Origin of the sequence: Phytohabitans kaempferiae (assembly GCF_042433955.1) — a bacterium.
Taxonomy (GTDB): Bacteria; Actinomycetota; Actinomycetes; order Mycobacteriales; family Micromonosporaceae; genus Phytohabitans; species Phytohabitans kaempferiae.
The window spans coordinates 56351-112428 of the sequence record NZ_JBHLUH010000052.1 but is presented as its reverse complement, the minus strand read 5'-3'; the positions used below and the strand labels follow the sequence as shown (position 1 = coordinate 112428).

Genomic DNA, 56078 nt, shown 5'->3' with positions numbered 1-56078 from the left:
CGCTCCCGACGAGGCTGAGCGCACCGAGCGGGGAGAGCGCGGTGACCGCGGCGAGCGGGCCGACCGCAACGAGCGGGGCGACCGCGATTCGCGCAACGGCCGTGACCGCAACGAGCGCGGCCAGCGGGGGGACCGCGGCGAGCGGGCCGACCGCAACGAGCGCAATGACCGCAACGACCGCGATCGTGACCGCGACGGTGACGACGACGGCGACGAGAGCGGTGGCCGCCGGAGCCGGCGCAGCCGCTTCCGGGATCGCCGGCGTGGCCGTGGCGAGCGGAGCGAGGGCGGCGGCGGCAACGAGCCGCAGGTGACCGAAGACGACGTGCTCGTGCCGGTCGCCGGCATCATCGACGTCCTCGACAACTACGCGTTCGTCCGCACGACCGGCTACCTGTCCGGCCCCAATGATGTCTATGTCTCGATGTCGCAGGTGAAGAAGTACGGCCTGCGCCGGGGCGACGCGGTGACCGGCGCGGTGCGCGCCACCCGCGAGGGCGAGCAGCGCCGCGACAAGTACAACCCGCTGGTCCGCCTCGACACCATCAACGGCATGGACCCGGACGAGGCGCGGCGGCGCCCCGAGTTCTACAAGCTGACCCCGCTCTACCCGCAGGAGCGCCTGCGGCTGGAGACCGAGCCGCACATCCTCACGACCCGGGTCATCGACCTGGTCATGCCGCTCGGCAAGGGGCAGCGCGCGCTGATCGTCTCACCGCCCAAGGCGGGTAAGACGATGGTGCTCCAGGCGATCGCCAACGCGATCACGCGCAACAACCCCGAGTGCCACCTCATGGTCGTGCTTGTCGACGAGCGGCCCGAAGAGGTCACCGACATGCAGCGGTCGGTCAAGGGCGAGGTCATCGCGGCCACGTTCGACCGCCCGCCGCAGGACCACACGACGGTCGCCGAGCTCGCGATCGAGCGGGCCAAGCGCCTCGTCGAGCTGGGCCACGACGTGGTCGTGCTGCTCGACTCGGTGACCCGGCTCGGCCGGTCCTACAACCTGGCGGCGCCGGCGAGCGGCCGGATCATGTCGGGCGGTATCGACTCGACCGCGCTCTACCCGCCGAAGCGCTTCCTGGGCGCGGCCCGCAACATCGAAAACGGCGGCTCCCTGACCATCCTCGCCACCGCGCTGGTGGAGACCGGGTCCATGATGGACACGGTCATCTTCGAGGAGTTCAAGGGCACGGGCAACGCGGAGCTCAAGCTCGACCGCAAGATCGCCGACAAGCGCGTCTTCCCGGCGATCGACATCAACCCGTCCGGCACGCGTAAGGAAGAGATCCTGCTCGCGCCGGAAGAGCTGGCGATCTCGCACAAGCTGCGCAAGGTGCTCCACTCGCTGGAGTCGCAGGCCGCACTCGACCTGCTGCTCGACCGCCTCAAGCAGACGCGGACCAACATCGAGTTCCTGATGCAGATCGCGAAGTCGACTCCGGGAGAGTAAGTAGGTTCTCCCCGTCAGGGGCAAGGGATCGTCGATCCCTTGCCCCTGATTTCGTCCTGGGGCAGGGCCTCTGACGCCCGGCGACGCGCGCCCGCAACCGTTCTGTCGGCGGTATGACATGAATCGGCCGATCGCACACGATGTCCGATGTCTGAGTGACTCCACGTGAAAGCGTCCTCACACTTCGCGTTTCGCCTGCGTCCTCTGGCGACGCGCGAGGGGGAAACGGACGTCAGCTGAGGAGGCGCAGATGACGGTGCCGGGCTACCGTGACATGCCCGCCGACACTTGGGATCCATCCGCTCCCGCGGATCCAGCCGAAGCCGAGGAGTTCCTCCGGCTCTGTTACACCGAGCAGCCCAGGCTCGGCCCGGTGGAGCCGCGGCTCGCCGCGGTCCGGGCGCAGATCGCCGCCACGGGGACGTACACGCACACCAGCGAGGAGCTGACCTGGGGCGCGAAGGTCGCCTGGCGCAACGCGAGCCGGTGCATCGGCCGCCTCTACTGGCGCAGCCTCACCGTGCTCGACCGTCGCAAGGCCCGTACCGCCGACGAGATCTTCTCGCTTCTGGTGCGTCACCTGGACGTCGCCGGTGGCGGGAGCGCGCTCCGCCCGGTCATCTCGGTCTTCGCGCCGGCGGTGCCGGGGCGCCCGTACGCCCGAGTCTGGAACGAGCAGCTCATCCGCTATGCCGGCTACCGCACCGAGGCGGGCATTGTGGGCGATCCGCGATACGTGAGCTTCACCGACGCCATGCACGCCATGGGTTGGCGGGGCCGGGGCGGGCCGTTCGACGTGCTGCCGGTTGTGGTGGAGACGCCCGACGAGGCGCCGCGCCTCTTCGAACTGCCCGAGCAGGCGGTGCTGGAGGTGCCGATCGCGCATCCGGAGCTGAGCTGGTTCGAGCGGCTGGGGCTGCGGTGGCACGCCGTGCCCGCGATCTCCAACATGCGGCTGCGCGTGGGCGGGGTCGACTACCCGCTGGCGCCCTTCAACGGTTGGTACATGGGCACCGAGATCGGCGCCCGCAACCTCGCCGACCCGGACCGGTACAACCTGCTGCCGATCGTCGCCAGTGGCCTTGGCCTGGACACGTCGCACGAGGCGACGCTGTGGCGGGACCGGGCGCTGGTCGAGCTCAACCGGGCCGTGCTGTGGTCGTTCGAGCGGGCCGGCGTGAAGATCACCGACCACCACACCGAGTCGAGCCGCTTCCTCGCGCACATGCGAAACGAGGAGAAGGCCGGACGCCCCGTGCCTGCGGACTGGACCTGGATCGTGCCGCCGATGTCCGGTGGCGCGACGCCGGTCTTCCACCGGTACTACCACGAGGCTGACCAGCGCCCGAACTTCTACCTCGACTCCGAGGCGGCGTCACTGGCCCGGGGAACGGGCGTGTGTCCGGTCCTGGAGTCCGCCCCACTGGTTCCGGTCGCCTGAAGTTTTCTTTCAGTTAGGCATCGACCTATTGAAACTTCCATGCGCGGTGCGGTTGACTGGCCGGCATGCGGAGCGCGGCTCTTCCTGCCCTTGTCTTGATCTTGGTCGTCCCGGCGCCGGCGGCGGCTGCGCCCGCCCCGGCTCCTCTCACCCCGGCTGCCCTCGCTCCGGCGGTGGCCGCTCCCGTGCTGGCGGGCGTTCGCGCATCGGCACCGGGGGCGGTCGACGCCTTCGACGACATCGAGACCGACAAGCGGAGCCGGCCGGTCGCGCCCGGGCTGACGCTGACCTCGTTCGACCGCTACCACGCCGCCGGCTGGCTGCGCGCCGACGCCCTCACCGCCGACCTCTCCGGCGAGCTGAGCGTCGACTACGTCAACTCCGGTGAGGTCGCCAAGACCGAGCCGCTTCGCGCGGCCGCCGACCGCTCCCGCGCGGTCGCCGCGGTCAACGGCGACTTCTTCGACATCAACGCCTCCGGCGCCGCGCAGGGCATCGGCATCCAGAGTGGACGGCTGATCCAGTCGCCGGTGCAGGGCAGCGTCAACGCGGTGGGCGTCACCGCCGCCGGCATCGGCAAGGTGGTCGAGGTCCACTTCGAGGGCACGGCGGTGCTGCCGGGGGGCACGCGCGTGCCGCTCACCCAGTTCAACAACATGGTGCGGCCGGGCGGCGTGGGCGTGTTCACGCCGCTCTGGGGTTCGTACGACCGTGGTCGTGCGGTCGAGGGCGCGGCCCAGGTCACCGAGGTGACACTGAGCGGCGGCACAGTCGCCTCGGTCGCGAGCACGGCCGGTGGCGGCCCGATCCCGGCCGGCACCACGCTCCTGCTCGGCCGGGACGCCGGCGCCGACGCGCTCGCCGCACTCAAGCCGGGCGACGCGGTCGACGTGTCGTACGCGCCCCGATCCTCCGACGGCAGCGCGCTCCGGGCGGCCGTCGGCGGGCGCCAGGTGCTGGTGAAGGAGGGCGTGCCGCAGGACATCGGCGATGTTACGCCCGAGCCGCGGACCGCGGTCGGCTTCTCCGCCGACGGGCGCCGGATGTACCTGCTGACCGTCGACGGCCGCCAGGCGGACAGTCGCGGCGTCACGCTCACCGAGCTGGGCCGCCTCATGGCGGAGCTGGGCGCGCACAACGCGCTCAACCTCGACGGCGGCGGATCGTCCACTTTGCTGGCTCGCGAGCCGGGGCAGGCGGCCGTGCAGGTGGAGAACAGCCCCTCCGACGGCGCCGAGCGCCCCGTGCCCAACGGGCTCGCGCTCTACGCCCGGCCCGGCTCCGGCCGGCTCACCGGCTTCTGGGTCGAGACCGCGATCGACCCGGCCACCGCGCCCGGCACCGCGCCGGTCCGCGGTGGTCACCCCGACCGGGTCTTCCCGGGGCTCACCCGCCGCCTGACGGCCGCCGGCTTCGACGAGACCTACGGCCCGGCATCGGGTACGCCGTCGTGGCGGGCCACGCACGGCTACGTGAGCCGGGACGGCGTATTCCGCGGGCTGCTGCCCGGCAAGGCGACCGTGACGGCGTCGAAGGGGCGCGCGTCGGGCGGCATCGACCTGCGCGTACTCGGCCCGCTGGAGCGCATCGACGCGACGTCCTCGCGGATCGGCCTGGCGGCGCTTGGTGCGAGCACGCTCGGCGTGGTCGGCTCCGACGCGGAGGGCAACAGCGCGCCGATCGAGCCGGCCGACGTGCGCCTCTCGTACGACACGTCGCTGTTCGACGTGACCCCGGCGGCGAGCGGCTTCTTCACCGTACGCGCCAAGAAGGAGGTCGGCGCCGGCCTCATCACGCTCCACGTCGGACAGTCCACGGTGGCCGTACCGGTGACGGTCGGGCTGGAGGACATGCCGGTGGCGATGTTCGAAGACGCGGCGAGCTGGCGGTTCAGCCACGCTCGGGCGGCCGGCTCGGTCGCGCCCGCGCCCGGTCACACCGGCGGCGGCCTCAAGCTCGCGTACGACTTCAGCCTCTCCACCGGCACGCGCGCCGCGTACGCCGACCCGCCCGCCTGGATTCCCGTCCCGGGGCAGCCGCAGGCGTTCGGCATGTGGATCCACGGCAACGGCAGGGGCGAGTGGGCCCGGCTGCACCTGCACGACGCGCTCGACCAGCAGCACGTACTGAGCGGCCCGTTGGTGACCTGGACCGGCTGGCGGTACGTCGAGATGGCCGTGCCCGCCGGCGTCCAGTACCCGGTGCGGATCCGCCGCTTCTACGTGGCCGAGACCCGCCCCGAGGCCCAGTACACCAACGAGATCGTGGTGGACGACATCGTGGCGAAGGTGCCGCCGGCGATCGAGCAGCCGGCCGAGCCGCCGCGCACCGACCGCGTGGTCCTGCGTGAGGGCACAGTGGACGGTGCACAGTGGCGCTTCGCGGTGATGTCGGACGCCCAGTTCGTGGCGGCCGCCCCGGACAGTGACCTGGTCGCGCAGGCCCGCCGTACGCTCCGCGAGGTCAAGGCGGCCCGGCCGGACTTCCTCGTCGTCAACGGCGACTTCGTCGACACCGCCACCGAGGCGGACTTCGCGCTCGCGAAGCGGATCCTCGACGAGGAGCTCGGCGGCGAGCTGCCGTACCACTACGTGCCCGGCAACCACGAGATCATGGGCGCGCCGATCGCCAACTTCAAGGCGGTGTTCGGCGCGACCTCGCGGGTCTTCGACCACCGGGGCGTACGGTTCGTCACGCTCGACTCGTCCACCGGCACGCTCCGCGGCGGCGGCTTCGACCAGGTGAAGCTGCTGCGCCAGGCACTCGACTCGGCCCGCGCCGACCGCCAGGTCAGGTCGGTGGTCGTGCTGCACCACCATCCGCCGCGCGACCCCACGCCGGCGAAGGCGAGCCAACTCGGCGACCGCAAGGAGGCGGCGCTGGTGGAGCGGTGGCTCGGCGACTTCGAGCGCGAGTCCGGCAAGAGCGCGCTCTTCGTGGGCGCGCACGTGGGCACGTTCCACGCCGACCGGGTCGACGGTGTGCCGTACGTCGTCAACGGCAACGCCGGCAAGAGCCCTTCGTCCGCACCGCACCTGGGCGGCTTCACCGGCTGGACCCACTTCGGTGTGGACGCGCGCGGCGAGATCGTGGCGGAGACGCGGGCGCACGTGTCGTCCGTGTCGTTGACCGCGCCGGCCGCGGCGCCGCTCGGCACGCCGGTCGCGGTGACCGCGGTGCTCGACCAGGGCGGGCGGCAGGTGCCGGTGGCACCGCCGGTGAGCGCCGACTGGAGCGGGTCACCGTCGGTCCACATCGGATCGGCGCTCGGCCTGCGGCCGTGGCACGTGGCGTGGTTCGACCCGTCGACGGGCAAGCTCGTCGCGCTCCGGTCGAGCGGCTCGGTGACGCTGGCCGTGACGGTGAACGGCGTCACCGCCCGCGCGACGGTCACCCTCACGAAAGCCGTCAAGACCGGCTGAGGAGCTGCCGGTCGTGCTGGAGCCGTGCGGCCAGGGGCCTGTCGCGTCTGGTCGGACGACGGGTCAGAAGTCGCCTTCGGCCACCTGGAAGACGGTCAGGCCGAGTTCGCGCCACATCTTGACCACCTGCATGCGGTCGTCGAAGACGCCGACCACGTGGTAGCGGTCGCGGACCTCGCGTTCGAAGATGTCGTGCTTGACGACGGAGTCGCGGCGGCTGTCGTGGAGGTCGCGCATGTAGAGGGCCTCGTACGGCACGCCGACGTGCTGGTCGAGCCACAGCTCGGTGGCCGGGCGGGCGGACTCGTCGCGGCCGGTGCAGTAGACGATCGCGTGGCCCGCGGCGTGCATGGCGCGCACCGCGGCGATCACGGCGTGATGTGGCTGGTCCTCGCCGACCCGGCGCATGTCGAAGGGGCTGCGGTCGCCCATCAGCGCCACCGTGCCGTCGATGTCGACCAGGACGATCTTCGGGGCGTCGGGCGGTGGGGCGTACACGACCGCGGGGCGGCCCGGCGCGACGTCCGGCACCGGGAGGGGGAGGGTGCGCCCGGCCAGGTATCGCTCGTGCAGGCGGCGGATCGCCTCCGCGCCGACCCGCTCGGCCTCGGGGCGGTCGGCGTCGCGGCGGACGCACTCTTCGACCGGTATGTCGGTGAAGTCGTGCACCTCAAAGGTGGCGCCGTATCGCGTGGCCATCTGCGCCCACTCGCGTACCAGCCGGGAGGAGAGGTTGGTGTCGTCGACGACCACGTCGGCGCGGGCCTGCAGCAGCGCCTCGACCAGTGCCCGCTGCGCCGTCGTGACCTGGCCCTCGGCCCAGGTGGTGTAGAGCCGCTCACCATGGAGCATCCGGCGCAGGTCGTCGCGGTTGACCCGCACGACGCCCGGCTGGAGTTTCTTCGCGAACGTGGTCTTACCGGACGCGGGCAACCCCCGTGTAATGATCAGACGCGGCATCGTCTACAAGCATGCCAGCCCGGGAATGACATCGGGGATCCCGGCGTTCAACCGATCGGCCAGGCATGGCACACTGGTCAATCGGCCAAGGTTCCGGTTCACGCCGGAGTGGCCCGCCCTCAGCGGCGGCCCGCGACGATGGCGACCCGGCGACCATTTACGAAAGGACCGAGGCGAGCATGAAGCCCGACATTCATCCGCAGTACGTCGTGACCGAGGTCACCTGTTCCTGCGGTAACAGCTTTACGACCCGTAGCACGGCCAAGAACGGCGTGATCCACGCCGAGACCTGCAGCGACTGCCACCCGTTCTACACGGGCAAGCAGCGCGTGCTCGACACGGCCGGCCGCGTCGCGAAGTTCCAGCAGAAGTACGCCAAGGCTGCCGCCAAGAAGGCCAAGTAGCTACCCCGACGGCGCCCGTCCCTCGGTTTCGGGGGCGGGCGCCGTTCGTGTGTTTCCATGATCGTGAGGGGTAGGTAGATGAGCACGGATCGCCTCAGCGGGCTGCTCGACGAGTACGCGGAGCTGGAAAAGCGCCTGGCCGACCCGGCCATCCACGCCGACCAGTCCACGGCCCGGCGCGTGGGCCGGCGCTTCGCCGAGCTCGCCCCGCTGCACAAGGCGGCCGGCGAGCTGGAGCAGGCGCGTGCCGACCTCGACGCCGCCCGCGAGCTGGCCGGTGAAGACCCCTCGTTCGCGGCGGAGGCCGACGCGATCGCGGCCACGCTGCCGGCGCTGGAGGAGCGCCTCGCTGAGCTGCTGATCCCGCGCGACCCGCACGACGCCAAGGACGTGATCCTGGAGATCAAGGCGGGCGAGGGCGGCGAGGAGTCGGCCCTGTTCGCGGGCGACCTGCTGCGCATGTTCCAGCGGTACGCGGAGCGGCGCGGCTGGGCCACCGAGGTGATCGAGGCGCAAGACTCCGACCTCGGGGGCGTCAAGGATGTCTCGCTCGCGATCAAGACCAAGGGCGTGCCCGATGGCGGCAACGGCGTTTGGTCGCGGCTGAAGTGGGAGGGCGGCGTACACCGCGTGCAGCGGGTCCCGGTCACCGAGTCGCAGGGGCGCATCCACACCAGCGCCGCCGGCGTGCTCGTGCTGCCCGAGGCGGAGGAGGTCGACGTCTCGATCGACCCCAACGACCTGCGGATCGACGTCTTCCGCTCGTCCGGCCCGGGCGGGCAGTCGGTCAACACCACCGACTCGGCCGTACGCATCACGCACCTGCCCACCGGCATCGTGGTCTCCTGCCAAAACGAGAAGAGCCAGCTGCAAAACCGCGAGCAGGCGATGCGGATCCTGCGGGCGCGGCTGCTCGCCGCCGCCCAGGAGGAGGCCGACGCCGCCGCCTCCGACGCGCGCCGCTCGCAGGTGCGCACGGTCGACCGTTCGGAGCGGATCCGCACGTACAACTTCCCGCAGAACCGGATCACCGACCACCGGATCGGCTACACGGCGTACAACCTGGATCTTGTGCTGGCCGGTGACATGGACGGCGTGCTCGACGCGCTCGCCGAGGCCGATCGGCAGGCCCGCCTCGCCGGCGACACCGAGCTCAAGCGCAGTTGATGATTTGGGCTACCGCGACGTCCGTCGCGGTCCAGGCCCGCTGCTCCCGCGGCCTCGCCCGCCGCGTGCACAAGCCCGAGAGCCTCGCCGCACGCCCGCGGCCGGAGGCCCTATGGGGTCAAGAAATCGCTAAGGACGCGAAGCGGCCGGAGCTTACTGGCGGGGGTCAACCGCGGAGGGTGAGGCTGCGGGAGCGACGGTCCGGACCACGACGGACATCGCGGCAGCCCAAACTGTCCCTTGGAATCTGACCTTCTAAGATGCGGCGGCGGCCGGCTGGGGGCGGGCGCCGGGCTTGGCCCGCAGCATCGCGCGGTCGGCGAGCTCGAAGGCGGTGCCCAGCGCCTCGCGCAGGTTTGCCGCCGCGCTGACCTCGGCGAATCCGACGCTCACGCCGACCGGTGTGCCGGGCACCAGCGACTGCCAGTCTTCTGTCTCGATGGCCGCGCCGATGCGGCGGCCGACCTCGGTGGCCTCGCTCATGCCGGCGCCGGGCAGCACCACGACGAACTCGTCGCCGCCGTACCGCGCGACGAAGTCGCCCCGCCGCATGACCCGGTTGATCACGCCGGCGATGCGCTGGAGCACGAGGTCGCCGGAGAGGTGACCGTGCGCGGTGTTGACCGCCTTGAACCCGTCGAGGTCGCAGACCCCCACGGTGGCCCGCTCGCCCCGGGCCACCATCGCGGCCACATATCGCTCCAGGTGGCGGCGGTTGGCCAGCCCGGTGAGCGGGTCGGTCAGCGCCTCGTCCTGGTAGCGGGAGACCGAGCGGCGCATGTCTTCGTGGTCGAGGCGGGCGGCGATGCCCTCGACGTACACGTCGCGGAGGCGGTCGCTGCGCTGCGCCGCCAGCCGGAACGCGTGCCGGTCGGCCCGGTGGGCGGCGGCGTGGTCGCCGGCCCGCGCGTAGGTGAGGCTGCGCAGGCGGGCCTGCTCGGCCGGCCCCAGCGTCTCGCTGGACACCGCGACGGTCTCCAACCGGGTCAGCGCCTCGATCGGGCGCCCGGCCGCCATCGCCAGGCACACCTCGCCGAGCATGCGCAGGTCGCGGGCGCGGGCACCGTCGCCGCCGTCGGAGAGCAGCTGTGCGGCCAGTCGCGCGGACTCGGGTGGCTCGCCCAGCGCGGCGCGGCGGGCGATCGCGTATCCGAACGCCGCCCGCACGCTCGGCCGCAGCTTGGCCGCGCCGTCGCCGTCGAGGAAGCGCTCCGCGTCGGCGGTGATGTCGCGCAGCACGCGGAGGCAGCCATCGGTGTCGCCGTTGTGGTCGAGGGCCACCGCGTTGCGCAGCCGGATGCCGGGCGCCGCGAACGTCTCGGCGCTCACCTCCGCGGCGGCCGCCACCTGGCGCGCCTTTTCGATCGCGCCCAGCGCGTGGCCGTGGAAGCCGAGGTAGGAGTAGGCCATCGCCAGGTCGTTCCACGCGACGGCGGTGTCCCAGTCGAGGTCTTCGACCGTGGCCATCGCGCGGGCGCTGTGCACGAGGTGGGTCACGCACCGCTCCAGCGCGCCCTGGTGCTGGGCGGCGAGCGCGGCGAGGGCGTGCAGGTTGCCGAGGAGCAGCGGCTCGCCGAGGTCGCGGATCGCGTCGAACGCCCGCTGGACGGCTACGTTGTACTCCGCTGTGCGGCCCAGGTTTATCAAGGCGCCGACCCGCTGCACGAGGGCGTCGGCGCGGGCGAGCGGATCTTCGGTGGTGGCGAGGACCTCGTCGAGCAGGATGCACGCCTCGGCGGACCGGCTGCTCTCCTGCAGCCTGCGGGCCTTTCGGAGCGTGTCGGCCTGGTCGGTGACCCGGTCGAGCCAACTCACGCAAGCCTCCTAACCCCCGGAAGACCCCCGGTGTACCCCCGGGTCGTCGCGTCGACCCGTTATCCAATGATTATCTCGTGACAGGCCATATGGAACAGCCCGCCGAAGGGACGGACCGGACACGGCCGTTGCAGGCGGTGACGGGTGCCACAAACCTCCTGTCCAGGGTAGGACTGCCGTCGGCTCGGGTCGATGCTGAAATCCTGGCGGCGCACGTCCTCGGTGTGCCTCGTGGGCGATTGGCGCTGGTAGATGGTTTTACGGGCGAGCGGCTCGCGGAGTTCGACGCGCTGGTCGCCCGGCGGGCCGCGGGCGAGCCGGTGCAGCATCTGGTGGGGAGCGCCGGCTTCCGGCATCTGGAGCTGGCGGTGGGGCCGGGCGTGTTCGTGCCGCGGCCGGAGACCGAGCTGCTGGCCGGCTGGGCGATCACTTTGATATCGCCCGGTTCGACCGTCGTCGACCTGTGCGGCGGTTCCGGAGCGATCGCGCTCGCGGTGGCCAACGAGGTGCCCGGCGCGCTGGTGTACGCGGTCGAGCGCGCCCCGGCCGCCCTGCCCTGGCTGCGCCGCAACGCGGAGGAGCGGGCCCGGGCCGGCGACACTCCCATCCACGTGGTCGAGGGGGACGTCACCGACCCGGCCGTGCTCGCCGAGTTCGACGGCCGCGTGGACGCGGTGCTGTGCAACCCGCCGTACGTGCCGGCCGGCGTCGCCGTACCCGCTGATGTGGCCGACCACGACCCGCGCGATGCGGTCTTCGCCGGGGAGGACGGGCTGGCGGTGATCCGTCCGGTGATCGCGCGGGCCGCGGCGCTGCTCCGTCCGGGCGGGATTTTCGCGGTGGAACACGACGATTCGCACGGGATGGTGGTGCCGGCTCTGCTCCGCGCCGACGGCCACTTCACGGACATCGAAGACCATCGGGATCTAGCTGGCCGGTGGCGGTACGCCACGGCCACTCGCACGCGAGGCGTCGGGAGTGAGCATCGTAGGGAGCGCTAGCGACTGAGGAGCGGAACGAGCGGGAAGCCGAGCCATCAGACATGGCAGACTGCACACCGTGATGCTCTACGACTGCCGGTTGGTGGCCGACCGCGACCGAGGCACCGCCGCGGCGATCGAGGCGGTCAAAAACGGCGAGCTGGTCGTGCTCCCGACCGACACGGTCTACGGGATCGGGGCGGACGCGTTCACCTCGTACGCGGTCACGGCCCTGCGCGACGCCAAGGGCACGGGTCCCCAGGCGCCACCTCCGGTGCTGGTCGGCTCCCGCCACACGCTCGACGGCCTGGTCTTCATGCTGCCCAAGCCGGCGCGCGACCTGGCCGACGCGTTCTGGCCGGGCGCGCTGACGATCATCGTGGAGCACGCGCCCAGCCTCCAGTGGGACCTCGGCGAGACCGGCGGCACGGTCGCGGTGCGCATGCCGCTGCATCCGGTGGCGCTGGAGGTGCTGCGCGAGACCGGGCCGATGGCGGTCTCCTCGGCCAACAAGCTCGGCCAGCCCGCGGCGAAGACCGCCGAGGAGGCCCGCGAGCAGCTCGGCTACGCGGTGCGGATCTACCTGGAGGCGGGCGCCTCGGTCGACCCCGAGCCGAGTTCGATCGTCGACCTGACCGGCGACCTGCCGCGCCTGCTCCGCGCCGGGGCCGTGCCGCTCGAGAAGATCCGCGACGTCGTGCCCGACATCCTCGGCCCCGACCAGGAGTCCTGACGTGCCGCCGTTCACCGTCCTGCACGTGTGCATGGGCAATATCTGCCGCTCCCCGATGGCCGAGCGGCTGCTCGACCACGCGGTGCGCGAGCGGCTGGCCCGGGCGGGCGCCACGTCACCGGCGGAGGAGCTGCTGCACAGCCACAGCGCCGGCACCGGCGGCTGGCACGCCGGCGAGGAGATGAACCCGCCGGCCGCGCGCCAGGTGAAGGCCCGCGGCGCGGACCCCAACGGGTTCATCGCGCGCAAGCTCCGCTCCGACCTGATCGACGCCGCCGATCTCGTCCTCACGGCAACGGCCGACCAGCAGGAGTACGTGGTGGCGCTGCGTCCCGACGCGGCCGAGCGCACGTTCGTGCTGGGCGAGTTCGGGCGGCTGCTCGCCTCTGTCGACCTCGCGGCGCTCCCGGCCGCCGTCCCGACGCCCGACGCGGTGTACGCCCGCGGGGTCGCCCTGGTCGAGGCGGTCCACGCCGCACGGGGCACGTCCACGCCGCTGGCCGCCGACGACCTCGACGACCCGTGGGGCCGTGGCGACCAGGCGTTCACGCGCGTGGCGGACGAGATCGAAGACACCGTCGACCCGCTCGCCCGCGCGCTCATGCCCGAGGCGCCGGCGTCCGCCTAAGGTGTTCCGGATGCAACGGTTCCACTTCCTCGCGCCCACGCAGTCCGGCCTGCTCCGGCTCGCCGACGCCGAGTTCGTGGCCGCCCGCCTGCGCGACGGTGGGCTGGCCGTGCTGCCGACCGAGACCGGATACATGCTGGCGGCCATCGCCACCTCGCTCCCGGCCCTGCGCACGGCGTTCGACGTGAAGGAACGCGACTACGCGCACGCCATGCACGTCGCCTGCGCCTCGATCGGCATGGCCGACCGGTACGCGCGGCTCTCGCCGGCCGCCCGCCGGCTGATGGGCGTGTTCACGCCGGGGCCACTGACCGTGGTGGCGCCGCAGACCGGCGCGCTGCCGGACGAGATGGTGACGCTCGGCGGCACGGTGGGCATCCGCGTGCCGGACCATCCGGCGACGCTCCAGGTGATCGCCACGCTCGACGCGCCGATCACCGCCACCAGCCTCAACCGCTCCGGCGAGGAGACCCGCCCGTTCGACCGCGACCTGCTGGAGGAGCTGCCCTGGGGTGACCTGCGGGACGTACCGGTGGTGGAGGACAAGTCCGCGGTCCGATACCCGGCGGCCTCGACGCTCGTCCGGCTCACCGGCCCGGAGCCCGAGGTGCTGCGCCAGGGGCCGATCACCGCCGAGCAGATCGCCGCCGCTCTCTGACCGCTCGCACAGCCGGGGAGTGGCCCGGCGGAGCGGGCGAGAACGACCTGCCGTAGCGGCATTCCGCGTCCTGCCGTGGTTTAGTAGCGCTCCTGAGGGCAAGTCATCGTAGGTGGATGCCCGGTCTCTGCATAACAAGTTGGTGACCCTGGTCTTCAGCGGTCTGCTCGCCGGAGTGGTACTGGCTGTGGTGGCCTTCCCAGGAAACGCGGTGTTCGCGCTCGCCGCGAAGGGAGCCAGCGACGCGTACCTGAGTCTCCCCAGCGACCTGCGCATGCCGCAGACAGCCCAGCGGACGTACCTCTACGCGAGAGACGGCAAGACTCTGATCGCCACGTTGTACGACGTCAACCGCGAAGATGTGCGGCTGCACCAGATCGCCCCGGCGATGCGGCAGGCGATCGTGGCGGCCGAGGACGCGCGCTTCTACGAGCACGGCGGCGTGGACGCCCGTAGCGTCATGCGCGCCATCGTGGCGAACGGCGCCGGCGGCGAGGTGGAACAGGGCGCCTCGACACTGACGATGCAGTACGTCCGGAACGTGCTCAAGAACGACCCCGACCTCACCGATCAGCAGCGTCGGGAGGCCATCGACGACACCGCGCGGCGCAAGATCCAGGAGATGCGGTACGCGACCGCGCTCGAACGGAAGCTCTCCAAGGACGAGATCCTCAACCGCTACCTGAACATCTCCTACTTCGGCGCCCAGGCGTACGGCATCCAGGCGGCCAGCGAGCGCTACTTCGGCAAGCCGGCGAGCAAGCTCACACTGGCGGAGTCCGCACTGCTCGCCGGCCTGGTGCAGTCCCCCGACGCCGACAGCCCGATCGCCGGCGACAGGGACCGGGCGCTGGAGCGCCGGGGGTACGTGCTCGACGCGATGGCCCGCACCGGGGCGATCACCCCCGACCAGGCCGCGCAGGCCAAAGCCGAGCCACTGCGCCTCAAGCCCACTCAACTGCCCAACGGGTGCATCGCCTCCCGCGACAACAGCTGGGGCTTCTTCTGCGACTACGTGCGCGAGTGGTGGATGTCCCGGCCGGAGTTCGGGTCCAACCCGCAGGTGCGCGAGCAGAACCTGCTCACGGGCGGGTACCGGGTGGTCACCTCGCTCGACCCGAAGATCCAGAAGATCGCCCAGGACAGCGTGCTGGGCGTCTACGGGTACGGCAGCAACCGCGCGGCTCCGATGGCGGTCGTGGAGCCCGGCAGCGGGCAGGTGCTGGCCATGGCCGTCAACCACCACTTCAGCCTCAACGACACCACCAACCAGCTCGTCGCCGGCGGCGGCGCGATCGACGGCTACCAGGCCGGTTCGACGTTCAAGCTGTTTACGCTGCTGGCCGGGCTGGAGGCCGGCTACGCGCTCGGCACCGGCTTCAACGCGCCGGGCCGCTTCGTCTCCAAGTACCCGGGGGATGCCCGCTGCGGCGGCAAGTGGTGTCCGAGCAACGCCACCCCCTCGTGGATGAACGGCTACCGCACCATGTGGAGCGGCTTCGGACGCTCGGTCAACACGTACTTCGTGTGGCTTGAGCAGACGGTCGGCGCGGAGAAGTCGGTCGAGATGGCGCAGCGGCTGGGCATCCAGTTCCGGGCGAAGAGCGATGCGAAGCTCGCCAAGGAGAAGGCGGCCCAGTGGGGCTCGTTCACGCTGGGCGTGTCGTCCACCACCCCGCTGGAGCTGGCCAACGCGTACGCGACTTTGGCCGCCGACGGCGTGTACTGCAAGGACACGCCTGTGAAGTCGATCACCGACCCGACGGGGAGGAAACTGCCAGCCGGCGACCCGGCGTGCAAGCGCGCGCTGAACCCGCAGGTGGCCCGCGCGGGCGCCGACGCGGCCCGGTGCCCGGTGGGCCAGCAGTCCGCGTACGGGCGCTGCGACGGCGGCACCGCCGAACAGGCCGGCGGGATCCTCGGTGGGCGACCGGTGGGGGGCAAGACCGGTACGTCGGAGGACGACTCGACGGCGTCGTTCGTCGGCTTCACCGCACAGCTCTCCGCCGCGTCGATCGCCGCCAACCCGGACGACCCGCAGGACTACGTGGGCTCGGCGGTGCAGGACAATGTGATCAACGCGGTGGCGCAAACCCTGGCGACCGCCCTAGAGGGCAAGCCGGAGCGCGCGTTCGCGCCGCCGGGGCCCACCATCGCCCTCGGAAAGAAGCGGGGCCGGTGAGCGTGGGCTGACCAGGCGGGCGTCACACGGAGTGAGCGGCGCCAGCCGACCCGGTCGCGAGCGGCCGCAATAGACTGCGTCAATGAGCGAGCGCGGCGAGCGAATCAGAAGGCACAGCCCGTTGGGAGTCTCGTGCCCGCCCGCGGCGAAGCGAGGACGGGCATGACCACCTTCTGGGGGCCCGACTTCGCCGCGCTCGAGGCCACCGACCCGGAGATCGCCGGGGTGGTGCTGGGCGAGCTCGACCGGGTGCGCGGTGGGCTCCAGCTCATCGCGAGCGAAAACCTCACCTCGCCCGCGGTGCTCGCCGCGCTCGGCTCCACGCTGACCAACAAGTACGCGGAGGGCTACCCCGGGAGGCGTTACTACGGCGGCTGCGCCGAGGTCGACAAGGCCGAGGAGATCGGCATCGCGCGGGCCAAGGAGCTGTTCGGCGCCGAGCACGCCAATCTCCAGCCGCACAGCGGGGCCAGCGCCAACCTCGCGGCGTACGCGGCGCTGCTCCAGCCGGGCGACACCGTGCTCGCGATGGACCTGCCGCACGGTGGCCACCTGACCCACGGCAGCAAGGTCAACTTCTCCGGCAAGTGGTTCGCGACGATCGGCTACACCGTGCGCAAGGACGACGAGCTGATCGACTACGACGAGGTGCGCGAGCTGGCCCGGGCACACCAGCCCAAGATGATCATTTGTGGCGCGACCGCATACCCCCGGCTGATCGACTTCGCCGCGTTCCGTGAGATCGCCGACGAGGTCGGTGCGTACCTGCTGGTCGACGCCGCACACTTCATCGGGCTGGTGGCCGGCCGGGCGATCCCGTCGCCGGTGCCGCACGCCGACGTCGTGACATTTACCACGCACAAGGTGCTGCGCGGCCCTCGCGGTGGCATGATCTTGTGCCGCGCCGGGCTCGCCGAGCGGATCGACAAGGCGGTCTTCCCGTTCACTCAGGGCGGGCCGCTGATGCACGCCGTCGCCGCGAAGGCGGTCGCCCTCCGCGAGGCGTCGCTGCCGGATTTCCAGGGGTACGCGACACAGGTGGTCAAGAACGCTCAGGCGCTCGCCGCCGGGCTGGCCGCCGAGGGGATGCGCCCGGTCTCCGGGGGCACCGACACGCACCTGGCCCTGATCGATCTGCGCGACCTCGGGGTGACCGGTCGGGAGGCGGAGGAGCGCTGTGACGCGGCCGCCATCACACTCAACAAGAACGCGATCCCGTACGACCCGCAGAAGCCGATGGTCGCCTCCGGGATCCGGGTCGGCACGCCGAGCGTGACCACCCAGGGCATGCGGGAGGCGGAGATGCGGCAGATAGCGGGGCTGATCGCCAAGGCGGTGCGCACCGACCCGGCGGCGGGCGGGAGCGCGCTGGACGAGGTCCGCGCCGAGGTCACCGAGCTGGTCCGGGCCTTCCCGGCGTACGCGCGATGAGCGAGACCTCGACCGCCGGCCAGCACACGCCGCCCGTCGCTGGCCGACTCGGTCATCTGCCGCATCCCCTGGCGGCCTCCGCGGTGCTGGTCGTGGTCCTCGCGGGCATCGGATGGCTGGTGGACGGCGGCGCCGGAGGGGCCGGGGCAGCTGCCGGAGTGCTGCTCGTCGCGGGTGGGTACGCGCTGTCGAGCGTCGCGCTGGCCTGGGCGGAATCGGTGCATCTCAAGCTGGTGATGACAGTGGGGCTGGCCACGTTCGTGTTCAAGGTCACGCTGTTCGGGTTTGCCGTGTTCACCGTTTCCGCGAGCGGGTGGGACGGCACTCGGATGCTTGGCGTGTCGGTCGCCGTGGCGACAGTGGTATGGGTCTCCGTCCAGATTTGGTGGACGGCCCGGGCGGTCCCTTCGCGCGGTGCGGCGTCGTCCCGGTGATCGGGCGCTAACCCGAAGGCCAAACTGCCCAGAATAGCCAGATCGGTCTCTTTCGTCCCGTAGGTCAGTACGCGTGTGTCACCCCCTGCGTGGGCGTCGACGAGAGTAACGTGTGTGCATCGAGACGCCGGTGCGCCCACACAACGTTCGTTGTGCGGGGGGTGTGGCGTCGCCTCATTTCGCCGGCTGATAGCCTTCGCGGCGTCATGGCCGGTGTCCCGTCTTCCAAGCCTCCAGAGCCTCAAGAGCCTTCTGGGTCATCTGGAGCCGAGGCTGGCTGGGCAGCCATCGGTTACCTGCTGGGTGGCATGATCATCTGGGGTGGTGCCGGATGGCTCATCGACCTGTGGCTGGACCTTCCGCGTGTGGGGCTGCTGATCGGCCTCATCGGTGGCACCGCCGCCGGGGTCTACCTGACGGTGAAGAGGCTCGGCGCGTGAGAGGCGCCCGACAGCTACGGAGGACGCGTTGAGTGAGTTCAGCACCGTTCTCGCCGCGGAACCCGCTGCGGGCACGAGCCTCGCCGCGGAGTTCCCGCCCGGCGTGGGCAGTTTCGACTACCGGAGCCTGATCCCCGGCCTGGAGGACACGGCCTGGGCCGGCGCCTTCACCAAGATCTCGCTGCTGGTCTGGGTCACCGTCGCGCTGATCCTGATCTTCTTCATGGTCACCTACCGCAGTCCCCGGTTGGTGCCGACGCGAGGGCAGTGGATCGCGGAGTCTGTCTACGGCCTGGTCCGGGACAACATCGCCAAAGACATCATCGGCCATCAAGGCGTCCGATTCGCGCCGTACCTGACGACGTTGTTCGTTTTCATCTTGATCAACAACGTCTGGAGCATCGTTCCGTTCGCTCAGATTTCACCGAACTCCCATATCGCGTTTCCGATCGTGCTCGCCGTTGCCTCGTGGCTGGTATACGTCGGTGTCGGTATCCGCAAGCACGGGTTCTTCGGCTACATCAAGGCAAGCTGCTGGGTTTCGGGTGCACCGCTGTTCGTGCAGCCGATCCTGGTGCCGATCGAGTTCTTCTCCAACCTGCTGCTGAGGCCGGTCACGCTGGCTGTGCGGTTGTTCGCGAACATGTTCGCCGGTCACATGATCCTTCTGGTCTTCATCCTCGGCGGCGTCGCGCTATTCGAGGCGCAGGCGCTGCTGCTGCGACCGGTCGCGCTGCTGAGCTGGGGAATGGCGATCGTGATGACCCTCTTCGAGCTCGGCATCCTCGTTCTTCAGGCATACGTGTTCACCCTGCTGACCGCGACGTACCTGCAGAGCTCCCTGGCTGAGGCGCACTGACCCGACAGAAGCAAGACCAGATTTGCCCGCAAGACATGTAAAGAAGAGTTCAGCAAACGTACGCGTCACGCGTTCAACGCAGGAGGAAACCACATGTTGCTGGCCGAAGTCACCGGCAGCCTCAACGCAATCGGCTACGGCATCGCCGCCCTCGGCCCTGGTATCGGAGTCGGGCTGGTGTTCGCCTCCTACATCCAGGCGACCGCCCGGCAGCCGGAGAGCGCGGGTCTCACGCGGGTCTACATGTTCATGGGCTTCGCGGTTATCGAGGCGCTCGCGCTGCTCGGCCTGGTGATCGCGTTCGCGGTCTAGCTGGAGCCGGCCAGCACCGATTCCACTCGGCGGCCGGCCCGCACCGTCCTGCCACCGGTAAAGGAGAGTGACCATGTACATCGCAGCGGAAGAGGGTGGCAACATCCTGATCCCGCCGCTGTCGGAGATCATTGTGGGCCTCGTCGCCTTCGGCGTTCTCCTGTTCCTGCTGGTGAAGTTCGTCTTCCCACGCATGGAAGCCATGTACCAGGCGCGGGTCGAGGCCATCGAGGGCGGCATCAAGCGGGCCGAGGCGGCGCAGGCCGAGGCAAACCAGCTGCTGGAGCAGTACAAGGCCCAGCTGGCCGAGGCACGCACCGACGCCGCGCGGATCCGGGACGATGCCCGTGCCGACGCGGAGGGCATCCGCCAGGACGTCCTCGCCAAGGCTCGGGAGGAGTCCGACCGCATCATCGCGGCCGGCAAGGAGCAGCTCGCCGCCGAGCGGGCGACGATCGTCCGTGAGCTGCGGGCCGAGGTGGGCACCCTCGCGGTCGACCTCGCCAGCAAGATCGTGGGCGAGTCCCTCGCCGACGAGGCGCGGCGCAAGGGCACCGTCGAGCGCTTCCTTTCCGACCTTGAGAGCAGCGGGGCGCGCTGATGCAGCCAGCCACCCGGGAGTCGTACTCCGCCGCCAGCGAGCGGCTGGAGGCGCACGCCCGCCGGGCCAACCCGGAGACGATCATCGGTACCGCCGGTGACGTCCTCGCGGTGGCGGATCTGCTGCGGCGCGAGCCGCGGCTGCGCCGGGCGCTCGTTGACCCGGCGCGCAGCGGTGAAGACCGCGCGGCGCTGCTGTCCACGCTGCTCGGGGGCAAGGTCGGCAAGCCCACCCTCGACATGGTCAGCACGCTGGTGGCCGGACGGTGGTCGGCGCCGTCCGACCTGCTCAACGCGACCGAGCGGCTCGGGGTGGAGGCGCTGCTGGCCAGCGCCGACCGGGCCGGCGACCTCGGCGAGGTGGAAGACGAGCTGTTCCGGTTCGGGCAGGTGGTCTCCGCCGACCCGGCGCTCAGCGGTGCGCTGAGCGACGTTGTCGCGCCGGCGTCGCAGCGGGCCGAGCTGGTCCGGGCGCTGCTCTCGGGCAAGGCCAAGCCGGTGACCGTCCGGCTGGTCGAGGTCGCCCTGGCCGGTTTCGGCGGGCGCTCGTTCGACGGCGCGCTGACGCGGCTGGTCGAGTTGTCGGCAGACCGGCGGGACCGCCAGGTGGCGTACGTCACCGTGGCTGCCCCGTTGACCGACGAGGAAGAGCGCCGGCTGGGCGCCAAGCTCAGCGAACTGTACGGTCGAGAGGTCTCCGTCAAGCTGGTTGTGCAGCCGGAGATCCTCGGCGGGATGAGCGTGCGGGTCGGCTCTGACCTGTACGACGGCACAGTCCTGCGCCGGCTCACCGACACACGCAACGCGCTCGCGAAGCGCTAGCCCGCTTAGAACCACTCGAACCCAGAAGGAAGCTGAGGATGGCCGAGCTGACCATCTCGACCGAGGAGATCCGCGGCGCCCTGGAGCGCTACGTCTCCTCGTACACGCCTGACATCTCCCGTGAGGAGGTCGGCACCGTCACCGACGCCGGCGACGGGATCGCCCACGTCGAGGGCCTGCCCTCGACGATGGCCAACGAGCTGCTGGAGTTCGAGGACGGCACGCTGGGCGTGGCGCTCAACCTCGATGTCCGCGAGATCGGTGTCGTCATCCTGGGCGAGTTCGCCGGCATCGAGGAGGGGCAGCGGGTCAAGCGGACCGGTCGAGTGCTCTCCGTGCCGGTGGGCGACAAGTTCCTCGGCCGCGTGGTCAACGCGCTCGGCCAGCCGATCGACGGCCTCGGCGACATCGAAAACGAGGGCTACCGCGAGCTTGAGCTCCAGGCGCCCAACGTGATGGCCCGCCAGCCGGTGACCGAGGCGCTGCAGACCGGCATCAAGGCGATCGACGCCATGACGGCGATCGGCCGGGGCCAGCGGCAGCTGATCATCGGTGACCGCAAGACCGGCAAGACGACGGTCGCGCTCGACGCGATCCTCAACCAGCGGGCCAACTGGGAGTCCGGCGACCCGAAGAAGCAGGTGCGCTGCATCTACGTGGCGATCGGCCAGAAGGCTTCGACGATCGCGTCGGTCAAGGGCACGCTCGAAGAGCACGGCGCGATGCAGTACACCACCATCGTCGCCTCGCCCGCCTCCGACCCGGCCGGCTACAAGTACATCGCCCCGTACGCCGGCTCGTCGATCGGCCAGCACTGGATGTACGGCGGCAAGCACGTCCTGATCGTCTTCGACGACCTGAGCAAGCAGGCCGAGGCATACCGCGCCGTGTCGCTGCTGCTGCGCCGCCCGCCGGGTCGCGAGGCCTACCCGGGTGACGTCTTCTACCTGCACTCCCGCCTGCTGGAGCGCTGCGCCAAGCTCTCCGACGAGATGGGCGCGGGCTCGATGACCGGTCTGCCGATCATCGAGACGAAGGCCAACGACATCTCGGCCTTCATCCCGACCAACGTCATCTCGATCACCGACGGCCAGATCTTCCTGGAGGCCGACCTGTTCAACCAGGGCGTGCGTCCGGCGATCAACGTGGGCACCTCGGTGTCCCGGGTCGGTGGCGCCGCGCAGGTCAAGCCGCTCCGCAAGGTTGCCGGCCGGCTCCGCCTCGACCTGGCCCAGTACCGCGAGCTGGAGGCCTTCGCCGCGCTCGCGTCCGACCTCGACAAGACCTCCCGCGCCCAGCTGGACCGGGGCGGCCGGCTGGTCGAGCTGCTCAAGCAGCTCAACTACACGCCGTTCCCGGTGGAGGAGCAGGTCGTCTCGATCTGGGCCGGCACCGAGGGCAAGCTCGACGACATCCCGGTCAGCGAGGTCCGCCGCTTCGAGTCGGAGTTCCTGGAGTACCTGCGGCACTCGCACAAGGCGACCCTCCAGTCGATCGCCGACAACAACTGGGACGACGACATCGTTTCGGCGCTCGACGAGGCGATCGTGAAGTTCAAGCAGATGTTCCTGGCCAAGGAGGAGACGCACCTCGGCACCGAGGCGGAAGCCGAGGCGCTGAAGGGCGAGCAGGCGCAGGAGACCGTGACCCGCTACCGCGCCGCTCCCGTCGAGAAGTAGTAGGGGCGATCTATGGCGGCCCAGGTTCGCGTTCTTCGTCAACGGATCCGCTCGGCGAAGTCGATGAAGAAGATCACCAAGGCGATGGAGCTCGTGGCGACGAGCCGCATCGCCAAGGCCCAGACGCGGGTGTCGGCGTCCCTGCCGTACGCCCGGGCCATCACCGGCGTGCTGACGGCGCTGGCGTCCAACGCCAGCGTCGATCACCCGCTGCTGACGGCGCGCCCCAGGGTGCGCCGGGCCGGCGTCCTGCTCATCACGAGCGACCGCGGCCTGGCCGGCGGCTACAGCTCCAACGCGATCAAGACGGCCGAGTCGCTGATCGCGCGGCTGCGGGAGGACGGCAAGGAGCCGGTCCTGTACGTCATCGGCCGCAAGGGCGTGACGTACTACCGCTTCCGCAATCGGCAGATCGAGGCGAACTGGACCGGCTTCTCCGAGCAGCCCACGTTCGCCGACGCCCGCATCGTGGGCGAGACGCTGATCAAGGCGTTCACCCACGGCGCCGACGACGGTGACGACCACGCCGGCGAAGACGGCGTGCACGGTGTCGACGAGTTGCACATCGTGTATACCGAGTTCAAGTCGCTGATGACGCAGGTGCCCACGACTCGGATCATCGGCCCGATGGAGGTGGAGGAGCGCCCGATCAGCGAGGCGGCTCCCGGGCTTCTGCCGGCGTACGAGTTCGAGCCCGAGGCCGAGGCGCTGCTCGACGCGCTGCTGCCCAAGTACATCAACACGCGCATCTACGCCGCCCTGCTCGAATCGGCGGCGAGCGAGTCGGCGGCCCGCCGGCGCGCGATGAAGAGCGCGACGGACAACGCGGAAGAGATGATCCAGAACTACACGCGCGAGATGAACTCCGCGCGTCAGGCCGGGATCACCCAGGAGATCAGCGAGATCGTCGGCGGCGCCAACGCGCTCGCCGCGGCGGGAAGTGAAGTGTGATGACTGCTCCAGTAGAGACCAAGACCGCCACGGGTCGCGTGGTCCGGGTCATCGGCCCGGTCGTCGACGCCGAGTTCCCGCGCGACGCGATGCCCGACATCTTCAACGCGTTGCACGTGACGGTGTCGCTCGCCGGCGGCGACAAGACGCTGACCCTGGAGGTCGCCCAGCACCTGGGTGACAACATGGTCCGCGCGATCTCGATGCAGCCCACCGACGGCATGGTCCGGGGCGCCGAGGTGCGCGACACCGGCTCGCCGATCACGGTGCCGGTCGGCGACGCCACCAAGGGCCACGTGTTCAACGCGATCGGCGAGTGCCTCAACCTCAAGGAGGGCGAGAGGCTCGAAGTCAACGACCGCTGGCAGATCCACCGCAAGCCGCCGGCGTTCGCCGACCTGGAGCCGAAGACCGAGATGCTGGAGACCGGCATCAAGGTGCTCGACCTGCTCGCCCCGTACGTCAAGGGCGGCAAGATCGGCCTCTTCGGTGGCGCGGGCGTGGGCAAGACGGTGCTCATCCAGGAGATGATCATCCGGGTCGCCAACAACTTCGGTGGTACGTCGGTGTTCGCCGGCGTGGGCGAGCGCACCCGTGAGGGCAACGACCTCATCCTGGAGATGACCGAGACCGGCGTCATCGACAAGACCGCGCTGGTCTACGGCCAGATGGACGAGCCGCCGGGCACGCGTCTCCGGGTCGCCCTGTCGGCGCTGACCATGGCCGAGTACTTCCGCGACGTGCAAAAGCAGGAAGTGCTGCTCTTCATCGACAACATCTTCCGGTTCACCCAGGCCGGCTCCGAGGTCTCCACCCTGCTGGGCCGGATGCCCTCGGCCGTGGGTTACCAGCCCACGCTGGCCGACGAGATGGGTGAGCTGCAGGAGCGGATCACCTCGGTGCGTGGCCAGGCCATCACCTCGATGCAGGCGATCTACGTGCCCGCCGACGACTACACCGACCCGGCGCCGGCCACCACGTTCGCCCACCTGGACGCGACCACCAACCTTGAGCGGTCGATCTCCGACAAGGGCATCTACCCGGCCGTGGACCCGCTGGCGTCCTCGTCCCGGATCCTCGCGACCGAGTACGTCGGCCAGGAGCACTACGCGGTGGCCTCCGAGGTCAAGCGGATCCTCCAGCGCTACAAGGACCTGCAGGACATCATCGCGATCCTCGGCCTGGAGGAGCTCTCCGAAGACGACAAGGTCACGGTGGGCCGGGCCCGGCGGATCGAGCGCTTCCTGTCGCAGAACACCTACGCGGCGAGGGTCTTCACCGGCATCGAGGGCTCCTTCGTGCCGATCAAGGACACCGTCGAGGCGTTCAAGAAGATCAGCGATGGCGAGTACGACCACTTCCCCGAGCAGGCCTTCTTCATGTGCGGTGGGCTCGACGACCTCGAGCGCAACGCGCGGGAGCTCATGAAGAACGACTAGTTCGTCCCGTTTGTAGCCAAGGCGTCCGCCAATCTGTGGCGGGCGCCTTGGTCTATGTCGAGCTAGGTTTGGGTAGCAAACCTTCACACCCTCTGATCCGTCAAACCTGTAGAGGGACCGTGATTGGAGGGCTGCCGCCATGAGCGAGGCTGGTCGTCGACTGCCGAGATGGGCCCTGCTCTGCACGATCTTCGGGACCCTGCTGATGGTGGGCAGCGGGGGCACACTCCTCGCCAGCGAGGTGCTGCAGTCCCGATACGAGGGGTCGGTGACCACCGCCGACCTCTTCGGCGACCAGGCCGACCCGGAGCCCGAGCCGGAGACCGACATCAAGGGCCCGCTCAACATCCTGCTCGCCGGCATCGACCCGCGGCTCGACAACCCCAACGAGCCGCCCCGCTCCGACACGATCCTGATCCTGCACGTGCCCGACGCGCACGACCGGGCGTACCTCTTCTCCATCCCGCGTGACCTGTTGGTCGACATCCCGCCCTTCCCCAAGGCCAACTTCAAGGGCGGGCGCGACAAGATCAATGCGGCGATGGCGTACGGCAGCCGCGTGCCCGGCCAGGAAAAGCCCGACTCGGCACGCGGCTTCGAGCTGCTGGCCAGGACGCTCACCGAGTACACCGGCATCCAGCGCTTCGACGCCGGCGCGATCGTCAACTTCCAGGGTTTCCGCGAGATCGTCGACGCCATGGGCGGGGTCACGATGACCCTCGACATGGACGTGCGCTCCGAGCACCTCAAGCCCGACGGCAGCGGCCGCGACGCCAACCCGCGCGGCGACGGCTACGTGGGCGTGCAGAAGGTCTACAAGAAGGGCACGCACCACCTCAAGGGCTGGGAGGCGCTCGACATCGTCCGCCAGCGCAAGACGGTCGGCGGTGACTACGTGCGGCAGCGCCACCAGCAGCAGTTCATCAAGGCGATGGTCAACCAGGCGTTCAGCAGGGACGTGGTGACCAACCCGGTCAAGCTCGACAACGTGCTGCGCGCCGCCGGCCAGTCGCTGGTCTTCAACGGCCGCGGCCACAGCGTGCTCGACTACGCGGTGGCGCTGCGTGACATCCGCTCCAACTCGATCACGATGATCAAGCTGCCGGGGCGTGGCGTGGGCACAGGGAGTAACTACCGGGGCGAGGAGCTGCTGCCGCCCGCGGCCGACTTCTTCGCCGCGGTGCGCAACGGGACGGTTGACTCGTTCGTGGTGTCCCATCCCGAGTTCATCAACAAGTGACCCATCGGTGACGCGGTATCGGTGGTCGCGTTTGTGACTGTGTTGCACGCCACCCTGTGTGGGGAGCTGTCTGTCCGCTGTCTAAACTCGGTCTAATCCCCATAGTTGCCGAGGAGACAGCGTGGCAAGCCAGCTGCAGGTCGAGGTCGTAGCCGTCGAGGAAAAGGTCTGGTCCGGCGAGGCCGAGATGCTCGTTGCGCGCACCACCGAGGGTGAGCTGGGCGTGCTGCCCGGCCACGCGCCGCTCCTGGGCCAGTTGGCCGAGCCCGGCCAGGTGCGGGTCAAGCTCGCCGGCGGCGAGGAGATCACCTACGACGTGTCCGGTGGCTTTCTCTCCGTCACCGAGTCGGGCGTGACGGTGCTAGCCGAGAGCGCGGAGCCGGCCACACCAGCGGCTCGCTGACCGCACGCCGATGCTGGTCTTGGAATGGATCGGGGTCGGCGTTCTCATCCTGCTCGCCTTCCTGGCGGTCCTCTTCGTCCGCCGTGCGCTGATGGCGGGCTCCGGCACGATCAAGCTCAACCTGCGCGTCTCCACCATGCTCGACGGGCGTGGCTGGTCGCCGGGGTTCGGCCGCTTCGTCGGTGACGAGCTGCGCTTCTACCGCATGTTCAGCCTCGCCATCCGTCCCAAGCGCTGCCTGTCCCGTCAGGGCCTGGTGGTCGAGCGCCGGCGCAAGCCGGAGGGGCAGGAGCTGATGAGCATGCCCGCCGACTGGGTGATCCTGCGCTGTCTCAGCCACCAGGCGCCCGTCGAGATCGCCATGGCCAAGTCGACGGTGACCGGATTCATGTCGTGGCTGGAAGCCGCCCCGCCCGGGGCGGTTTCTTCGTCCCTGGCCACCTACTAGGGCCGGCGGCCCCGGTCGCGTCGCCTCAGCCTCGCCGCCGCTCACGCCAGCGTGCTGAGCCAGAGGCGGGCGCGCGTGCCGTCGTCTGTGGCGAGCAGGATGGTGTCGCCGCTCACGGCGGTGGCGGCCACGGTCTCGGCCGACACCGGCACCGGTGCGGGCATCGCGACCTCCTGCCACGTCGTGCCGCCGTCGCGTGACGTCCACATCCGGCAGGACGCGCCGGCCGCGGCCGTCAGCACGCTGAGGTCGCCCGCGGCGGCCAGACCCAGGAAGCGCCAGCCGGCCGCCTCGCCGAAGCCGCCACGGCGCTGCCAGGCGGTGCCGTCGTGCCACCACGCGCCGGCCGAGCCCACCGCCAGGGTCCCGTCGGCGTACGGGGTGAGGAGTGCGAGCGGGCCGCCGACCGGTGCGGGGGTCCAGGTCGCGCCGTCGGGGGAGGTCCAGGAGGCGCCGGTGAGCGTGGTGCCGTACGCCTCGCCCGCGACCAGCCAGCCGCCGCCGGGGAGCGGGGCGACGGCGGTGCCCCGCGCGGCGGACCCCGGGGCCACCAGCGCGCGCTGGAAGGTGGCGCCGTCGGCCGAGTGCCACAGCGCCGGGCCGGGGGAGCCGTCGGGGCCGAGCCAGTTGCCGACGATCGCCCAGGTTGGGGGTGCGCCGAGTGAGGCGGCCGCCGCGCCAACGCCTACCGAATCCGCTCCCCCGAACTGGGTGAACGCCGGCTCGTGCTCAAGCCAGCTTCCGTCCGGGCGGCTGCGCCACGTGCTCGTGCGGGGGTTGCCGTGCGCACCGCCCGAGGCGGCGCCCACCGCCACCGCGTCGGCGCCCCGGCAGGCCACGCTGGAGAGCGTGCTCTGCCGGCCGTAGAAGCTGACCGGCTCCAGCCGTACCCCGGTCCAGGTCGTGCCGTCAGCGCTCATCCAGGCTGCGGGGCCGGTCGGGAGGCCGCCCACGGCGAGCCAGTGGTCGTCGCAGAACGCGACGTCCTGGACGGTCGCGTCGGCGGCGGGGAGCGTGACCTCGCGCCAGGGCATGGTGGGAGGTGGTGCCGGCGACGGTGCCGACGAGCAGGAGGTGAGCACGAGCAGTCCGGCGACCAGCCCTGCCAGCCTCACCGGTTGGCGCCCGGCACCCAGACCACGTCGCCAGCCGGATTTGCCGTTCTCGCCAGGATGAACAGCAAATCCGAGAGCCTATTGAGATACTTTGCCGGGAGGGTGCCGGTTCGTTCCGGATCGGTCTCGACCAGAGTCCACGCCGCGCGCTCGGCGCGACGCGCCACCGTGCGCGCCACGTGCAGCAGCGCGGCGCCCGGTGTGCCGCCCGGCAATACGAAGGAGTCGAGTGTGGACAGCCGTGCGTTGAACTCGTCGCACCAGCCTTCGAGGCGCGTCACGTACTCCTCGGTGACCCGCAGCGCCGGGGTCTCGCCGGCGGTCTCCGGGTTGGCGAGGTCGGCGCCCACATCGAAGAGATCGTTCTGCACCGTGGAGAGCACACCCCGCACGTCGTCGGACAACTGTCCGAGAGCGAGCGCGACCCCGATGGCGGCGTTGCACTCGTCGACGTCGGCGTACGCCGCGATTCGCGGGTGGGTCTTCGACACTTGCTCGTTGTTGACGAGCCGGGTGGCGCCGGTGTCGCCAGCCTTCGTGTAGATCCTGGTGAGGTGGACTGCCATGAGCCTTAGCGTACGACCGTCAGCTCTCACGGCCGCCGAGACGGCGGTGAGTGAGGCTTCTACGATGGCCGACGTGGATGTGATCCAGGTGATGGGCGGAGCCCGACTGGCGGGCGAGGTACACGTCGTCGGCGCCAAGAACTCGGCGCTCAAGCTGATGGCGGTGGCGCTGCTGGCGCCCGGCCGCAGCGTGGTGAGCAACATCCCACGGATCACGGACATCGCGATCATGGGTGAGGTGCTCCGGCGGCTCGGCTGCACGGTGGAGTACGCGGGCGACGCGGTCTCGATCGACGTGCCCGAGGCGACCGGCACCGAGGCCGACTACGACCTGGTACGCCGCCTGCGTGCCTCGATCTGCGTGCTCGGGCCGCTGCTCGCGCGGCGGGGGTTCGTGCGGGTCGCCCATCCGGGCGGCGACGCGATCGGCTCGCGCGGGCTCGACATGCACATCGACGGGCTGGCCCGGATGGGCGCCGAGATCACCGGTGAGCATGGCTTCGTGATCGCCTCGGCGCCGCGCGGCCTGCGGGGCGCCACGATCTGGCTCGACTTCCCGAGCGTGGGCGCGACCGAAAACCTGCTGATGGCGGCCGTGCTGGCGCGCGGCGAGACGGTGATCGACAACGTGGCCCGCGAGCCCGAGATCGTCGACATCTGCGACATGCTCATCGGGATGGGCGCGCGGATCGAGGGCGCCGGCACCTCCACGCTGCGGGTGCAGGGCGTCACCGACCTGCGCCCGGTCAATCACGCCACGATCGGCGACCGCATCGTGGGCGGCACGTGGGCCTTCGGCGCGGCGATGACCCAGGGAGATGTCACCGTGACCGGCGTCGACCCGGGTCACCTGGAGATCGCCCTCGACAAGGTGATCTCGGCCGGCGGGATGGTCGAGACCAGGTCAAACGCCTTCCGGGTGCAGATGGACCAGCGCCCGACGGCGGTCGACGTGGTCACGCTGCCGTACCCGGGCTTTCCGACTGACCTGCTGCCGATGGCGATCGGCCTCGCGGCGGTCAGCGACGGCTCCTCGCTCGTGACCGAAAACATATTCGACGGCCGCTTCATGTTCGTGAACGAGATGGTCCGGCTCGGCGCCGACATCCGCACCGACGGCCACCACGCGGTCGTGCAGGGGCGCGAGCGGCTCTCCAGCGCGCCCGTGCGGGCCACCGACATCCGCGCCGGGGCCGGGCTGGTGATGGCCGCCCTCTGTGCCGACGGGATGACCGAGATCTCGCACGTGCACCACATCGACCGGGGCTACCCGGATTTCGTGCCCAACCTGCGGGCGCTGGGCGTCAAGGTGGATCGGGCGGCGGCGCCCGAGGAGCCCACCTTCACGTTCCAGTAGCCGGAGCCGGCCGCAGACGCGGGCGGGCCAGCGCGGGGGAGTCAGGCCGAGGAGTCGCGCTCCAGTACCCGCCGCGCCCGCCCGGCGTCGTCCGGAAACACGAGGATCTTGATCAGCCCGTCGAGGCCGGTCGAGATCGTCGAGCGGATGCCGGCCTCGCGCAGCGTCCTGCGTACGGCCTGGGCCACCTCCAGCCGGTCGACAAGCGCGGCCACTCGCAGCAGCCCGAAGTCGTCGCTCAGCGGTGGCGGCGAGATCCCGTCCCGCCCCAGTGCCCATCGCAACACGACGGCCATCAGGCCCACGACCGCGAACGCGATCAGCGGTCCGACCAGGTACCAGCTGTCGGCCAGCGCCATGGCGTCAGTGTGACACCTCAAGGTCATCCTGAATGGTCGTTTAGCATCCATGCATTGCTAGCGAGTGAGGAGTGACGCATGGCGGGTCGACTGGCGGTCATCGGGGCCGGTCTGATGGGGTCGGGCATCGCCCAGGTGGCGGCGCAGGCGGGGTGGCAGGTCACTCTTCGTGACCTCGACAGTGTGGCGACCGAACGGGGCGCGGCGGCGATCAGGAAGTCGCTGGAGAAGTTCGCCAGCAAGGGTGCGATCGAGCCCGGCGACGTCGATGCCGCGCTCGCCCGCATCACCACGACCACCGACCTGGAGGCGGCGGCCGAGGCGGACATCGTGGTCGAGGCGGTGTTCGAGCGGCTGGACGTCAAGCAGGAGGTCTTTCGGCAGCTCGACAAGGTGTGCCGGCCCGAGGCGGTGCTCGCCACCAATACGAGCGCGATCCCGGTCACGCAGATCGCCGCGGTCACCGAGCGCCCCGAGTCGGTCGTGGGCACGCACTTCTTCTCGCCGGTACCGATGATGAAGCTCTGTGAGCTCGTGCGTGGATACAAGACCTCGGACGCCGCGCTGGCGACCGCCCGCTCCTTCGCCGAGGAGATCGGCAAGACGTGCGTGGTGGTCAACCGCGACATCGCCGGCTTCGTGACGACCCGCCTGATCGTCGCGCTGGTGGTCGAGGCGGTCAAGCTGGTCGAGTCGGGCGTGGTCACGCCGGAAGACCTCGACACCGCGTGCAAGCTCGGCTTCGGCCACGCCATGGGCCCGCTGGCGACCACCGACCTGACCGGCGTCGACGTGCTGCTGCACGCCACGAAGAACATCTACACCGACACCGCCGACGAGAAGTTCTTTCCGCCGGAGCTGCTCCAGCGCATGGTCACCGCGGGCGACCTGGGCCGAAAGAGCGGGCGGGGCTTCTACGAGTACTGATGCCGCTCCCGCCAGGGCGGGCGGGGTCATCTCGCCCGCCTCATGGCCTGTTCATGCTGGGCACTCGTGCGGTGGCCACTAACGTTCGCCGGCGGCCGAAGGCCGCTGGTCAGCCGGGCCGGCGAAGCCGGCAAGGGTTAGTGGTCACCGCTCAGCGGCTGTACTTGTTTGACCAGCTGAAGCTGCGGACGCACACCACCAGCCCGATGACGCACCACGCGCTCAGGATCAGCGCGACCTTGCCCAGCTCCCAACTGCCGGCGGGCTCGGCGGTCGCGAACGAGTCGGGCAGGAACACCGAGCGCAGCCCTTGGCACATCCACTTGAGCGGGAAGATCGCCGCGACCTGCTGCATCCACGTGGGCAGGTCGGTGAAGACGAAGAACACGCCCGAGATGAACTGGAGCACGAGCGCGACCGGTGTGACGACTGCGGTCGCGCCGCGCGCGTTGCGGGGCACCGAGGAGAACGCGATGCCGCAGAGCGTGCACGCGCTCAGCCCGAGGAGCGATACCCAGACGAACGTGAGCCACTTCGCCGCCGAAGCGGGCGCCTGGAGGTCGAAGAAGCCGATCGAGATGGCCAGCAGCAGCGCGATCTCGGCCACGCCGATGGCGGCGACCATGATGACCTTGCCGGCGAAGTACACCCATTTGGGCATCGGAGTGCCACGGAAGCGCTTGAGTACGCCCTTGTCCCGTTCGATGGGGATCTGGATGGCGAGGCTCTGGAAGCCGACCGTCATGAGGCCGGTCGCGATCATGCCGGTGATGAAGTACTGCGTGTAGTTGACGCCCGGCGCGATCTCTTCGTTGAAGATCGAGGCGAAGATCAAGATCATGATGACCGGGAACGCCATCGTGAAGACGACCGCCTCGCGGCTGCGCGCGAACTGCTTGACCTCCAGCATGCCCTGCCGCCGGGCCAGGTCCACGCTCACGCCGCTCCTCCGATCATGCGCAGGTACACGTCTTCGAGCGTGGGGCGGGTGACGGTCAGGCCGGGCACCTCGCCGCCGAAGCGCGCGGCCAACTCGGCCACCAGCGCCGTCGGCGTCGCGCTCTCCGCGGACTCGACCTCGCCATCCGGGGTACGCCACGAGACGGTCGCCGGCGCGCTCTCCCGGTTGCCCAACCGGCTCGGCTCGGCCACCTCGACCAACCGCCCCTTGGCGATCACGCCCACGCGCTGGGCGAGCGCCTCCGCCTCGTCGAGGTAGTGCGTGGTCAGCACGATCGTCGTACCGGCGGCGGCCAGGTCGCGGATTAGCTGCCAGAACTCGCGGCGCGCCTCGGGGTCGAAGCCCGTGGTCGGCTCGTCGAGGAAGAGCAGCTCGGGGCGGCCGACGATGCCGAGCGCCACGTCCAGCCGCCGCTTCTGCCCGCCGGAGAGCGCGTGCGTACGGACCGTCGCCTTCTCGCGCAGCCCGACCCGCTCGATGACCTCGTCTGGGTTGTCGGGCTTGGGGTAGAAGGCGGCGAAGTGGTGCACCAGCTCGCCGACCGTCAGCTCGTCGAACTCGCCGGTGCCCTGGAGTACGACCCCGACCCGGGAACGCCAGTAGGCGGTGGGGCGGGCCGGGTCGTGGTCGAGCACGCGCACCTCGCCGCCGTCGCGCGAGCGGTATCCCTCCAGGATCTCCACGGTCGTCGTCTTGCCGGCGCCGTTGGGGCCGAGGAGGGCGAAGACCTCGCCTCGCCGGACGTCCAAATCGAGGCTCTCGATCGCGACCATGCGACCGTACGCCTTGCGCAGCCCCTTGACCGAGACCGCGAGTTCGCTCCCCATGGTCAGACACTATGACTGGGCGGGCGCGCGGCCGGGGAGCCGCCCTCGTGGAGTGTGGCGTCGGCGCAGGTGGCGGGCTGTGTGCTTTTTCACCGGCTCTTGTGACTTAACGGTAACTTAGACTGCCGCCATGGAGAGTCGTCTTCCCGAGCGGGACCGTCCATGGGTCATGCGGACCTACGCCGGCCACTCCTCGGCCTCCGCCACCAACGCGCTTTTCCGCCGTAACCTGGCCAAGGGGCAGACCGGCCTTTCGGTCGCCTTCGACCTGCCGACCCAGACCGGGTACGACCCCGACCACGAGCTGGCCGCCGGCGAGGTGGGACGGGTCGGCGTGCCGGTGTCGCACATCGGCGACGCCCGCGCGCTCTTCGACGGCATCCCGCTCGCCGAGGCGAACACCTCGATGACCATCAACGCCACCGCCATGTGGCTGCTCGCGCTCTACGTGGTCGCGGCGGAGGAGCAGGGCGCGCCAACCGGCGCGCTGACCGGCACGACGCAGAACGACATCGTCAAGGAGTACCTCTCCCGGGGCACGTACATCTTCCCGCCTGGCCCCTCGCTCCGGCTGACCACCGACACGATCGCCTGGACCGTGGCGAACGCTCCGAAGTGGAACCCGGTCAACGTCTGCTCGTACCACCTCCAGGAAGCGGGCGCCACGCCGGTCCAGGAGGTGGGCTTCGCACTCGCCACCGCGGTCGCCATCCTCGATTCGGTACGGGACAGCGGCCAGGTCCCGCCGGAGCGGATGGGCGACGTGGTGCAGCGCGTGTCGTTCTTCGTCAACGCGGGCGTGCGCTTCGTCGAGGAGATGGCGAAGATGCGGGCTTTCGTGCGGCTGTGGGACACGCTGACGCTCGAACGATACGGCGTGCGGGATCCCAAACAGCGCCGCTTCCGGTACGGCGTGCAGGTCAACTCGCTCGGCCTGACCGAGGCGCAGCCGGAAAACAACGTACAGCGGATCGTGCTGGAGATGTTGGGCGTCACGCTCTCCCGCACCGCCCGGGCGCGCGCCGTGCAGCTCCCGGCGTGGAACGAGGCGCTCGGCCTGCCCCGCCCGTGGGACCAGCAGTGGTCACTGCGGATGCAGCAGGTCCTGGCGTACGAGTCGGATCTGCTCGAATACCCGGACCTGTTCGACGGCTCGCGAGTGGTCGAGGCGCTTGTGGACTCCATTGTGGACGGCGCGCGGATCGAGCTGGACAAGATACTCGACCTGGGCGGCATCGTGGCGGCCGTGGAGACCGGCTATCTCAAGAGCGCCCTGGTCGCCTCCCTCGCCGAGCGCCGCCGCCGGCTCGAGGCGGGCGCCGACGTGGCGGTGGGCGTCAACCGCTTCACCGAGACCGAGCCCTCCCCGCTCACCGCCTCCGGCGCCGAGGCCATCGAGCAGGTCGACCCGGCCGTGGAGCGGTCCGCCGCCGAGGCGGTGGTCTCGTGGCGCGCCGGGCGAGAACCTTCCACTGTGGAGGTAGCGCTGGCCGCCCTCCGCGCCGCCGCCACCGGTGCCGACAACCTCATGCCCGCGACCCTCGACTGTGTACGCGCCGGCGTCACCACGGGCGAGTGGGCCGGCGTGCTCCGCGAGGTGTTCGGCGAGTACCGCGCGCCAACCGGCCTCTCCGCGTCGTCCGCGATGCGCGAGGACGCCACGCTCACCGGGGTGCGCGCGCGGGTCAGCGAGACCGCACGTGAGCTGGGCACGGGCCGGCTGCGCCTGCTGGTCGGCAAGCCCGGCCTGGACGGTCACTCCAACGGCGCCGAGCAGATCGCCGTACGCGCGCGCGACGCCGGCTTCGAGGTGGTGTACCAGGGCATCCGTCTCACGCCGGGGCAGATCGTGGCCGCCGCGGTCGAGGAGGACGTCGACATCGTGGGCCTGTCGGTGCTGTCCGGCTCACACCTGGCCGCCGTACCCGCGGTGCTGGACGGCTTGAAGGCCGCCGGCCGCGCCGACCTGCCCGTGGTGGTCGGCGGCATCATCCCGCCGGTGGACGCCGCCAAGCTCCGCGAAGCCGGTGTGGCCCGGGTCTTCACCCCTCGCGACTTCGCGCTGACGTCCATAATGGACGAGCTGGTGACGGTGGTGCGGGAGGCAAACGGTTTGGCTGCTGGCTAGCGGCGGCGCTGTTGCCGTCGCCCGGCTGCGCCGTCGGGCTCCCGCCGGTCAGCGCCGTTGTCGGCCTTCCACAGGCGGCGCGGTTGTCAGCTCCCAGGATCAGCGCGGTCGTCGGCCTTCCAGGGGCAGCGCGGTCGTCGGCCTTCCAGGGGCAGCGCGGTTGCCGGGCTTCCAGGGGCAGTGCGCGGTTGTCGGGGCTTCCGGGGTCAGCGCGCGAAGAGCAGCGACAGCCCGCAGCCGGCGGCCATGCCGCCGAGCACGATGAGCCCGATCGCCCCGGTATCCAGCCGGCTGCCGAACTGCCGCCCCACCCACAGCGCGGCCGGCGGCACTCCGGTGAACGGCGCGATCAGAAACGTCAGCCAGCCCAGCAACCGCAGCGGCCAGGTCAGCCCCGACTCGAAGTGCGCCAGCGTCACCAGCCCGCCCGCGACCAGCCCGGTCATCGTCGCGGCGACAGCGCCGAGCGGCGGCAGGAGCGGCAGGAGCCATCGGGGCAGCGGTGCCCGGGGCGCCCCTCGCCGCATCTGGTCGATCCGCTTGGCGGCGGAGTCCAGCAGGGCCACCGCCTCCGCCCCGGCGCCGACGACCGCGTCTCGCCGCGCGGTGGGGCTTGGCTCCCGCCCGGTGTCACCGCCTGACCGGTCGCCGGTGTGTGGCGGCGCCTCCCGGCCGGCTGGCAGAGCCGCCCTGCCAGCTCCCAGAGCCGCCCTGCCAGCTCCCAGCGTCGCCTCGCTGGCTCCGAGCGCCGCCCTGCCCGCTCCCAGGGGCGCCTCGCCGGCTCCGAGCGCTGTCCTGCCTCCCCGCGTGGCAGGCTGCCCGGCCGTCACGAGATCAGCCTCGGCGGCGGGCAGCGGCAACTCCCCGACGCGCCGGCTCCACCATCCGCCGGCCCGGCGCAGCCCGTCCCAGAGCCGCGCCGCCTCCCGGTCTACCTCGATCACCATGCCCGCGGCCGCCGTGGCCCGCCGGTCGGCCTCATCGGCAGCCGAGTCGGCCCGCGCCAACGCCGCCGTCACGGCAGCCGCGCCGTCCTGATAGCTCCGCTCGGCGGCGGCCAGCTCGGCATCCCGCCGGCTCGCGGCCGCCGCCAGCGCCTCGACGAGGTGCCGGTACTCGACCGCATTCACCGCGCCACCTGCTCGTCAATAGGGCGCGACCTGGCGTGAAGCTCTGCTTCCCCATGGGAACCAGCAACCGTCCGGCTATCGGACAACAGGTGTTTCCTCCAGGAGAGCAGAGCGGAGCCTCTCTCGACAGCAACCTCGCCCTGGCCTTGCGCCGCGCCCTGGCCTTGCGCCGCGCCCTGGCCTTGCGCCGTGGCCCGGCCTGGCGCGGGCGCCCGGACGCCACGTGGGGGACCTGCCGGGCGCGTCGGAGCCGCGGCCCTGCCCGGCAGCGGGAGTGGAGCGTGACGTGCGGTCACACGCCCACCCCGTACGGGATGATGACCTCGGGCGCGCGGTGCACGGAGCGGTCGAAGAAGAGGGCGCGGTGCTGGCGTGGATACCAGGCCGGCCCACCGGGCTGGGGGGAGAGTGGGGCGAGTTCGCCCCCGTGTACGTCGAGTGCGACCCACGCGCCGATCGCGTCGAAGCGTGCGCCCACGCCGCCCAGGTCGTCGCGGAGGCGGGTGACGCCGCGCCACCAGCCGAGCACGTGTACGCGGTGCTCGGGGCCCCGGGCCAGGATGCTGCGCAGGTGGGGTAGTTGCCCGCCGGCGGCGTCCCAGGCGTACCCGATGATGAAGTGTGGGATCGCGGCGGGCGGGCCGTCCAGCGTCCCGGCGACCTCGGCGAGCAGTTCGGGGGCGGTGTCGGCGTCGTACCAGCGGGCACCGGGGAGTGCGGCGTGCAGCAGGCCGGCGGCGGGTGAGGCGTCGTCGTCCAGGCACACGACGCTGAAGCGCGTCTCGTGGTCCACAGTGGCCAGTGAGCGGCCTGCGGCGCCCAGGATCGCGCAGGCCTCCTCGACGCGCGTGCCGAGTACGGCGAGGTTGCGGCCGGGGGCGCGGGGGAGGCGAAGCACCGCGGGGCGGGGCCGCACGTCGATCGTCTCGCCGAGTATCGCACCGTCCACAGTGACCTCGGCCGGATAGGGCGGCACCGCGTCGCCGTCGAAGAGGCGGGGCGGCTCCAGGCCCTCCGGGCGGGCGTGCCACAGCTTCTCCTGGAGCGCCCGCCACGAACCCCGGTCGCTGGCGTCGGGGAGGCGGACGATGCGGTTGGCATCGGGTACCCCGGAATCGGCATTGACCACCGCGTGGAAGCGGGGGATGACGTCGGCGGCCAGGTTGGTCTCGGCCAGGATGCGCCGGGCCTTGGGGAGCGCGATGCGGAGCGTGAACTGGGCGACCAGGGCGGACCGCCCCCACAGCGCCTCGATGCCGGATACGTCCTGCGAGGCGAGCACGAGGTGGATGCCCTGGGAGCGGCCGCGGCGGGCCAGGTCTTCCAGCAGCGTGACGGCCTCCTGGGCGACGGCGTCGCGCCCGGCGAGCAGCACCTGGAACTCGTCGATCACCGCCACGATCCGCGGCCAGTGCCCGCTCGGGTCCTCGGCGCGCAGCTCGGCGAGCTTGGTGGCCTCGTGGCGCTTGGCGGCGTGTGCCCGCCGCCGCAGCTCCTCGCCGAGGTGGCGGAGCAGCGCCAGCCCGAACTCGCGGTCGCCGTTGACGTTGACGCCGACCAGCCGCACCTGGGGCAGCCAGCTCGGGTCCCGCCGCCCGGGCGCGAAGCGGGCGAACGACACTCCCTCCTTGAAATCGAGCAGGTAGAGCGCCAACTCGTCGGGGGCGTACCGGGCGGTGAGCGAGCCCAGCCAGGCGTAGATGAGGTTTGTCTTGCCGGAGCCGGAGGGACCGCCGATCAGCGCGTGCGGCGGGTCGTCGCCGAGCAGCACCTCGACCAGCTCACCGTCCGGCCCGTCGCCGAGCGGGGCGGCCAGCCCGGTGGCGGAGCACTCGGTCCAGAGCTTCTCTGGCGCCAGATCGGCGAACTGCGCCGGCGGCGGCCCGGCGAGCAGCAGCTCGGCCAGCTCCCGGCAGGCCGCGGCGACCCGGTCCGCGGCGGGCGGCTGGTCGAGGCGCACCGGGAGGTCGCCGGTGGTGCGGCAGGCGGCGGTGCCCCCGTACACGGCGACATGCTCGACCGTGAGGTGCGCCTCGACGGGCAGCCCTCGGGCGAGCACGTGTACGCCGCACGCCACGCCCGTACGCACGATCCGGTCGAGCTGCGCGCGCTGGGCGGCGGTGAGGTCAGCGGCGGTGGCCGCGTCGCCGAGCAGCACCACGAGGCGCCACGGCTCGGGGCGGCGGGCGGCGGTGGCGGCGGTCAGCTCGGCCAGCGACGCGTACTCGCCGGCCAGCACGCTCTCGTTGATCCGGCGGATCTGCTCCACCAGCTCGTCGAGCATCCCGGTGAGACCGCCCGGCCCCACGAAGGTGAGCAGGTCGGCGTTGCCCAGCGGGGCGAACCCGGCCAGGCTCCCGCCGAGCTGCTCGGGGTCGTACACGGTAAGGCGCACCTCGCCGGGGCGAGTGCTGCCCAGCACGCGCAGCAGCAGGCCGGCGATCACGCCGTCCACTGTGGAAGTATCGCCGCTGAACGAGAGGTGTGCCAGGTCGAGCAGTGGCACCAGCGCCGGGATCGTGCCGGCCGTCCGCTCCTGGCCGAGCGTGCCGATGCGGAAGAGCCCGGGGCGCCGCCCGCGTTCTGGCTCGGTGGGGCGCCAGGTGCGCCACGAGGCGCCCGCCGCGCCCGGTGCGCACGCCGCGGCGACCGCCACCAGGTCTTCGGCGAGCGCGCCCGCGTCGCGCTCGAAGTGGGCGCGGATGTCCCGGCGGGCCGCTTCGCGCGCCTCGGCCAGGGCGGCGAGCCGCTCGCTGTGCTGGGCGTGCGCCTCGTCGCGGTGGCGGTGCGCCTCGTCGCGCTCCACTTCCGCCGCGCCGAGTGCCGCCCGGGTGAGGCCGCGCGCCGCCGCCAGGTCGCGCCGGACCCCCGCCACGATGCCGTGCCGACCGTTAGCCACGGCGTTCCTTCTCCCCGCGTTTTTCGTCCCCCCGGCGTTTTTCGTCCCCCCGGCGTTTCTCGTCCTCCTCGCGGCGGCGCAGCTCCTCGGCCACCTTGGCCAGCTCGTCCGGCTCGCGGTCGGTGGCTTCGAGCAGGATGCCCACGAGTACGGCCGAGGTCACCGCCGCGTCGACCGGATGCGTCCGCTCGCTGTCCGCCTCGCGCTCGGGCGGCGGGGCGTGGCAGGCGCGGGCCAGCAACTCGTCCACCACGATGTCGTCGAGCGCCGGCAGCAGCTTGCGTACGCGGGGGAGGACCTCCTTCCGTACCCGGGGAAGGTCCTCTATGGAGGGTGGATGGCCGACCATCTCCGCGGCGAGGAAGCGCAGCGGCGCCGGTGCCACGGCGGAGAGTGCCAGGCCCACGGCCGGGTCCACCGCGACCAGCTCCCGGCGCAGGCGGCGGCGGTCCTCGTCGGGCACCGCCTTCGCGCAGCGGTGCAGCAGGTCCACCGTGGACTCCGCGCCCCACTCCGGCCGGCTGCCTGACCACTCGGTCAGCTCGTCGACCCGGTCGGCCCAGAAGTGGGTCAGCGTCGCAGGCGCGGCGTCCGCAGGCGCTCGGCGTGGCGCGGCCGGCGCCAGCGCCGCTTGCCAGTCGCGATCCGGCGGGGGTACGGCGTCGCGGGGCAGCCCGATCGAGACCAGGTACCCGGTCAGTGCCTCGCGCGCGGCGAGCATGGCGCCGGCGGCGTGGTCGAGGTGTTCGCCCGCGGCGGTGAGCGTGGGCGTGGGCGCGGTGGTGGCGCTGGCGCGCATCACCCAGGCGAGCAGCCCGTTGGCGGTGCGGAGCCGGTCCGCGGCGGTGGCCACCTGCCCCACCGGCAGCTCCTCGCCGACCTCCTGGATCCGGTACGCGAGTGCGTGCAGCAGCGAACTCATGGCCGCCCTCGCTTCGCCCCGGGCGGCCATGAGGCACCGGACGCGCCCGGCTCGATGATTCGCTCGCTCATGGCGTCAGAGAGCGGCGGCGTACTGCTGGGCCTGGTCCATCGCGCCGAGCGTGGCGGTGAGGCAGTCCTCGAGCTCGTTGGCCGCCTGGGCGAGGGCGGCCTGCGCGGAGGTGACCGACTCGTGCCCACTGCCCTCGACCGCCGCGGCGAGGCTGAGCTGCGCCTCGCCGAGCTTCTCGTTGGCCGCCCGGACGGCCTCCTGGCCCTCCTGCACGTGCTGCATCGCGGCATCGATGGCCGCTTTCACCTCGGCGACGCTCGCCACTGGCAACCCCCTTGACGGACAAACGGTGCAATCTTATCCGTATTCGCCCTGATGTGGACTGGATCGTCACGCTTTGCCGCTGTGTCGCTCGCCGGACAAATTGTCACATTTGCGTAATCTGTAGTAGAGCCACCGCATGGGAGGGGGTTCCCGTGAAGATCGCGTGTCTGGAGCACCTCCTGCCCGGCGCCCGCTTGCAGGACAAGTGGGAGTTCGCCGTGCGGGCCGGCTACGACGCGATCGAGTTGCGGGGCCGCGGCTCGTACGCCTTCCGCCAGCGCCTCCCCGAGCTGCGCCGCGCGGTCCGCGACGGGGTCGTGCTGCCCATGGCGACCGTGGACATGCGGCACTTCTTCGGCGCCTTCGACCGCGAGCTGCGGCGGGACGCGATCGACCAGGTGAAGTCGCAGCTCTCGGTGATGGCTGACCTTGGCGGGCGGGGTGTGGTGACGCCGGCTTCGCGCGGCATGTTCTCGCTCCAGCTGCCGCCGTTCCGCCCGCCGCGGAGTGCCGACGGCGACCGCGAGGTGCTCGTCGAGGGCCTCTCCGAGCTGGGCCGGCATGCCGAGAAGGAGGGCGTGCGACTCTTCCTGGAGCCGCTCAACCGGTACGAGGAGCACATGGTCAACCGCCTCGACCGGGCCGCCGAACTGGTCCGCGCGGTGGGCACCGGCGGGCTCTGCATGGGCGGGCTGGGCGTGGCGGTGGACACGTTCCACCTCAACATCGAGGAGGACGACCCGGGCGCCGCGCTCCGGGTCGCCGGTCGGCTCGTGGGGCACGTGTACGTCGGCGACTCCAACGGATTCCAGCCTGGTGCGGGGCATCTGGACTGGCCGTCCGTCCTCACCGCGCTCTCCTGCGCGGGCTATGACGGCTTCCTCACGCTCAAGTCCCGCCTCCGTGGCGACGAGGTGGCGGCGGTCGCCGGCGTCCCCGCGTTTCTCCGCTCCCGCTAGCCCGCGACCGCTGGGCGCCCGGCCCTGAGAGGCCGGCAAGGTCGGCGGTCACCACCGGAGATCTTGGGCTACCGCGATGTCCGCCGTGGCCCAGACCGCCGCTCCCGCGGCCTCACCCTCCGCGGTCCACAACCTCGCCTTGTGGCGTCGAGGGCTGTCGCGCGGACGCCGCGCACGTGGCGGGCGCCTGGCCGGCCACGGGTGGACAGGCGCGGTTCTTCGGTGCTACGGTTCATTAGTCAAGTAATGAACCTATGAACCTTGAGGTGCTCCCGTGTTCGACGACCGGAGTCCGATCTATCTGCAAATCGCCGACAAGATCAAAGAGGACATCCTGAGCGGGGCACTTGGGGAGGACGAGCAAGTCATGTCCACCAACCAGTACGCGAGCTTCTACCGGATCAATCCCGCCACCGCGGCCAAAGGCTTCCAGCAGTTGGTGGAGGAGGGCGTCCTCTACAAACGGCGCGGGATCGGCATGTTCGTCAGCCCGGAGGCCCAGCAGAAGCTTCGCGCGGAGCGGCGTGAGCGCTTTTTCGAGGAGGTCGTCGACGCGATGATCGCGGAGGCGCGCGTGATCGGCATCTCCCTGGACGAGATCGTCCGCCGGATCGAGGGGGCGAAGTGACTCTCTCCGTCGAGGTCAAGAACCTCACCTTGCGATACCGCGACACGGTGGCCGTCGACGATCTCACGCTCCGGCTGGACGGCGGCAAGATCTACGGACTCCTCGGGCGCAATGGCTCGGGCAAGACCAGCCTGCTCTCCATCGTGGCCGCGTTCCGCCGGGCGACCAGCGGCACGGTCCTCGTGGACGGCGCGGAGCCCTTCGAAAACGCCGCGCTCACCCGGCAGATGTGCTTCGTGCGCGACCGGGTCGACGCGCAGGACACCGACCGCGTGGAGACTGTGTTCCGGCTGGCCAGAGCGCTGCGCCCCAACTGGGACGAGGAGTACGCGCAGGCGCTGGTCGAGCGCTTCGACGTGCCGATGCGCAAGCGTGTCGGCGGCCTCTCCCGGGGTGCCAAGTCGGCGCTCAGCGTCACGCTCGGGCTCGCCGCGCGGGCGCCGCTGACCATCTTCGACGAGTCGTACCTGGGCATGGACGCCCCCTCGCGGTACGCGTTCTACGACGAGTTGCTCAACGACTACATCGCCAACCCGCGCACGATCATCGTCTCCACGCACCTGATCGAGGAGGTCGGTTCCCTCTTCGAGGAAGTCGTGATCCTCGACAAGGGGCGGCTCGTGGCGCACGAGGAGACGGAGACCCTACGCTCCCGCGGCGTCGCTGTGACCGGGCCGGCTGAGGCGGTGGACGCGTTCACCGCCGGGCGCACGATCCTCGGCGATCAGCGGCTGGGCAGCACCCGCTCGACCACCATCTACGGCCAGCTCACCGACGAGGAGCGGGGCCGGGCTCGCGAGGCGGGCCTCGACCTGGGGCCGGTCGGGCTCCAGGACCTGTTCGTCCACCTGACTGCTGAGGAACGGCGATGAAAGCACCCCAAGAAAGCGCTCCGCTTCGCACCACGTTTCCTCGGGGACCCCGCCGCAACACCGCCTTGATCGTCGCGCGCGCCCAGTTTCGCGCCGGACTGCCGATGGTTGCCTACTACTGGGCCATCATGTTCGCCGTCTACGCGTTGATCATGACTGTGGTCTTGACCGTCGCCGACACGGAGGTCAGCATCTGGGCCACCTCCGGCGGCTCGGCTCCCAAGTACTTCCTGCTCGCGGTCGGGGTGATGCTCACGACGGTGTACCTGCCGATGTACATCGGAAACGGGGTCACCCGCCGCGACTTCGCCTTGGGTGCCTCGATCTGCATCGTCGCCGTCGCCGTGGTCTACGCGGTGACCATGACGCTCGGGTTTGCCATCGAGTACGCCATCTACTCCGCCGGCGATCTCTTCGGAGGCCTTGAGGATCCGTATCCGGTGCGGTCACTCGGCGACGGGATGATCACGCTCGTCGAGGAGTTGCTCGTCGGCACCGTGTACCTGTGCTGCGGCTGGCTGCTTGGCACCTTCTTCTACCGCTTCGGCGCGCTGGTGGGCATCGCGCTGATCCCGGTGAGCGTGGTGCCGGCCGTCGTCACGGAGACGATGTTCGACTCGCTCTGGCTCGGCCTCGGCATCAACGAAGGGCTTGGCCTCGAACCGCCGGCGCTCCCGGTCGGAGTGCTCGTCGCCGTGGCCTCCATCGCGGTCGCCTGGCTCGTCAACTTCGCGCTCGTTCGCGCGGTCAGCATCAAGAAGGTTTCGGGTTGATCCGGGGAGGGACCATGCCGGTCATCGAGATTTCCAACCTGCAGAAGCGGTACGGCGAGACCACCGCCGTGGCCGACGTGACGTTTACAGTGGACAGTGGCGAGATCTTCGGGATCCTCGGGCCGAACGGCGCGGGCAAGACGACCACGGTGGAGTGCCTGAGCGGGCTGCGGCAGCGCGACGGCGGCTCGGTGCGCGTGCTCGGGAAGGACCCGGACCGCGACGGTGCCGAGCTGCGCAACCTGGTCGGGGTGCAGCTCCAGCAGAGCGAGCTGCCGGAGAAGATCCGCGTGTGGGAGGCGCTGGACCTCTACAGCTCCTTCTACCGCGACCCCGCCGACTGGCGCGAGCTGCTCGACGTGCTCGGGCTCTCCGCGCGGCGCAACGCCCGCTTCGGCACGCTCTCCGGCGGGCAGAAGCAGCGGCTGTCGATCGCGCTCGCGCTCATCGGCAATCCCCAGGTCGCCGTGCTGGACGAGCTGACCACCGGGCTCGACCCGGCGGCACGGCGGGAGACCTGGGCGCTCATCGAGAGCGTGCGCAACCGGGGCGTCACCGTATTGCTGGTCACCCACTTCATGGACGAGGCGCAGCGCCTCTGCGACCGGGTCGCGGTGATCGACTCGGGCCGCACCGTCGCGGTCGACACACCGGCCGCGCTCATCGCCAAGGTCGAGGCCGAGCGCGGGCTCGACCGGGCCACGCTCGAAGACGCGTACCTGGCCCTCACCGGCCACGAGATCGGGGTGTAACACCATGTCATCCGCAGTCGGCCGAATGACCATCGTGGAGTCCAAGCTCTTCCTGCGGGACTCGATGAACCTCGTCATGGGGGTCGCGTTTCCGGCCGTGCTGCTGCTCCTGCTCGGCTTCGCGCTCCCCGGCTTTCGCGACGTCGCCGACGACCTCGACGGGCTCCGGCCGATCGACATCTACGTGCCGATTTTGCTCGCCATGGCGATCGCGACGCTCGCTGTGAGCGGCATGCCGACCTACCTCGCCACCTACCGGGAGCGGGGCGTCCTGCGCCGGCTCTCCACCACGCCGGTCGGCCCGGTCAACCTGCTCGGCGCGCAGCTTCTGGTCAACGGTGCCGCGACGCTCGTCGCGGTCGCGCTGGCCGTGGCCGTGGGCGTGGCCGCCTTCGGCGTCGACCTGCCCCAGCAGGTGCCAGGCTTCCTGATCGCGCTGGTCCTCGGTATCGCCGCGATGTTTGCCGTCGGCCTGCTGATCGCGGCGCTCGCGCCGCGCGCCAAGACCGCGACCGGGATCGGCATGCTCGTCTACTTCCCGATGATTTTCTTCGCCGGCGTGTGGACGCCCGGACCGGTCATGCCTGACGTGGTGCGCCGGATCAGCGACTTCACGCCGCTGGGCGCCGCCTCGCAGGCGATGCAGGACGCGTGGAGCGGCACCTTCCCGTCCGCGCTGCACCTGGTGGTGATGGTCGGCTATCTGCTGGTGACAGGGGCGCTGGCGGCACGGTTCTTCCGCTGGGAGTGACCAGTCGGGGGAGGTGGCCGGGCACATGGGCCGGCCACCTCCTCGGCGCTCTCGGGCAGGAAGGCCGAGGTCCAGCCGGCGACGCCCCAGAGCCCGGCCAACGGCAACTGTGGGCGGCCGCGAGCCTTCGGTCAGACGCGGAAGCCGGCAGCCCGCGCGGCCTGGCGCTCGCGCTTGCGCTCTCGCCGCCGCCGGATCAGCCAGACGAACATGAGCACGATCACGACGAGGAAGAAGAGCACCAGGAACGGCAGCACGATCGCGATCACCGACATGAACACGCTGGTGAAGTCTTCCGCCGTGCTTGCCACGGGCGCGCCGACTCCGGCCGTGCCCGTGTTGATGACCGGGCGGGCGGCCGCCTTGATGCCGTGCACGCCGAGGGCGATCAGCACGCCCACCGCCACCGGAACCCACTGGTTGGAGGAGAAGAAGTGCCCCGGGTCGCTCACCGTCACGGTCTCCGAGCTGGAGCCGGCGCCGAACGCGAGCCCGCCCGCCGTGGGGCGCACGACCGTCTGCACCACGTCGTTGACGCTGTCGACGATCGGGATCTTGTCGGCGAAGAACTCGACCGCGAGCAGCACCGCCAGGATCGTGACGACCCAGCCGTTGCCCAGCCAGCTCCAGCTGCTCGGCAGCTCGATCAGATCGGTGTAGCGCGCCAGCAGACCCATCGTGAGCAGGGGAATGTAGGCGTTCAGCCCAGCTGAGGCGGCCAGGCCCGTCCCGGTGAGCGCTTCCAACACGTGTCCCAGCATCGCATCGCCGCGCCAGTATGTCCGGCTCTCCGGCTGGTAGATCGACTCGCGAACGTGTGGTCCGTGGGGCCTGCGGGGCGGGGCGCGCCCGCTTGGCTAGTCTCTTCGGGTGCGGTTGGTGATTGCGCGGTGCTCGGTGGACTACGTCGGACGGCTCTCGGCACACCTGCCGCCGGCTACGCGGCTGCTCATGGTGAAGGCGGACGGGTCGGTGTCGATCCACGCCGACGACCGGGCCTACAAGCCGCTCAACTGGATGAGTCCGCCCTGCCGTCTGGAGGAGGCGCCCGGCGTGTGGCGCGTGGTCAACAAGGCCGGCGAGGAGCTGCGCATCACGCTGGAGGAGATCTTCCAGGACACCTCCTACGAGCTGGGCATCGACCCGGGCCTCCAGAAGGACGGTGTCGAGGCGCACCTTCAGGAGCTGCTGGCCGCCAACCCGACCACGCTCGGTGACGGCTACACGCTGGTGCGGCGCGAATACATGACCGCGATCGGGCCGGTCGACCTGCTCTGCCGGGACGCCGCGGGCGCCGCCGTCGCGGTCGAGGTCAAGCGCCGCGGGGAGATCGACGGCGTGGAGCAGCTGACCCGCTATCTCGAGCTGCTCAACCGCGACCCGCTGCTCGCGCCGGTGGCCGGTGTCTTCGCCGCACAGGAGATCAAGCCGCAGGCGCGCGTGCTGGCCGAGGACCGGGGCATCCGTTGCGTTGTCGTCGACTACGACAAGCTGCGCGGCATCGAGCGCGACGAGCTGACCCTCTTCTGATCGGGGGAGCCGGGCGGCCGTGCTCATCGCGGATGGTAGAGCGCGGCGCGGACGGTCTGGACCACGTGGTCGGGGTCTTTGTACAGATCGTCGTCGGTGAAGTAACGCAGCCGCCAGCCCCGGGTCTCCAGCCAGTTGTGCCGGGACTGGTCGAAGCGCGTGTCGCCGTCGTAGACGACGCCGACCCGCTCCTCCGCGTATGCGAGGTCGATCCGGCACCGGACCCCGCCTGCCTCGTCGTGCACCGCGAGCTGCGGCTCGGGCGCCGGGAGAAGCCCGTCGTGCAGGATCAGCCGCAGGTGGCTCTCCTGCCGGCAGGTCGCCCGCGGATCGGCGAGCCGCACCAGCTCGCGGGCCTGCCGCACGCCGCGGAGGCGGTCGTGCCGGAGCACCTCGTCGGTCAGCTCCTCGGCGGTGCAGGCGCCCACACGCAGGGCGGCGTCGAGCACGGCGAGCGCGTCGAGGCGGTCGAGCTGCCGGGCGAGGTCGACCGCGCACCGGGCCGGGCCGAGGCAACGCAGCCCGAACACGTCGCGCACGTCGGCGAAAGGGAGCACCGCCCCATGCGCGGCGACGCCCCGCCGCTGCGGGATGGGGGCGCCGGCCGGGAGCGCGATGTGCAGCGCGTCGGTCGGGACGACGCCGAAGCCGTAGAGCATCGCGGCTGTGTGGTGGGTCAGCACCGCGATTGGCGGCAGCACCCGGACCGCCGCGCGGAGGCGATCGAGGTCGGCCCCGGTCGCCACGCGCTGGGCGGCCTCGTCGTACACGTCGCTCATGACGGACAGGATCGGCCCGCCCACCGGCCGGCCGCCACCGCCCGCCGCCTACCTGTGGACAGCGGGGCAGCCTGTGGAAAACGCCCCGATCAAGCCCTCATCTGCTAGGGGCCTAGCCATCTTGCGACAGGGCCTAGTCGTCCCGCGACGCCGCCGGTCTGGGCGACGCCGCTCCGGACGACGACGGCATGGGCCAGGTCGCCGGCGCCACCTGCACCGCGTACGGCAGCTCGGCCGTCACGCACTCCCCAGGATTGACGCTCCGGTGCAGGTCGTAGTGACCAACAGCGGCGCGCGCGTAGAGGTGCGCCACCGGGCCGTTGCTGGTGCGTTCGATCCGCCAGAACGCGTCGATGCCGGCGTCGGCGTACAGGCCGGGCTTGACGCACCGGTCGAAACGGCGGCTGCTCGGGCACTCCACCTCGACCACGAGCGCGACATCGGCCGACTCGACCCAGGTGCCGCCCTTGGGCGTGCCGGGGAGCAGCACGGTGACGTCCGGGGTCAGGTAGCTGGCGCCCGCGTGCAGGCCGACGCCGCTGGTGACGGTCCAACCGGGCGGTACGGCCGTGCGCAGGTCGCCGGCCACGTGCTCGACCAACCGCCGGTGGTCGTCGTCGAGTGGGGCACTGACGTGCAACGCGCCATCGATGATCTCGTAGCGGTGATTGTCTCGGGGGATCGCGCGCAGGTCGGTCTCCATCCACGGCCGGTCCGGCGCCTCGAGTCGGGGTGCCACGCTGAACCACCTCCTCGTGCCTCAGCCTACCGACGCTCGCGCGTCGCGCTAGTTGATCTAGGCAACGAGACAGACCTGGGCTACCGCTCTGTCCGTCGTGGTCCGGGCCGCTGCTCCCGCAGCCGCACCCTCCGCGGTCCACGATCCCGCCCACGTCCGCCGGCGCGAGCGCCCGCGGACCGGCCAAGCGAACGGGCGCCCGCCAGAAGCGGGCGCCCGTGTCGAAAGCGAAACGGCGCCTACGAAGCCGCCGCGTCCCGGGAGCGGGCCTTGAGCGCGCGGACGACCCCGTCCTTGCCCTCCGCGACCAGCCGGCGCAGCGGAGCGGGATGCCCCTCCTGCGCCAGCCACTCGTCGGTGGCCGCCACGGTCGCCTCGCTGACCTGGTACGCCGGGTAGGCCAGGATCACGAACTCCTGCGCCGGCTCGCTGTCGCGCCGGTCCCACACCTGGCGGACGGTGCCGAAGTACGGCCCGACGTACGACGCGGTGAGCTCCGCCTGGGTCGGGTGCTGGAACCCCTGGAGCAGCGCCCGGTGCTCCCAGTTGGGCAGCGCCTCGGTGCCGGTGAGCCGCCGCCACAGCTCGGCCTTGCTCTCCGCCGTGGGCAGCAGTGCGCGGGCGAACGCCGCCTCCCGCTCGCCACTGGCGGTGCGGTCGCGCCCCAACTCCGCCTCGATATCGTCGGCGCCGACCACGCCCTTCGCGGACAGCGACTGCACGAGCGACCACCGCAGCTCGGTGTCGATGGTCAGCCCTTCGGGCACGCCGGCACCGTCGAGCCAGCCGTGGAGCACCGCCAGGTCGGCGGCGTCGCGGGAGGCGGAAGCGTACGCGCGGGCCCAGGCGAGCTGGAAGCCGCTGCCCGGCTCGGCCGCCGCGACCGCGTTGCGGGCGGCGCTCGCGAGGCTCGCCCAGCCGGTGGGCGCCCAGGCCGGGTCGGCGTAGAACGACAGCGTGCTCTGCGCCTGCCGGAGCGTGGCGGTGACCAGGTTGATGTCGCGCTCGGCGGGGAGCCCGGCCACGACCAGCGCCACGTAGTCGCGGGCGGCCAGCTCGGCGTCGCGCACCATGTCCCACGCGGCCGCCCAGCACAGCGCCCGGGCGAGCGAGGACTCGAAGCCGGCGATGTGCTGCACCACGGTGGCCATCGAACGCTCGTCCAGCCGCAGCTTGGCGTACGTGAGGTCGTCGTCGTTGATCAGCAACACGTCGGCCGCCCGTACGCCGGTGAGCTGGGGGAGTGGCGTCTCCTCGCCGGTCACGTCGACCTCGAGCCGCTCGCGGCGCACCAACTGGTCGCCGACGAGGTCGTAGAGGCCCACGCCGATGCGGTGCGTACGGAGCACGGGGTACTCGGCCGGCGCCTCCTGGAGCACGGAGACCGACTCGTACGTGCCGTCGGGCCGGAGCGAGACCGTCGGCCGGAGCGTGTTGACCTGCGCGGTCTCCAGCCACTGCGCGGCGAACTTGCGCAGCTCCCGCCCGGACGCCGACTCCAGCTCGCTGAGGAGGTCGTCGAAGGTGGCGTTGCCCCACGCGTGACGGGCGAAGTACGAGCGGAGGCCGGCCAGGAAGGCGTCCTCGCCCACGTACGCGACGAGCTGCTTGATCACGCTTGCGCCCTTGGCGTACGTGATGCCGTCGAAGTTGACCTCGACCGCGGCCAGGTCGGGCATCTCGCAGTACACGGGATGGGTCGAGGAGAGCTGGTCCTGCCGGTAGCCCCAGTTCTTCCGCACGGAGAGGAAGGTGGTCCACGCGTCGGAGAAGCGGGTCGCGTTGGTGTTGCACCAGTGGCTCGCCCACTCGGCGAACGACTCGTTGAGCCACAGGTCGTTCCACCAGCGCATCGTGACCAGGTTGCCGAACCACATGTGGGCCAGCTCGTGCAGGATCGTGTTGGCCCGCTGCTCGTGCTCGAAGTCGGTGACCTGCGACCGGAAGATGTAGTGCGCCTCGGCGTGCGTGACGGCGCCGAAGTTTTCCATCGCGCCGGCGTTGAAGTCGGGGACCCACAGCTGGTCGTACTTCGGCAGCGGGTAGCGCACGCCGAACTGGCGGTGGAAGTAGTCGAAGCCCTGGGTCGTGATGGTGTGCAGCTCGTCGGCGTCCATGTGCTGGGACATCGAGGCGCGGCAGAAGTATCCGAGGTCGATGCCGTCGTGCTGGTATCGCACCTCGTGGTAGGGGCCGGCGCAGAGCGCGGTGATGTACGTGCTCATGCGCGCCGACTGGGCGAAGTGGACGGTCTTGACCTCGCCGTTTTCGGCTACCGTCGCGACCGGTGCGTTGGAGACGACCTTCCAGTGGCTCGGCACGGTGGCGTGCCAGGTGTAGACGCTCTTGAGGTCGGGCTGGTCGAAGCAGGCGTAGACCCGCTGGGCGTCGGCCGTCTCGAACTGGGAGTAGAGGTAGACCTCCTTGTCCACCGGGTCGACGCTGCGGTGCAGCCCTTGGCCACTGGCGGAGTAGAAGAAGTCGGCGTCGACCACGAGCGTGTTGTCGGCGGCGAGGCCGGCGAGCACCAGACCGCCCTCAGCGGACCAGGCGGAGATGTCGACCGGCTGGCCGTTGAGCTGGGCGGAGCGCACCCGCTCGGCGGCGACCTCGATGAATGTGGTGGCGCCCGGCTCCGTGCAGCGGAACGTCACCTGTGTAATGGAGCGGAAGGTCTGGTCGCCGGCGCCGGCGCGAGACAGGTCCAGGGTGATGTCGTATCCGGTGACCTCCAGCAGGCGGGCCCGTTCGGCCGCCTCTACCTGGGTCAGGTTGCGCACTCCGGCCACGGTTGGTCTCCTGCCTTTCCGCCGTCGTCGTCGACAGCCTGCTCCGGACGGTCCTGGTCGACAGCCCGTCGAACGAGTCTGTCATGCCAACGTCACAGAACAGGGGGTGGCCCAGTTCACGAACCGACCTGGATGCCGTCCCCGGTTCGCGGGAGCAGGATGGACCCATGGTTGAGCGTTCATCTGTTGACATGTGGTTCGACCCGATCTGCCCCTGGGCCTGGCTCACCTCGCGATGGCTCCTCGAAGTGGAGAAGGTCCGCCCGATCGACATCCAGTTCCACGTGATGAGCCTTTCCGTGCTCAACGAGGGACGGGACCTCCCGGACTCCTACCGCCAAATGATGGAGACCGCGTGGGCGCCGGTGCGGATCTGCGTCGCGGCCGAGCAGGCGTACGGCCCGCAGGTCCTGCGCGACCTCTACACCGCGCTCGGGACCCGCATCCATCCCGGCGGGCAGGAGCGGGGGCCGGAGCTTTACCGGGCGGCGCTTACCGACGCCGGCCTCGACCCCGACCTCGTCAAGGCGGGCGATTCCACGGAGTACGACGAGGCGCTGCGCCAGAGCCACGACGCCGGCATGAAGCCGGTGGGTCTGGACGTGGGTACCCCCGTCATCCACGCGCCCGGTCCGGGCGGCGCCGACAAGATCGCGTTCTTCGGCCCGGTGATCACTCCGGCGCCCAAGGGAGAGGCCGCCGGCAAGCTCTGGGACGGCGTGCTGCTGGTCGCCGGTACCCCCGGTTTCTACGAGATCAAGCGCACACGGGAGGCCAAACCGCTCTTCGACTGAGCGCCCTGGGACGCCCTCAGGGTGTCGGTCGTCACACCGATGCGCGACGGTACCGTCACGCACTATGACGATCGTGCACCCGATCTCCCGGGCCTGGATCACCACGGGCGGCACCGGCGCGCAAAACTACGACGAGTTCGCCGATGACGCCGAGATCACCTCGATCATCGCCGACAACCCGCACAGCGCCCTGGCCGTCGAGATGCCGCACCGGGCGCCGGAGAGCGTGGGCAGGAGCTTCGCCGAGGCGCTCCCGGTCGCCGTCGAGCGGCTCGCCGAGGCCAAGGCGGACGGCAGCTACACGCCCGCCGAGCAGGTGATCGCCCTCTACCGGATCACCGCGCCCGGCGAGGCACCGGCGTACGGCATCTTCGCCATGGTCGACACCGCCCAGATCTCGACCAGCGCCGACGAGCCCGGCCTGGTGATCCGCAACGAAGACGTCTTCATCGAGAAGGTGCGCGAGCGGGTGGCGCTGGCCAAGGCCACCGGCCACCTGCTCTCGCCCGTACTCCTGCTCCAGACCGCCCGCGGCGACGAGTTGCACGCGGCGCTCGCCGCGGCCACCGACCGGGCCGGCGCCCCGGCCGCGACCGACGTCGACCAGGCCGGGCGCACGCACGCGGTGTGGCTGGTGGGCCCTGGCCCCGAGCAGGACGAGCTGACCGCTCTGGCCGGCGGCGGCGAGCTGGTCGTGGCCGACGGCAACCACCGCAGCCTCGCCGCCCAGACCGGCGGCCTCCCGCGCTTCCTCGCGGTGGTCACCACGCCCGGGTCGGTCGCCATCCAGCCGTACAACCGGCTGGTCAGCGAGCTGACCGTGCCCGTACCCGAGCTGCTGGACCGCCTGCGCGCGGCGGGCGCCGAGGTCCGCGCGGTGCCCGGCCCCGCCTCGGTCCCGGCCGCCGGCGGCACCGTCCACCTCTACGCCGGCGGCGAGGTGCACGCCGTCACGCTGCCGCCGACCCCGGGCGCGAGCGCGGTGGACAACCTCGACCACGCTCTGGTCGAGCGGGTCGTCCTCCGCGAGGCGCTGGGGCTCGACCCGGGCGACAAGCGGATCACCTACGTGGGCGGCGACTACCCGGCCAGATGGCTCGCCGGCGAGGTCGACGCGGGCCGTGCCGAGCTGGCCATCCTGATCGCCCCGGTGACCGTCGACGACTTCGTCTCGGTCAACCTGGCCCGGCAGAAGCTGCCCCGCAAGAGCACCTGGTTCACGCCCAAGGCGCGGGGCGGTCTCGTCCTGACCCAGCTGGCGTGAGGCCGCGCGGGGCGGCCGACCAGGTGGCGGCCGGTCTGCGCGCGGTGCTGTCCGCCTGACAGACTGCCCCGTATGCGCGTCTACCTGGGATCCGACCACGCCGGCTACGAGCTGAAGGTGCACCTCGTCAACTACCTCGGCAAGCAGGGGTACGAGACGGTCGACGTCGGGCCGCACACCTTCGACCCCGAAGACGACTACCCGGCGTTCTGCCTGCACACCGGCGCCCGAGTGGTCGCCGACCCGGGCAGCCTCGGCATCGTGATCGGCGGCTCGGGCAACGGTGAGCAGATCGCGGCCAACAAGGTGGCCGGCACGCGCGCCGCCCTCGCTTGGAATGTGGAGACGGCCCAGCTCGCCCGCCAGCACAACGACGCCAACCTGGTGGCGATCGGCGCCCGCCAGCACACGATCGACGAGGCCACCGCGATCGTCGAGGCGTTTCTGACGAGCACGTTCTCCGGGAGCGAGCGCCACGCGCGGCGGATCAAGCAGGTCGCCGTGTACGAGGAGGGCCGGGAGCTGCCGCCCTTGCCGTGAGTGCGAGGTCAGCGGGTGCCGCGGGGCGGATCGTCGCGCGGCACCCAGTTGCGCCGTACGATGACCAGCCGCTCCCGCGCCTCGGCCAGGTCGGCATCGGTCGGCCGGGCGGCGTCTCGGGCGCGCATCGCCGCGCTGATGCCCACCTGCGACGACCCGGAGCCGACCAGGCCGCGCAGCCCGCGCTCGGTATCCCGGTCGTCGGCCACGCTGCGGGCGGGCGGCGGCTCGGGGTCGAGCACCTCGGGCGTCACGACGGAGGCGGCCGCGTCGGGGTCGGGCGGCTCGCGGTGGTCGTCCGGGGGACGCGGGCGGGCCGACCCCTGCCGCAACCGGCGCCGCCTGCGCTCAGGATCCGCCATGCGCTCGACCGTACCCGTTGACGGCTCAGAAAACCTCGGGCGCCACCGGCAGGCGGTGCCAGCCGAACGCGGTGCTCGCCGGGAGGAGTGAGCCGGGGCGCAGCTCGCGTACGCGGCCGGCGGTGGCGAGCGCGGCCAGTGAGGTGCCGCCCAGGTACGCCGCGCCCAGGTCGACGGCCCCGCAGGCCAGATCGGGCTCCGCCGACGTACGCTCGCAGGCCGCCCGGTCGGTGCCGCCGACGAGCCGCCAGCGGCCGGAGTTTTCCGGCAGGATCGGGTCGCTCACCTCGAACACCACGTCGACCGGGGAGGCGTACCGCCGGGCGGAGAGCGCGCCCGGCAGGTCGACAAGGCGCACCCACAGCCCGTCGGAGTAGTGGGTACCGAGCCGCTGGGGTTCGTTGACGAGGTGCAGCAGCGGCTCGTCCAGGGCGGCGAAGCTGTACCGCACGCGGCGGGCCAGGTCGATGCCGAGCAGGAAGCGCCACAGCGCCGCGTACGCCACCGGGTCGGCGGCGGCCACCTCGGTCACGTGCACCTCGGCGTCGGGGCCGGTGGCGCTCCAGCCGGACTTGCTCCGCCACAGCGCGTACCCGTCGAGCCCGCCCTCGCCCTCGTGCACGACCGCGCGCAGCTCGGTGGCATCCCGGCGCTGCGCCGGCGGGTCCGCGAGCACCTGGGCCCACCAGTCTTCGTCCCGGCTCGACCAGCCGGGGCGGTCGGGGCGCAGCGTGTCGTACACCTTGGTCATCTCGGCCAGCAGGTCGGCCGGTGTGCCGGCGCGGAGCTGGTGTGCGGCGGTGGCCGCCGGCAGCCCCACCTCACGCGCGTCGATCGTGAGCTCCAGCCTGGCGGAGGCGAACCCGTACCCGAAGCGGGGGTAGATCCGCCCCTCGCTCGCCCACAGCACGGCGATCGGCTCGCGCCCGGCGTCGCGTACGTCCTGGAACTGCCGCCGCATCAGCCGGGTGAGCAGCCCGCGCCGCCGGTGCGTGGGGGCCACGCCGACGCCGGTGACGTGTGCCGCGGCGAGTACGGCGCCGGGCACGGTCAGGTCACGGGTCATGGCGACCGCGTGCCCCACGATGTCGTCCCCGTCGGTGACGACGAGCGCCCGCTCCGGCTCCCAGACCCGCCGCTCGACATCGTGCGTCGCCGGGTCGAAGGCCCGGTGGAACAGGCCGAAGAGCAGGGCGGACACCTTGGCGAAGTCGTCGGGCGTGGCTTGGCGGAGGGGCAGGTCGGCGTCCGTCATCCGTTCTGTGTAACCGATGGATGGCAGTCCGGGCGACCGGTTTGTCGCGTCGCTCGCCGTCAGTACCCTCGGATATGAGGATTCGGTCGGGGGAGGCAGATCATGGCAGACCAGACGCAGCCGTGGGCCGAGCGGACGGTGGACCTCTCACCGGAGCCGTCGCCGCAGTCCTACCAGCGCGGGGTCGCCCAGGTCCAGCCGCGGGATCAGGGCCGGCCACCGGCGGCGCCGCACGAGCCGACCGGCACCGGCTGGCCGGAGCCCGAGGTGGAGCCCCGGTGGGCCCCACACGGCTACCAGCGGGGGCAGTGGCGGATCGGCAAGGGCTGGACCGTCTTCGGCGCGCTGGTCGCGTTCGTCTGCTGGGGCATTTGGGCGATTTCGACCCGAGGCGACCTCACCAGCCCTGTCCTCACGTTCGTGCTCTCGCTCGCGGTGGCCGCCGGCCTTTTCGCCCTCCTGCGCCTGGTGGGCCGCATCGTGCTGGAGCGCCAGCTCGGCCGGGTCCGGCGCAGCGCCCGGGGCGCCCACCTGGTGACCGGGCTCTTCCTGACCGGCGTCGGCATCGCCTACCTGCGCCAGACCGAGTGGGTCATGGACGCGGTCAACTGGGTCCGCGGGCTTTTCTGACCCACGCCCGAGCCGCTGCGCCGGCAAGAGAAGCCATTTCAGAAAGATTTGGGCTACCGCGACGTCCGTCGCGGCCCAGGCCGCTGCTCCCGCAGCCGCATTCTCCGCGTCCACCAGCCCGTCCCAGGGCAGGCGGGAGCGGGTCTGGTCCGCGCGGTTCCGCACGAAATCGAGCCGGCTCCGGCGGCAGGGGCGGAAGGCGGCCGGCGCCTCCCGATCGTGAGCCTGAGGGC

Annotated in this window: 53 protein-coding genes and 1 pseudogene (1 of these 54 cut by a window edge); 37 read left to right on the top strand and 17 right to left on the bottom strand. The window is 71.2% G+C overall.

Annotation, left to right across the window (positions count from 1 at the left end; translation table 11 throughout):
* The 3 genes from rho to ACFFIA_RS24985 all read left to right on the top strand — a co-directional run.
* On the top strand, positions 1-1453 hold the 3' portion of the coding sequence (gene rho, locus ACFFIA_RS24995; RefSeq protein ID WP_377254369.1) for a transcription termination factor Rho. 452 nt of this gene lie to the left of the window's left edge; 1453 of the gene's 1905 nt are visible here — the last part of the coding sequence; its start codon lies beyond the left edge, outside the window; it ends in the stop codon at positions 1451-1453.
* Positions 1454-1703: 250 nt separating this feature from the next.
* Entirely contained in the window at positions 1704-2894 is a 1191-nt protein-coding gene (locus tag ACFFIA_RS24990; protein ID WP_377254366.1) for a nitric oxide synthase oxygenase, read from the top strand.
* A 173-nt stretch (positions 2895-3067) separates the two neighbouring features.
* Entirely contained in the window at positions 3068-6316 is a 3249-nt protein-coding gene (locus ACFFIA_RS24985) for a phosphodiester glycosidase family protein (RefSeq protein ID WP_377254363.1), read from the top strand.
* Positions 6317-6379: 63 nt separating this feature from the next.
* Here the strand turns inward: ACFFIA_RS24985 and ACFFIA_RS24980 are convergent, their stop codons facing one another.
* Entirely contained in the window at positions 6380-7276 is an 897-nt protein-coding gene (locus tag ACFFIA_RS24980; RefSeq protein WP_377254360.1) for a phosphatase domain-containing protein, read from the bottom strand.
* A 179-nt stretch (positions 7277-7455) separates the two neighbouring features.
* Between ACFFIA_RS24980 and rpmE the strand changes: the two genes are divergently transcribed.
* Positions 7456-7680: a 50S ribosomal protein L31 gene (gene rpmE, locus ACFFIA_RS24975; RefSeq protein ID WP_377254357.1), complete on the top strand. Its 225-nt coding sequence runs from the start codon at positions 7456-7458 to the stop codon at positions 7678-7680.
* Between the two features lie 78 nt (positions 7681-7758).
* Positions 7759-8847, top strand: coding sequence for a peptide chain release factor 1 (gene prfA / locus ACFFIA_RS24970; protein WP_377254354.1), 1089 nt, complete (start codon positions 7759-7761; stop codon positions 8845-8847).
* Between the two features lie 255 nt (positions 8848-9102).
* Here prfA and ACFFIA_RS24965 read toward each other — a convergent pair whose 3' ends face one another.
* A complete protein-coding gene (locus ACFFIA_RS24965; RefSeq protein ID WP_377254351.1) occupies positions 9103-10662 on the bottom strand; it encodes a GGDEF domain-containing protein in 1560 nt (519 codons plus the stop codon).
* Between the two features lie 89 nt (positions 10663-10751).
* Between ACFFIA_RS24965 and prmC the strand changes: the two genes are divergently transcribed.
* From prmC to ACFFIA_RS24875, 18 genes are all read left to right on the top strand, one after another.
* Positions 10752-11663 carry a peptide chain release factor N(5)-glutamine methyltransferase gene (gene prmC / locus ACFFIA_RS24960; RefSeq protein ID WP_377254495.1) on the top strand — a complete coding sequence of 304 codons (912 nt, stop codon included), beginning with the start codon at positions 10752-10754 and terminating at the stop codon, positions 11661-11663.
* Positions 11664-11724: 61 nt separating this feature from the next.
* The gene (locus tag ACFFIA_RS24955; RefSeq protein WP_377254492.1) at positions 11725-12375 is read left to right on the top strand and encodes an L-threonylcarbamoyladenylate synthase; all 651 of its coding nucleotides are present in this window, start codon (positions 11725-11727) and stop codon (positions 12373-12375) included.
* Between the two features lies 1 nt (position 12376).
* A complete protein-coding gene (locus ACFFIA_RS24950; protein ID WP_377254348.1) occupies positions 12377-13003 on the top strand; it encodes an arsenate reductase/protein-tyrosine-phosphatase family protein in 627 nt (208 codons plus the stop codon).
* Between the two features lie 10 nt (positions 13004-13013).
* On the top strand, positions 13014-13661 hold the full coding sequence (locus ACFFIA_RS24945; protein ID WP_377254345.1) for an L-threonylcarbamoyladenylate synthase: 648 nt from the start codon (positions 13014-13016) through the stop codon (positions 13659-13661).
* A gap of 142 nt (positions 13662-13803) precedes the next feature.
* On the top strand, positions 13804-15843 hold the full coding sequence (locus tag ACFFIA_RS24940) for a transglycosylase domain-containing protein (RefSeq protein WP_377254342.1): 2040 nt from the start codon (positions 13804-13806) through the stop codon (positions 15841-15843).
* 162 nt (positions 15844-16005) lie between these two features.
* On the top strand, positions 16006-17274 hold the full coding sequence (gene glyA, locus ACFFIA_RS24935) for a serine hydroxymethyltransferase (RefSeq protein ID WP_377254339.1): 1269 nt from the start codon (positions 16006-16008) through the stop codon (positions 17272-17274).
* Positions 17271-17708, top strand: coding sequence for a hypothetical protein (locus ACFFIA_RS24930; RefSeq protein ID WP_377254336.1), 438 nt, complete (start codon positions 17271-17273; stop codon positions 17706-17708). The genes glyA and ACFFIA_RS24930 overlap by 4 nt, the downstream gene beginning before the upstream one ends.
* Positions 17709-18016: 308 nt before the next feature.
* Positions 18017-18148 (top strand): hypothetical protein, encoded by a 132-nt coding sequence (locus ACFFIA_RS24925; protein ID WP_377254333.1) that lies wholly within the window; start codon positions 18017-18019, stop codon positions 18146-18148.
* 28 nt (positions 18149-18176) lie between these two features.
* Positions 18177-19007, top strand: a complete 831-nt coding sequence (gene atpB, locus ACFFIA_RS24920) for a F0F1 ATP synthase subunit A (RefSeq protein ID WP_377254330.1) — start codon at positions 18177-18179, stop codon at positions 19005-19007.
* Between the two features lie 93 nt (positions 19008-19100).
* A complete protein-coding gene (atpE, locus tag ACFFIA_RS24915; protein ID WP_377254327.1) occupies positions 19101-19319 on the top strand; it encodes an ATP synthase F0 subunit C in 219 nt (72 codons plus the stop codon).
* A 73-nt stretch (positions 19320-19392) separates the two neighbouring features.
* The gene (locus tag ACFFIA_RS24910) at positions 19393-19920 is read left to right on the top strand and encodes a F0F1 ATP synthase subunit B (protein ID WP_377254324.1); all 528 of its coding nucleotides are present in this window, start codon (positions 19393-19395) and stop codon (positions 19918-19920) included.
* Positions 19920-20741, top strand: coding sequence for a F0F1 ATP synthase subunit delta (locus ACFFIA_RS24905; protein ID WP_377254321.1), 822 nt, complete (start codon positions 19920-19922; stop codon positions 20739-20741). The genes ACFFIA_RS24910 and ACFFIA_RS24905 overlap by 1 nt, the downstream gene beginning before the upstream one ends.
* Before the next feature lie 38 nt (positions 20742-20779).
* Entirely contained in the window at positions 20780-22420 is a 1641-nt protein-coding gene (gene atpA / locus ACFFIA_RS24900) for a F0F1 ATP synthase subunit alpha (RefSeq protein WP_377254318.1), read from the top strand.
* Between the two features lie 12 nt (positions 22421-22432).
* Positions 22433-23371, top strand: a complete 939-nt coding sequence (locus ACFFIA_RS24895; RefSeq protein WP_377254315.1) for a F0F1 ATP synthase subunit gamma — start codon at positions 22433-22435, stop codon at positions 23369-23371.
* Positions 23371-24810 carry a F0F1 ATP synthase subunit beta gene (gene atpD / locus ACFFIA_RS24890; RefSeq protein ID WP_377254312.1) on the top strand — a complete coding sequence of 480 codons (1440 nt, stop codon included), beginning with the start codon at positions 23371-23373 and terminating at the stop codon, positions 24808-24810. The genes ACFFIA_RS24895 and atpD overlap by 1 nt, the downstream gene beginning before the upstream one ends.
* A 139-nt stretch (positions 24811-24949) precedes the next feature.
* Positions 24950-26050, top strand: a complete 1101-nt coding sequence (locus ACFFIA_RS24885; protein ID WP_377254309.1) for an LCP family protein — start codon at positions 24950-24952, stop codon at positions 26048-26050.
* A 121-nt stretch (positions 26051-26171) separates the two neighbouring features.
* A complete protein-coding gene (locus tag ACFFIA_RS24880) occupies positions 26172-26453 on the top strand; it encodes a F0F1 ATP synthase subunit epsilon (RefSeq protein ID WP_377254306.1) in 282 nt (93 codons plus the stop codon).
* Between the two features lie 10 nt (positions 26454-26463).
* Complete coding sequence (locus ACFFIA_RS24875) at positions 26464-26901, top strand: DUF2550 domain-containing protein (protein ID WP_377254303.1); 438 nt, start codon at positions 26464-26466, stop codon at positions 26899-26901.
* Positions 26902-26942: 41 nt separating this feature from the next.
* Here the strand turns inward: ACFFIA_RS24875 and ACFFIA_RS24870 are convergent, their stop codons facing one another.
* Both ACFFIA_RS24870 and ACFFIA_RS24865 read right to left on the bottom strand, forming a co-directional pair.
* Positions 26943-28016 (bottom strand): hypothetical protein, encoded by a 1074-nt coding sequence (locus tag ACFFIA_RS24870; RefSeq protein ID WP_377254300.1) that lies wholly within the window; start codon positions 28014-28016, stop codon positions 26943-26945.
* The gene (locus ACFFIA_RS24865) at positions 28013-28582 is read right to left on the bottom strand and encodes a cob(I)yrinic acid a,c-diamide adenosyltransferase (RefSeq protein WP_377254297.1); all 570 of its coding nucleotides are present in this window, start codon (positions 28580-28582) and stop codon (positions 28013-28015) included. Before ACFFIA_RS24865 ends, ACFFIA_RS24870 begins: the two co-directional genes overlap by 4 nt.
* Before the next feature lie 64 nt (positions 28583-28646).
* Between ACFFIA_RS24865 and murA the strand changes: the two genes are divergently transcribed.
* Positions 28647-29939, top strand: a complete 1293-nt coding sequence (murA, locus tag ACFFIA_RS24860) for a UDP-N-acetylglucosamine 1-carboxyvinyltransferase (RefSeq protein ID WP_377254294.1) — start codon at positions 28647-28649, stop codon at positions 29937-29939.
* A gap of 41 nt (positions 29940-29980) precedes the next feature.
* On the opposite strand, the gene ACFFIA_RS24855 is transcribed toward murA, so the two are convergent.
* Entirely contained in the window at positions 29981-30298 is a 318-nt protein-coding gene (locus tag ACFFIA_RS24855; protein WP_377254291.1) for a hypothetical protein, read from the bottom strand.
* A 78-nt stretch (positions 30299-30376) separates the two neighbouring features.
* On the opposite strand from ACFFIA_RS24855, the gene ACFFIA_RS24850 reads away from it, so the two are divergent.
* Positions 30377-31225: a 3-hydroxyacyl-CoA dehydrogenase family protein gene (locus ACFFIA_RS24850; protein WP_377254288.1), complete on the top strand. Its 849-nt coding sequence runs from the start codon at positions 30377-30379 to the stop codon at positions 31223-31225.
* Between the two features lie 151 nt (positions 31226-31376).
* Here ACFFIA_RS24850 and ACFFIA_RS24845 read toward each other — a convergent pair whose 3' ends face one another.
* Together ACFFIA_RS24845 and ACFFIA_RS24840 are read right to left on the bottom strand one after the other, a co-directional pair.
* On the bottom strand, positions 31377-32135 hold the full coding sequence (locus ACFFIA_RS24845) for an ABC transporter permease (RefSeq protein ID WP_377254489.1): 759 nt from the start codon (positions 32133-32135) through the stop codon (positions 31377-31379).
* 26 nt (positions 32136-32161) lie between these two features.
* On the bottom strand, positions 32162-33013 hold the full coding sequence (locus ACFFIA_RS24840) for an ABC transporter ATP-binding protein (protein WP_377254285.1): 852 nt from the start codon (positions 33011-33013) through the stop codon (positions 32162-32164).
* Positions 33014-33143: 130 nt separating this feature from the next.
* Between ACFFIA_RS24840 and ACFFIA_RS24835 the strand changes: the two genes are divergently transcribed.
* A complete protein-coding gene (locus ACFFIA_RS24835) occupies positions 33144-35141 on the top strand; it encodes an ethylmalonyl-CoA mutase (protein ID WP_377254282.1) in 1998 nt (665 codons plus the stop codon).
* Positions 35142-35347: 206 nt separating this feature from the next.
* On the opposite strand, the gene ACFFIA_RS24830 is transcribed toward ACFFIA_RS24835, so the two are convergent.
* The 4 genes from ACFFIA_RS24830 to ACFFIA_RS24815 form a co-directional block, all read right to left on the bottom strand.
* The gene (locus ACFFIA_RS24830; RefSeq protein WP_377254279.1) at positions 35348-36271 is read right to left on the bottom strand and encodes a hypothetical protein; all 924 of its coding nucleotides are present in this window, start codon (positions 36269-36271) and stop codon (positions 35348-35350) included.
* Between the two features lie 292 nt (positions 36272-36563).
* Positions 36564-39170, bottom strand: a complete 2607-nt coding sequence (locus tag ACFFIA_RS24825; RefSeq protein ID WP_377254276.1) for an FtsK/SpoIIIE domain-containing protein — start codon at positions 39168-39170, stop codon at positions 36564-36566.
* The gene (locus ACFFIA_RS24820) at positions 39163-40092 is read right to left on the bottom strand and encodes a hypothetical protein (RefSeq protein ID WP_377254274.1); all 930 of its coding nucleotides are present in this window, start codon (positions 40090-40092) and stop codon (positions 39163-39165) included. Before ACFFIA_RS24820 ends, ACFFIA_RS24825 begins: the two co-directional genes overlap by 8 nt.
* A 75-nt stretch (positions 40093-40167) precedes the next feature.
* Entirely contained in the window at positions 40168-40428 is a 261-nt protein-coding gene (locus ACFFIA_RS24815; protein ID WP_377254271.1) for a hypothetical protein, read from the bottom strand.
* Positions 40429-40580: 152 nt separating this feature from the next.
* On the opposite strand from ACFFIA_RS24815, the gene ACFFIA_RS24810 reads away from it, so the two are divergent.
* The 6 genes and pseudogenes from ACFFIA_RS24810 to ACFFIA_RS24785 all read left to right on the top strand — a co-directional run bounded on the left by ACFFIA_RS24810 (position 40581) and on the right by ACFFIA_RS24785 (position 45163).
* A complete protein-coding gene (locus ACFFIA_RS24810) occupies positions 40581-41387 on the top strand; it encodes a sugar phosphate isomerase/epimerase family protein (RefSeq protein ID WP_377254268.1) in 807 nt (268 codons plus the stop codon).
* Positions 41388-41661: 274 nt separating this feature from the next.
* Positions 41662-42015 (top strand): GntR family transcriptional regulator, encoded by a 354-nt coding sequence (locus ACFFIA_RS24805; protein WP_377254265.1) that lies wholly within the window; start codon positions 41662-41664, stop codon positions 42013-42015.
* Complete coding sequence (locus ACFFIA_RS24800) at positions 42012-42887, top strand: ATP-binding cassette domain-containing protein (protein WP_377254262.1); 876 nt, start codon at positions 42012-42014, stop codon at positions 42885-42887. Before ACFFIA_RS24805 ends, ACFFIA_RS24800 begins: the two co-directional genes overlap by 4 nt.
* On the top strand, positions 42884-43660 hold the full coding sequence (locus tag ACFFIA_RS24795) for a hypothetical protein (protein ID WP_377254259.1): 777 nt from the start codon (positions 42884-42886) through the stop codon (positions 43658-43660). Before ACFFIA_RS24800 ends, ACFFIA_RS24795 begins: the two co-directional genes overlap by 4 nt.
* A gap of 14 nt (positions 43661-43674) precedes the next feature.
* A pseudogene (locus tag ACFFIA_RS24790) lies at positions 43675-44343 on the top strand (ABC transporter ATP-binding protein); the annotation flags it as partial.
* A gap of 94 nt (positions 44344-44437) precedes the next feature.
* Positions 44438-45163, top strand: coding sequence for an ABC transporter permease (locus ACFFIA_RS24785; RefSeq protein WP_377254256.1), 726 nt, complete (start codon positions 44438-44440; stop codon positions 45161-45163).
* Between the two features lie 131 nt (positions 45164-45294).
* Here the strand turns inward: ACFFIA_RS24785 and ACFFIA_RS24780 are convergent, their stop codons facing one another.
* The gene (locus ACFFIA_RS24780) at positions 45295-45912 is read right to left on the bottom strand and encodes a DUF4126 domain-containing protein (protein WP_377254253.1); all 618 of its coding nucleotides are present in this window, start codon (positions 45910-45912) and stop codon (positions 45295-45297) included.
* 121 nt (positions 45913-46033) lie between these two features.
* Between ACFFIA_RS24780 and nucS the strand changes: the two genes are divergently transcribed.
* The gene (nucS, locus tag ACFFIA_RS24775; RefSeq protein WP_377254250.1) at positions 46034-46693 is read left to right on the top strand and encodes an endonuclease NucS; all 660 of its coding nucleotides are present in this window, start codon (positions 46034-46036) and stop codon (positions 46691-46693) included.
* 23 nt (positions 46694-46716) lie between these two features.
* Here the strand turns inward: nucS and ACFFIA_RS24770 are convergent, their stop codons facing one another.
* The 3 genes from ACFFIA_RS24770 to pepN form a co-directional block, all read right to left on the bottom strand.
* Complete coding sequence (locus ACFFIA_RS24770; protein ID WP_377254247.1) at positions 46717-47472, bottom strand: type IV toxin-antitoxin system AbiEi family antitoxin; 756 nt, start codon at positions 47470-47472, stop codon at positions 46717-46719.
* A 133-nt stretch (positions 47473-47605) separates the two neighbouring features.
* On the bottom strand, positions 47606-48211 hold the full coding sequence (locus tag ACFFIA_RS24765) for a Uma2 family endonuclease (protein ID WP_377254244.1): 606 nt from the start codon (positions 48209-48211) through the stop codon (positions 47606-47608).
* Positions 48212-48450: 239 nt separating this feature from the next.
* On the bottom strand, positions 48451-50991 hold the full coding sequence (gene pepN, locus ACFFIA_RS24760; RefSeq protein ID WP_377254486.1) for an aminopeptidase N: 2541 nt from the start codon (positions 50989-50991) through the stop codon (positions 48451-48453).
* A 176-nt stretch (positions 50992-51167) separates the two neighbouring features.
* On the opposite strand from pepN, the gene ACFFIA_RS24755 reads away from it, so the two are divergent.
* From ACFFIA_RS24755 to ACFFIA_RS24745, 3 genes are all read left to right on the top strand, one after another.
* Entirely contained in the window at positions 51168-51794 is a 627-nt protein-coding gene (locus tag ACFFIA_RS24755) for a mycothiol-dependent nitroreductase Rv2466c family protein (RefSeq protein ID WP_377254242.1), read from the top strand.
* A 64-nt stretch (positions 51795-51858) separates the two neighbouring features.
* Positions 51859-53058 (top strand): DUF1015 family protein, encoded by a 1200-nt coding sequence (locus ACFFIA_RS24750; RefSeq protein ID WP_377254239.1) that lies wholly within the window; start codon positions 51859-51861, stop codon positions 53056-53058.
* A 72-nt stretch (positions 53059-53130) separates the two neighbouring features.
* Positions 53131-53598 (top strand): ribose-5-phosphate isomerase, encoded by a 468-nt coding sequence (locus ACFFIA_RS24745; RefSeq protein WP_377254237.1) that lies wholly within the window; start codon positions 53131-53133, stop codon positions 53596-53598.
* Positions 53599-53606: 8 nt separating this feature from the next.
* Here ACFFIA_RS24745 and ACFFIA_RS24740 read toward each other — a convergent pair whose 3' ends face one another.
* Complete coding sequence (locus tag ACFFIA_RS24740) at positions 53607-53960, bottom strand: hypothetical protein (protein WP_377254234.1); 354 nt, start codon at positions 53958-53960, stop codon at positions 53607-53609.
* Positions 53961-53985: 25 nt separating this feature from the next.
* Entirely contained in the window at positions 53986-55215 is a 1230-nt protein-coding gene (locus ACFFIA_RS24735; protein ID WP_377254232.1) for a GNAT family N-acetyltransferase, read from the bottom strand.
* Positions 55216-55317: 102 nt separating this feature from the next.
* Between ACFFIA_RS24735 and ACFFIA_RS24730 the strand changes: the two genes are divergently transcribed.
* Positions 55318-55845 (top strand): hypothetical protein, encoded by a 528-nt coding sequence (locus tag ACFFIA_RS24730; protein WP_377254229.1) that lies wholly within the window; start codon positions 55318-55320, stop codon positions 55843-55845.
* Positions 55846-56078 lie beyond the last annotated feature (233 nt).

Excerpts from the sequence above, each read along its gene's own strand:
- ACFFIA_RS24990 (WP_377254366.1), top strand. The coding sequence starts at position 1,704 with ATGACGGTGCCGGGCTACCGTGACATGCCCGCCGACACTTGGGATCCA.
- ACFFIA_RS24980 (WP_377254360.1), bottom strand. The coding sequence starts at position 7,276 with ATGCCGCGTCTGATCATTACACGGGGGTTGCCCGCGTCCGGTAAGACC.
- rpmE (WP_377254357.1), top strand. The coding sequence starts at position 7,456 with ATGAAGCCCGACATTCATCCGCAGTACGTCGTGACCGAGGTCACCTGT.
- prfA (WP_377254354.1), top strand. The coding sequence starts at position 7,759 with ATGAGCACGGATCGCCTCAGCGGGCTGCTCGACGAGTACGCGGAGCTG.
- prmC (WP_377254495.1), top strand. The coding sequence starts at position 10,752 with ATGGAACAGCCCGCCGAAGGGACGGACCGGACACGGCCGTTGCAGGCG.
- ACFFIA_RS24955 (WP_377254492.1), top strand. The coding sequence starts at position 11,725 with ATGCTCTACGACTGCCGGTTGGTGGCCGACCGCGACCGAGGCACCGCC.
- ACFFIA_RS24945 (WP_377254345.1), top strand. The coding sequence starts at position 13,014 with ATGCAACGGTTCCACTTCCTCGCGCCCACGCAGTCCGGCCTGCTCCGG.
- glyA (WP_377254339.1), top strand. The coding sequence starts at position 16,006 with ATGACCACCTTCTGGGGGCCCGACTTCGCCGCGCTCGAGGCCACCGAC.
- ACFFIA_RS24930 (WP_377254336.1), top strand. The coding sequence starts at position 17,271 with ATGAGCGAGACCTCGACCGCCGGCCAGCACACGCCGCCCGTCGCTGGC.
- ACFFIA_RS24925 (WP_377254333.1), top strand. The coding sequence starts at position 18,017 with ATGATCATCTGGGGTGGTGCCGGATGGCTCATCGACCTGTGGCTGGAC.
- atpE (WP_377254327.1), top strand. The coding sequence starts at position 19,101 with ATGTTGCTGGCCGAAGTCACCGGCAGCCTCAACGCAATCGGCTACGGC.
- ACFFIA_RS24910 (WP_377254324.1), top strand. The coding sequence starts at position 19,393 with ATGTACATCGCAGCGGAAGAGGGTGGCAACATCCTGATCCCGCCGCTG.
- ACFFIA_RS24905 (WP_377254321.1), top strand. The coding sequence starts at position 19,920 with ATGCAGCCAGCCACCCGGGAGTCGTACTCCGCCGCCAGCGAGCGGCTG.
- atpA (WP_377254318.1), top strand. The coding sequence starts at position 20,780 with ATGGCCGAGCTGACCATCTCGACCGAGGAGATCCGCGGCGCCCTGGAG.
- ACFFIA_RS24895 (WP_377254315.1), top strand. The coding sequence starts at position 22,433 with ATGGCGGCCCAGGTTCGCGTTCTTCGTCAACGGATCCGCTCGGCGAAG.
- atpD (WP_377254312.1), top strand. The coding sequence starts at position 23,371 with ATGACTGCTCCAGTAGAGACCAAGACCGCCACGGGTCGCGTGGTCCGG.
- ACFFIA_RS24885 (WP_377254309.1), top strand. The coding sequence starts at position 24,950 with ATGAGCGAGGCTGGTCGTCGACTGCCGAGATGGGCCCTGCTCTGCACG.
- ACFFIA_RS24875 (WP_377254303.1), top strand. The coding sequence starts at position 26,464 with ATGCTGGTCTTGGAATGGATCGGGGTCGGCGTTCTCATCCTGCTCGCC.
- ACFFIA_RS24865 (WP_377254297.1), bottom strand. The coding sequence starts at position 28,582 with ATGGCAGTCCACCTCACCAGGATCTACACGAAGGCTGGCGACACCGGC.
- murA (WP_377254294.1), top strand. The coding sequence starts at position 28,647 with ATGGCCGACGTGGATGTGATCCAGGTGATGGGCGGAGCCCGACTGGCG.
- ACFFIA_RS24855 (WP_377254291.1), bottom strand. The coding sequence starts at position 30,298 with ATGGCGCTGGCCGACAGCTGGTACCTGGTCGGACCGCTGATCGCGTTC.
- ACFFIA_RS24850 (WP_377254288.1), top strand. The coding sequence starts at position 30,377 with ATGGCGGGTCGACTGGCGGTCATCGGGGCCGGTCTGATGGGGTCGGGC.
- ACFFIA_RS24845 (WP_377254489.1), bottom strand. The coding sequence starts at position 32,135 with ATGCTGGAGGTCAAGCAGTTCGCGCGCAGCCGCGAGGCGGTCGTCTTC.
- ACFFIA_RS24840 (WP_377254285.1), bottom strand. The coding sequence starts at position 33,013 with ATGGGGAGCGAACTCGCGGTCTCGGTCAAGGGGCTGCGCAAGGCGTAC.
- ACFFIA_RS24835 (WP_377254282.1), top strand. The coding sequence starts at position 33,144 with ATGGAGAGTCGTCTTCCCGAGCGGGACCGTCCATGGGTCATGCGGACC.
- ACFFIA_RS24820 (WP_377254274.1), bottom strand. The coding sequence starts at position 40,092 with ATGAGTTCGCTGCTGCACGCACTCGCGTACCGGATCCAGGAGGTCGGC.
- ACFFIA_RS24795 (WP_377254259.1), top strand. The coding sequence starts at position 42,884 with ATGAAAGCACCCCAAGAAAGCGCTCCGCTTCGCACCACGTTTCCTCGG.
- ACFFIA_RS24785 (WP_377254256.1), top strand. The coding sequence starts at position 44,438 with ATGACCATCGTGGAGTCCAAGCTCTTCCTGCGGGACTCGATGAACCTC.
- ACFFIA_RS24770 (WP_377254247.1), bottom strand. The coding sequence starts at position 47,472 with ATGAGCGACGTGTACGACGAGGCCGCCCAGCGCGTGGCGACCGGGGCC.
- ACFFIA_RS24755 (WP_377254242.1), top strand. The coding sequence starts at position 51,168 with ATGGTTGAGCGTTCATCTGTTGACATGTGGTTCGACCCGATCTGCCCC.
- ACFFIA_RS24750 (WP_377254239.1), top strand. The coding sequence starts at position 51,859 with ATGACGATCGTGCACCCGATCTCCCGGGCCTGGATCACCACGGGCGGC.
- ACFFIA_RS24745 (WP_377254237.1), top strand. The coding sequence starts at position 53,131 with ATGCGCGTCTACCTGGGATCCGACCACGCCGGCTACGAGCTGAAGGTG.
- ACFFIA_RS24740 (WP_377254234.1), bottom strand. The coding sequence starts at position 53,960 with ATGGCGGATCCTGAGCGCAGGCGGCGCCGGTTGCGGCAGGGGTCGGCC.
- ACFFIA_RS24735 (WP_377254232.1), bottom strand. The coding sequence starts at position 55,215 with ATGACGGACGCCGACCTGCCCCTCCGCCAAGCCACGCCCGACGACTTC.
- ACFFIA_RS24730 (WP_377254229.1), top strand. The coding sequence starts at position 55,318 with ATGGCAGACCAGACGCAGCCGTGGGCCGAGCGGACGGTGGACCTCTCA.